Here is a 44,012-nt window from a genome sequence, read left to right on the forward strand (position 1 = left end):
AGGGAGAAGGGTGGTTGCCTCCGGCAGGCCGTACGGGGAACGAACCGACGCCCTTCCACCCCCCGGGGGCCTGCCGCGCGGCGAGCGCCGCTTTTGATCTTTCGCGCTCAAGAGCGCGTCAGCGCGCAGCTCTCAACCCCGAGTCCACCGCTGATTCCCCTGACCATTGCAGGCCCACAGCACCAGCCGCGCCCCGTTGGCCGTAGCCGCCCCCTCCACATCCAGGCACAACCCGGCCCGAACATTCCGCACAGACCCGTCCGACCCGAACGTCCAACGCTGGTTGTCCTGCCCGTTGCACGGCCACGTGATCACCCGCGTGCCATTGGCAGTGCCACCGTTGTACGCGTCCAGGCACTTGTCGCCGAAGACCCGCACCTCGCCGCCCGCCCACGTCGTCCACAGCTGGTTGGCGGCGGTGTGGCAGTCCCAGATCAGGACCGTCGCGCCGGCGGCGGTCGAGGCGTTGTCCACGTCCAGGCAGCGGCCGGACCCGACACCACGCACACGGGCGGTCGTGTTCGCCAGCGGAGTCCCGCCGGACACCCGGAACGCCGCCACGCCATGAGCCGGGACGTTCGCCGAGATCGTGCCCGTGCTCGTCGACACAGCCCCGGTCCACTGGTCGGTCAACGTGAAGCCGTTGCCGGACAGGCCGACCTGAGCGGCCGTCGTCGTGATGGTGGTCGCCGCGCCACCGCGGTTGAACAGGCCCACGGCCACCGAACCGTCCGACAGGGGCTTGGCGAAGACCTCGGTGGCACCGTCGTCGCGCACCCGTCGCCCGCCCGCGCCCAACGCGTCCTGGTTCACCGCCAGCAGGCGCGGGTTGCGCAGGATGGCGCTGACGTCCGCCGACATCGTGCGGATGTCGTTGCCCGCCATGAGGGGCGCGGCCATCAGGGCCCACAGCGCGAAGTGGGACCGTGACTCGGTCAGGGTCAGGCCCGGTCGGCCCACGACCAGCATGTCCGGGTCGTTCCAGTGGCCGGGGCCGGCTTGGGCGGCCAGCGGGGCGTTGACGTCGAGCACGTTGCCGACGCCCATCGGGTAGCTGTTGGTGTTGCCGTTCTGCCAGATGTCCAGCAGGTCCTCGGTGGTGCGCCACAGGTCCGCGACCTGGCCCCAGTCGTACTTGTCGCCGGTGATGGCGTGGAAGCTGTTGGGGTTGATGCTGTAGACGATCGGGCGGCCGGTGGCGCGCAGGGCGTCGCGCATGAGGGTGAACCGGGCGACCTGCTCGTCCCGCGTACCGGCGGAGGAGCACCAGTCGTACTTGAGGTAGTCCACGCCCCAGGACGCGAACGTGCGGGCGTCCTGGACCTCGTGGCCCTTGCTGCCGGTGGACCCGGGGTGGTTGCCGACGGTCTGCGCGCAGGTCCGCTCGTTGGGCACCTGGTAGATGCCGAACTTCAGCCCGCGGGCGTGGATGTAGTCGCCCAGGGCCTTCATGCCGCTGGGGAACTTGGTCGGGTGGGCGCGGAGGTTGCCGGCGGCGTCGCGCTGGGGGTCGAACCAGCAGTCGTCCACGACGACGTACTGGTAGCCCGCGTCGCGCATGCCGGAGGACACCATGGCGTCGGCGGCCTGCCGCACCTGCGTCTCGGTGATGCCGCAACCGAAGCTGTTCCAACTGTTCCACCCCAACGGCGGCGTCAGCGCCGGACTCCCGGGAGCAGCAACTCCAGGCGCAGCAACTCCAGGCGCGGCAACTCCAGGCGCAGCAGCACCGGACGCAGCAGCGCCGGACGCAGCCGGGACAGGCTCAGCCGAAGCGGCCTGATGGGGAGCAGTCGCCGCCGTAGCGGCCAGGGCCAGTGTGACGGTGGCGCGGCGGATCGCCGCCCAGGGTCGGATGGGCATCGGGTCTCCCTGTGTCGTCGTCGACACCCGCAATGTAACCAGGCCGTCACAGCCGGTCAAAGCTAATCATGTGAGCGCTAACTTTAGCCAGCGACCAATCCAACCACCGTACGACCACCACACAACCGCCGAACCACCCCCGAACACACCAAATCAACCCAGCATCTTGTGAGCGTGAACAACCGCCGGCACACTGCCGTTCCGCAGCACCCGGCGTGGCCCGGGAGGTCTCAGCGGGACCGGTCGGCGGTGCGTGGCGGGGCTACCGAGCCGCCCTCGCGCACCGGCATCGGCACCCGGTGGACCACGGGCGTCCGGTCGCCGCGCCGGCGTCGCTCGAACAGCCCGAGCAGCACCTCGACCGCCCGCACGCCCAGCTCGTGGTGGGGCAGGGCGACCGTGGTCAACCGCGGACGCAGCCAGGAGGCGATGGGATGGTCGTCGAACCCGACCACCGACACGTCGTCCGGCACGGACAGGCCGGCCTCGCCCAGCGCCTGGTACGCGCCGAACGCCAAGCGGTCGTTGAAGCACACCAGCACCCGCGGCCGGTGGTGCCGCAGGACCTCCCGCGTCGCGGCGTAGCCGTCCTCGGGCATCCACTTCGGACACCGCCGGGCGCTGACCACCTCCACCCCGGCGGCCTCGAACACCTCGCGCAACCCGACCAGGCGTTCCACGGCGGCGGTGCTGTTGGGCGGGATGTCGTCCACCCCCGGCCCCGCGCCGATCAGGTGGACCCCGGACCGGTGCCCGACCTCGACGACCACCCGTGCCGCCGAACGGCCCGCCTGCACCTCGTCGGGCACCACCGAGTGGATGGTCGAGCGCGACACCGACGTGGCGTTGAGCAGCACCGCCGGACCGTCGTGCAGGCCCTCGGGCACCGCGACCTCCCGGGTGTACATGGCGGCGAAGACGATTCCGTCCACGCGCCGGTCGTGCATCGCCTCCACCAGCGCCCGCTCCACCACCGGGTCGCCGCCGGACTCGCCGACGAAGACCATGAACCCGCGCCGGTGCGCGGCCTCCACCGCACCCCGGATCATGTCGCCCGCGAGACCCGAGGACGCGACCGTGTCCGAGATGAACCCGATCGTCTGCGAGCGCCCGGTGCGCAGCCCGACCGACAGGGTGTTGCGGCGGTAGCCCAGCTCGTGCGCGGTGGCTCGCACCCGCCGCTCGACCGCTTCGGAGATGCGCAGCTCCCGCGCGCGCCCGGACAGCACCAGCGACGCGGTCGTGGCGGACACCCCGCTCGCCTCGGCCACGTCGGCCAGCGTCACCCGCCTGCGTCCCACGAGTCGGCACGCTAACACGATTTAGCAACGCAGGAGGAGACACCGATGCCCCACCGCGCCGGCGCGGTCCTGGCCGCGCTGACCCTGCTCGCGGTCGGCTGCGCCGCGCCCGGCACCCTGCCCCAATCCACTGTGGACAGCCGAACGACCCCCGGCTGCGGCACCGCCGACATCACCCTCCAAGCCCGGTTCGAAACCGGTTTCCCGCTCGCGAAAGCGCTCGCCGAGGAGTTCACCCGGCAGCACCCGCACGTCACCTGGAACATCCGCGAGGAGCAGTTCGACGTCCTCACCCGCAACGCGCCACGCGTGCTCGCCGACGACCCGCCCGACCTCATGCGGCTGCCGCAGGTGTCGGAGGCGGTGCGCGCCGGTCTCCTGCGCGACCTCGACGGCTACGCCCGCGCGCTGGGCTGGGACCGCCGCCCGCCGGCGCAGACCCGTCCCCTGCGCGTCGCGCCGGGCGGCCGGCCACGCGGCGAGGGACCGCTCTACGCCACCGGACTGTCCACGAGCGTCACAGGTGTCTTCTACAACAAGGAAATCGCCGCAAGACTCGGCTTGAGCGAACCACGCACCCTCGCCGAGTTCGACGCCGCCCTGGCCCGCGCCAAGGCGGCCGGCACCACCCCGATCGCCGGCTTCAACGGCGGCGCGACCGGCGGCCTGACCTTCCCCCTGCAAAGCCTCATGGGCGTTTACGGCTCGCCCGGAGCCATAGACGACTGGACGTTCCAACGCCCCGGCGCGACCATCGACACCCCCGCCACCGCCGAGGCCGCGCGGCACCTCGCGCGCTGGCTCGCGGCCGGCTACTTCGACCCCGACCTCAACGCCACCGACTACGCCCGCATGCTGGACCGGTTCACCTCCGGCCGGGCGCTGTTCATGGTCAACGGCGACTGGGAGTCCGCCGCGCTGGACCGCCGGATGCCCGGCCGTGTCGGGTTCTTCCTCATGCCGCCGCTGCGCGCGGGCGGTCCGCGGGCGGCGATGGCCGGTCCCCCGACCTTCGCGATACCGGCCCGCGCGGCGCACCCGGACTGCGCGGCGGCGTTCCTGGACTGGGCGGCCACCGATCCGGCCGCCCGCGACCTCGTCGTGCGCGTCGGCGGCGCCCGGCCACTCGGACCGGCGACGGCCTGGCCGGTGGACCCGGGCTCGGTCACCGCCGCGACGTTCGCCGCGACCGACGAGGTCCTGGCCGGGGACACCGCCATGGACTTCATCGCCAACGCGACCGGCTCGATCTACGCCAAGAGCTGGACGCCCCAGCTCCAGCGGCTCGTGGAGGGCGACCAGACCCCCGAAGGGCTGCTGCGGCGGGTCCAGGCCGACTACCTCGCCCAGACCGGGGGCTGACCCGGTGCGGACCCGGTGGGCCGGTTGGCTGTTCGTGCTGCCCGCGCTGGCCGTGCACGGGGTGTTCGTGCTCCGGCCGTTGGCGCTGGTCGCGCAGTACTCGCTGTACCGGTGGGACGGCGTGGGCCCGGCGGTGTGGGTGGGGTGGGCCAACTACGCCGCCGTGCTCACCGACCCCGACCTGCGCCGACCGCTGCTCAACGCCCTGCTGCTCGTGGTGTGCTTCGTGGCCGGCCCGGTCACGATCGGCCTGGCCCTCGCCGCCGCGCTGCGGCCCGCCCCAGCCCTACAACCCGCCTCAGCGCGACCGCTCTCGACGCTCCTGCTCGTGCTGCCGCAGGCCGTGCCGCCGATCGCCGCCGGGCTGGCGTGGAGCGTGCTGCTGTCCTCGACCGGCGCGGTGAACCGGGCGCTGGACGCGATCGGCCTGGAGTCGCTCACCCGAGCGTGGCTGGGCGACTCCACCACCGCGCTCACCGCCGTCGGCCTGATCGGGGCGTGGTCGCTGCTCGGGCTGTGCGCCCTCCTCCTGTCCGCGGGCGTCCGACGCCTCGACCCCGCGCTCTACGAAGCCGCCCGCCTCGACGGCGCGGGCCGGTGGCGCGAGTTCCGTGCCGTGACGCTGCCGGGCGTGCGCCGGGAGGTCGGCGCGTGCGTCGTGATCACCTCCCTGGCGGCGCTGTCGAGCTTCGACGTCGTCTACGTGACCGCGAAGGGCGGCCCCGGCGGCTCGACGGCGGTTCCCGCGCTGGAGGTCTTCCACCTGGCGTTCACCGAGCGCGCGGTGGGGACGGCGTCGGCGCTGGCCGTGGTGCTGGTGGTGCTCGTGCTCGCCGCGATCACCCCCGTCCTGCGGTGGTCACGATGAAAGCCCGGACGCTCCTGTCCACCGGGACGCTCCTGTCCACCGGAACGCTTCTGCGCGCCGGGCTGGCCGTGGTCACGCTCCTCCCCCTGGCCGAACTCGTGGTCACCGCCCTGCACCCGCCGGGCACCTACCCGCCCGGCCTGACCTGGCCCGAGGACCCCCACTGGTCGAACTTCGCCACCGCGTTCCGCACGGGACACGCCGACCGGGCGCTGCGGTCCGGCGCACTGGTCGTCCTCGCCGTGGTGCCGGCGGTCCTGGCGCTCTCGACGGCGGCGGGGTACGCGCTGGCCCGGCTGCCGTTCCCCGGCCGGCGGGTGGTGTCGGGGCTGTTCCTGCTCGGGCTCGTGCTGCCCCGCGAAGCCATCGTCCTCCCCCTCTACCAGCAAGTCCGCGACCTGGACCTCCTCGACACCACCGCGGGTCTCGCGTTGGCCCTCATCGCGGTCCACCTGCCGTTCGGGGTGCTGTGGATGCGGACCCACTTCGCCTCGACGCCCGCCGAGCCGGCCGAGTGCGCCCGCGTGGACGGCGCCGGCCCGTGGGCCGTGCTGCGGTACGTGCACCTGCCGCTCGCGGGTGACGCGCTGCGGTCGCTGGCGCTGCTGCTGTGCGTGTGGACGTGGAACCACCTGCTGTTCGCCCTGGTCCTCGTGGACGACCCGCTGCGCCGGACGGCGGCGGGCGCGTTGGACGCGTTCCAGGGCCGTTGGGGCACCGACGTGCCGCTGCTGTGCGCGGGCGCGCTGCTGGTCACCGCACCGGTGGTCGTGGCGCTGGCCCTGACGCACCACCGTTTCGCCGACGCCCTGGTGCGGGGCGTCGCGTTCCGATGATCACCGACGATCGAAGGAGCACCCCATGGCCGAACCAGGCCACTCCCCCACCCGACGACGGGCCACCGTTGTCGCTACCCTCCTCACCCTCTTGAGCAGTCTGATGGTCGCCGTGAGCACGACCCCGAGTTCCGCGGCCACCGTGGACACCACCGCGTGGTACGTGCTGGTGAACCGCAACAGCGGCAAAGCCCTGGACCTCTACAACTTCGCCACCAACGACGGCGCGCGCATCACCCAGTGGACGCGCGGTGACGGGGCGAACCAGCAATGGCAGTTCGTGGACTCCGGCGGCGGCTACTACCGCCTGAAGTCCAAGCACTCCAACAAGGTGCTCGACGTGACGGGCGCGTCCACCGCCGACGGCGCCCCCATCGTCCAGTGGGCCGACCACAACGGCGGCAACCAGCAGTTCCGCCTGGCCGACTCCCCGGACGGGTACGTCCGGCTGGTCAACCGCACCAGCGGCAAGGCCGTCGAGGTGCAGAACGCCTCCACCGCCGACGGCGCGAACGTCGTGCAGTACAGCGACTGGGGCGGCGCCAACCAGCAGTGGCAACTGGTGAAGGTCGGCGGCACCACCGGCCAGTTCACCAACCCGGTGGTGTGGCAGGACTTCGCGGACGTGGACATCATCCGCGTCGGCGACACCTACTACGCCACCGCGTCCACCATGCACTACTCGCCCGGCGCGCCGATCCTGCGCTCGTACGACCTGGTGAACTGGGAGTACGCGGGTCACGCGGTGCCGTCGCTGGAGTTCGGGTCGAAGTACAACCTGAGCGGCGGCCAGGCCTACGTGGACGGGATCTGGGCCTCGACCTTCAACTACCGGCGCAGCAACGCCACGTTCTACTGGGCCGGCTGCATCGACTTCAACGACACCTACATCTACACCGCGTCGGCGGTCGACGGGACGTGGACCCGGCACGCGCAGATCGACAACTGCTACTACGACGCGGGCCTGTTGATCGACGACAACGACACGATGTACGTGGCGTACGGCAACACCACGATCAGCGTGGCCCAGTTGTCGCCGGACGGCCGCAGCCAGGCCCGGGCGCAGCAGGTGTTCCAGACGCCGTCCAACGTCGGCACGCTGGAAGGCGCCCGGTTCTACAAGCGGGGCGGCAGCTACTACATCTGGCTGACCCGGCCCGCCAACGGCCAGTACGTGCTGAAGTCCGACAACGGCCCGTTCGGCCCGTACACGATGCGGCAGGTGCTGCTCGACCTGCCGGGTCCGATCCCCGGCGGCGGCGTGCCGCACCAGGGCGGGCTGGTGCAGACGCAGAACGGCGACTGGTACTACATGTCCTTCGTCGACGCGTACCCCGGCGGCCGGATGCCGGCGCTCGCCCCGATCACGTGGACCTCCGACGGCTGGCCGGTGCTCCAGACCGTCAACGGCACGTGGGGCGCCACGTACCCGAAGCCCAACCTGCCCGCGCCGCCCCGACAGGTCAAGCCGATGGTCGGCACGGACACGTTCACCGGACCCGCGCTGGGCCCGCAGTGGGAGTGGAACCACAACCCCGACACCAGCCGGTACGCCGTCGGCAACGGCCTGCGCCTGTCCACGGCCACCGTCACCAACGACCTGTACGCGGCCCGCAACACGCTGACCCACCGCATCCAGGGCCCGACCTCGACGGCGACCATCGAGCTGGACTACAGCACGATGCGCGACGGCGACCGGTCGGGTCTGGCGATGCTGCGGCAGTCGTCGGCGTGGATCGGCGTCAAACGGGACAACGGGACCACCCGGGTGGTGATGACGACCGGCCTGGCCATGGACGGCAACTGGAACACCACCAGCACCGGCGCCGAAGTGGCCGGGGCCCCGGTGAGCGGCGGGCGGATCTGGTTGCGGGCCAACGCCGACATCCGGCCGGGCAGCGGGCGGCAGGCGCGGTTCTCCTACAGCACCGACGGGGTGAACTTCACGCCGTTGGGATCGGCGTTGACGTTGAACAACGCGTGGCAGTTCTTCATGGGCTACCGGTTCGCCATCTTCAACCACGCGACGCAGGCCCTGGGCGGCGCGGTCACGGTGCGGAGGTTCGACCTGACCACACCGTAGCGCTCTGACCGCACCGTAGAGGTTCGAACACGCCGCAAACGGCGGTTCCCCACTCGGCGGAGGCGTTGCCGAGTGGGGAACCGTCTCAGGGTCGGGATTCCATGCCGTTCCCACCCTGTGCGGCGGACACGCCCGGTGTCGGGGTCGTGGGGACCCATCCGTCTCGCGACGGTCCCCGGTTCCCACCACGACCCCGCGGGTGTGCCCGCCCGACCGCGGGCCCGGCTTCCCCCGTCAGAAGGCCGGGTAGGCGTTCTGGACCAGGGAGGCGAAGCCGGCCGGGAACCAGGCGCCGGCGTGCGGGGCGCCCGGCAGCGCGCCGGTCAGGTTGCCGCCGTTGGCCTGGTTGTCGCCGCGGTAGTTCGGGTCGCACATCGGGTCGTGCTGCTTGCCCTCCTCGTTCGGGCCGTCGGTCTTGGTCGCGATGCCGTCGGACTCACCCGGCGGCTTGACCCAGATGTAGGCGTCGAACCCGGGCCGCGGCGCGGCCGTGGGTCGGGCGCCGATGCCCGCGCCGGCCTGGTTGCACCAGTTGCCGCGGTGCAGCTTGCGGTCGATGCGGCCGGAGTTGACGTAGGCGTCGGCCGTCGTGCCGCTCGCGCCGGTGGGCCGGTTCGGGCCGCCCCAGCCGTTGCGGGAGGTGTCGATCACCATGCCGATGCCGCTGGGGAACCCGGCGGCGATGAACCGGTTGCGCATCTCCGTGCCGAAGTCGGCCTCGTCGAAGAACGGGTTCCACTGGTAGTAGTTCGCCGCCTGCAGCTGCGTGCCGCCGATGTTCAGCGTCGGGTCGGGCAGGTGGATCTCGTCGGTCGGCGAGGTGTTGGCCATGTTCGACACGAAGCCGTCGACGCTGTTGACGCCCTTGGTGGTGCCCTTGATCGTGTTGGCGATCAGCGTCACCGCGGGACCCATGTTGGAGTTCCAGCCCAGCCACCCGGAGTGGGCGATGTCCACGTAGTTGTAGACGTTCGGGATCGCGCTGAGCTTGTTCAACGCGTACTGGATGCCCTGCACGTACGCGCCGCTGGAGTTGGCCTCCGCGCACTTGGGCTTGGCCAGGTTGGTGACCAGGTTGGGCAGCGAGTCCGGCTCGACGATGTTGACGATCCGCAGGCTGCTGTACTTCGGGTCGGCCAGGATCGCCGCGATCGGGTCGATGTACTCGGCCTTGTAGCGGGCCAGGCCGTTCTCGCTGACCTTCAGCTCGCCGTTGGACGCCAGCGCCGCGCAGTCGCGATTGGGCAGGTCGTAGATGACGACCTGGATGACCACGGGGGTGGTGCCGCCCGCCGCCTGCCGCAGCGCCTCGTCGAGGTGGCCCCGGAGGCCACGCCCGGCGGTGATGGCGCCGATGCGGTCCATCCACACGGCGGTGGAGTGCTCGGCGACCTTGCGCATGGCGGTGCCCAGGGTGCCGCCGGTCGCGTCGGCCGTGGCGTTGACGTTGGCGACGAAGTCCGGGTTGAGGTAGCCCTTGGCCCCCACGAACGGGTTGGCCACGTGCTCACCGGGCTCGCCCGGGTCGGTCGGCGTCGTGGTCGTCGTGGTGGTGGTCGTGGTCGTGGTGGTGGTCGTCGTGGTGGTGGTAGTGGTGGTGGGCCCACCGCCGCACGTGACGCCGTTGAGCTTGAACGACGTCGGAGCGGGGTTCGAGCCCGAGAAGGAGCCGTTGAACCCGATGCTCGCGCTCCCGCCGGCGGGCAGCGACCGCGCCCACTCGGGGTTCTTCGCCGTGACGTGCTGCCCGGACTGGGTGAAGGTCGCGCTCCAGCCGTTGGTGACCCGCTGGTTGCCGGGGAAGTCCCATTCGAGGGTCCACCCGTCGGTGATCGCGTCGCCGACGTTCTTCAGCGTGATGCTCGCGGTGAAACCGGTGTCCCATTGGTTCACCTTGTAGTCGACCGCGCACCCGGGAGCCGCGCCGGCCGACGTGCCGCCCAGGACCAGCAGCCCCGAGCACAGGGTCAGGGCGGCGGCAGCGGCGCCGCCGCGGGCCAGGATCGTTGGTTTCATTCAGGGTCCTCGTAGCGTCGTTGCCGTGGTGAAGGACTTGTACCTGTCTCTGGGAGCGCTCCCAGAGGGCCAAGGTAGCGACGGCGTTACGAGCGAGTCAATCAGGGTTGGATGCTAAATTTTTCGCCCAATCCTTTAGCAGGAACGGGAAAGCCTATTCCGCAATTGTTTCGGTGAAGCGGAACGACGACAGGCGGAAGTCGCCGCGCAACGTGACCCACACGTCGTGCACACCGACCACCCCCGCCACTCCCGCCGCACCGGCCGACCCCGCCATACCAGCCGACCCCGCCACACCGGCCGACCCCGCCACACCGGCGGCTTCCGCCACGCCGGCGGCTCCTGCCAGGTCGGCGGTGACGGTCGTCCACTCGTAACGGCCGCCCGTCACCGGCACCTCGACCACCGCGAGCAGCCGGTCCGCCAGGTGGAACTCCAGTCGCGCCGGACCGGGACCCTCCTTCGCCACCCGCGCCGCCACACCGACGGCGCCGGTGAGGTCCGCCGCGCGGTACAGGAGGGTCGCGGGACGGGTCGGGTCGGTCGGGGTGACCGCGTCGCCCGTCGTGCGCGTGGCGTCGGTCAGGGTGGTGTTGGCGTAGTCGTCGAAGTCGACGGCCCGGGTCTCGCGGCCGACCAGGGCGCGCGGCGCCGGGGCCGGGCCGGTCACGGTCAGCGGGGCGGTCAGTACGGCCTCCCGCGCCGAGCGCGCCACCACGACCTCGTACTCCCCCGGGTCCACGGTGAAGCCGCCCGTGGCGACGTCCCAGTGGGCCAGGCGTTCGGCGGGCAGCCGGAAGACCAGCGTCCGCCGCTCGCCGGCGGCCAGACCCACCTTGCGGAAGTCGGCCAGCCGCAGGATCGGGGCCTCGTAACGGGTGTCGAGAGCGCGGACGTAGAGCTGGACGACCTCGGCGCCCGAGCGCGGGCCGGAGTTGGTCAGCGTCACCGCGACCTCGACCGCGCCGTTCCGGTCCAGTTCCGAAGTGGACAGTCGCAGGTCCGAGTAGGCGAAGTCCGTGTAGGACAGGCCGTGCCCGAACGCGTAGAGCGGCGCGGCGCGGTGGTACTGGTAGGTCCAGCCGGCCTTGACGACGTCGTAGTCCAGCGGGTCGGGCAACTCGTCGTCCCCCCGGTACCACGTCTGGGGCAGCCGCCCGGACGGGTCGGCGTCGCCGAGCAGGACCGCGGCCAGGGCGCGGCCGGTCTCCTGGCCGCCGTGGGAGGTCCACAGCACGGCGGGCAGGTGCTCGTCGGCCCAGTCGACGGCGTAGGGGTAGGCGCTCATCACGACCAGCGCCGTCTCCGGGCGGACGGCGGCGACCGCGCGCAGCAGGACCTCCTGGGACTCCGGCAGCGCGGTGCCGGTGCGGTCCTGGGTCTCGCGGCCGTTGATCAGCGGGTGGTTGCCCAGGACGACGATCGCGACGTCGGCGGCGGCAGCGGCGGCGCGGGCCTCGCCGACGCCGTCGAGCAGCAGTTCGCGGTGCCAGCGCTCGGCGGTCTCGGGCGTCTCGGCGGTGAGGGTGACCCGGCCGTCCGGCTCCACCGCCGCGTAACGGCCGGAGTGGACGCCGCGCAGCAGCACCGTGTCGCCGTCGGCGGTGGGATCGGCCTCCAGCCGGAAGGTCTCGTGCACCTCCCACGTCTTGATCACGTCCTGGGCGACGGCCAGCGGGCCGTCCTTGGCGGTGAGGTGGCGACCGGTCTCGGCGCACCGCAGGGTCACCACGTCGTCGCCCCACTCGACCACGTCGAACGCCGTCCCGCCCAGCAGGTCGCCGCTGGTGCGGCAGCGCAGGGCGATCCGGTCGACGCCCTCGACGCACACCACGTCGCCCAGCCGCTCGCGCAGCCCCGCCGCGACGGTGACCCGGTAGGGCATGGTGCCGCTGTACCAGTCCTCGTGCAGCGCGTCGGCCAGCGGACCGAGCACGGCGACCCGCGGCGACCCGGACAGCGGCAGCACGCCGTCGTTCTTCAGCAGCACCACCGATTCCGTCGCGGCGCGCGCGGCGAGGGCCCGGTGCTCGGGGCAGTCGACCACCTCGGGGCCGATGCCCGCGTACGGGTCCAGCTCCGGGTCGAACTCGCCGAGCCGGAACCGCACCGCGAGCTGCCGCCGCACGGCCCGGTCCACGTCGGACCGGTCGATCAGACCGCGCTCCAGCGCCTCGCGCAGCCGGCCGACCGGGGTCGCGCTGTCCTCGCCGTGGTCGGTGAAGCTGTCGATGCCGGCCTTGAGCGCGGCGGCGTGCGACTCGGCGTGGTCGTCGAAGTAGTGCTCCGGATCGACCAGGTTGGACGGGGCCTCGGCGTCGCTGACCACGAACAGCTCGTGCCCGGTCGGCTCGGCCCACCGGCGCAGCTCGTCGGCGATGAGCGGGCTGACGTGGCACGGCCGGCCGTTGACCAGGTTGTAGGCGGCCATCGCGCCGGTCGCCGCGCCGGAGGCGACGACGGGCCGGAACGCGGCCAGGTCGTACTCGTGCAGCACCCGGGGCCGCACGCCGGAGGACGTGGTGCAGCGGTCGTCCTCGTTGTTGTAGGCCAGGAAGTGCTTGAGCACCGGGGCCGCGCGCAGGAAGCGGGGGTCGTCGCCGGCCAGTCCCCGGCAGAACGCCTCGCCCAGGCGCGCGGTGTGCAGCGGGTCCTCGGAGTAGCCCTCCTCGTTGCGGCCCCAGCGCGGGTCGCGCAGCGGGTTCACCACCGGAGCCCACGCCTGCAGGCTGGTGGCGCCGCTGCCGACGACCGGCGGGCGGTGGTAGTGGAAGGCGCGCAGTTCCACCGAGGTCGCCTCCGCCACGGCGCGCACGAGTTCCTCGTCCCAGGTCGCGCCGAGGCCGACCGCCTGCGGGAACACCGTCGCGACGCCGAGCCACGCGACGCCGTGCAGGGCCTCGGACCCGGTGCGGAACGCGGCCAGCCCCAGGCGCGGGACGGCGGGCGCGTACTGGTGCAGCATCGCCAGCCGCTCGTCGGGGGTGAGTCGCCCGAGGAGGTCGTCGACGCGCTTGTCCAGCGGCAGGTCGGGGTCGCGGAAGGGGAGCCGTTCGGGCGCGGACACGGGCGAGGCACTCACGTGGCGTGAACCCTTCGGATGAGCAGCGAGTGAAGCGCTTCGACAATGACACTGCCCCCGGAGGCTGTCAATTAGCCATGTACCGCAACGTTCTTGCGCAAACCGCCCCTTGCCGCCGCTCATGGCACGCCCTAGTCTCGCCACATCGTTCAAGCGCTTCGACAGTTCACCGCACACCCAGCGTCCACTTCACCGTAGAAGGGCCATTCGCATGGGCATCGAACTGAACCGCCGGGGGTTCCTGAACCTCACCGCCACGGTCGCGGGTGTCGCCGCCGCGCAGGGACTCCTCTCCGCGTGCGGTGCCGGCGGCGGTCCGCAGCAGCTCGGTGCCAACAGCGAGGGTCTGAAAGCGGCGCTGCCCGCCCACGTGCCCAATACGACGGTCACACCGGACATCCCCTCGGTGGCGGGCGGCCCGGACGTGCTCACCGACCCGGGTTTCCTGAGCTACCCGACCAACCGGCCGGTCACCGTCCCCGGCGTGCCGGGCCGCGGCGGCCGGTACAGCGCGGTGACCCCGCTGTGGGGCACGATCCCGCCCGCGGACAACGGGTTCTACCAGGCGATGAACAAGGCGCTGGGCGTCACGCTGGACATGAAGCCCGCCGACGGCAACAACTACAACACCATCGTCCCGACGATGACCGCGGCCAGGAAGCTGCCGGACTGGATCCAGCTCCCGGCGTGGTGGAACCCCAACTTCAACGTCGGCGGCCTGGCCGGGTCGCAACTGGCGGACCTCACCCCGTACCTGTCGGGCGACAACGTCAGGAAGTACCCCAACCTCGCCGCCCTGCCCACCGGCGCGTGGCGCGCGGGCGCGTGGGGCGACAAGCTCTACGGCATCCCGTGCTTCTCGTCGGGCTTCCAGATCGCCGGCACGATCTTCTACCGGCGCGACGTGTTCGAGGCCAGGGGGATCACCGCCGACCAGGTGAAGTCCGCCGACGACCTGATGGGCCTGGGCAAGGAGCTGACCGACGCCAAGGCCGGCGTGTGGGCCTTCGACGACATCTACACCTACTTCTTCACCGCGTTCGGCGCGCCCCTGAAGTGGCGGGTCGAGGACGGCAAGCTGGTGCACCTGTTCGAAACCGAGGAGTTCCTCCGGGCGGTGGACTGGCACCACCGCCTGGCCACCGCCGGTTACGTGCACCCGGACGCGCTGGCGGGCGACAACGCCAACGGCAACACCCGCTTCTACGCCGGCAAGACGCTGATCTCCGGCGGCGGCATGGGCGTGTGGAACCTGGCCGACCACCAGTCCGGCACGGCGGCGAACCCGTCCTACCGGCGCGGCGCGCTCGACGTGTTCGCCGCCGACGGCAAGAGCAAGCCCGTGGTCTACATGGGCGCGTCCACCAGCATGCTCAGCTACCTCAACGCCAACCTCAAGCCCGAGCAGGTCGAGGAACTGCTGGCGGTGGCCAACTACCTCGCCGCGCCCTACGGTTCCGCGGAGTTCACGCTGGTCAACTTCGGTGTCGAGGGCGTGCACCACACGATGGACAACGGCGTGCCCAAGGCCACCGAGCAGGGCAAGAAGGAGGTCCAGGCGCAGACCTACCCGTTCCTGGCCGCCCCGCCCCACGCGATCCAGAACCTGGGCGCGGACGCGGTCACCCGGGACTACACCGCCTGGCAGGCCGCCAACGCGCCGGCGCTGGCCAAGCCGGTGTTCTGGAACATGAACATCAGCATGCCGCAGGCGCAGACCACCGCCGAGGCCGCGCAACAGGTCACCGACACGGTCAAGGACTGCTACCACGGCAAGAAGAAGGTCGCCGACGTGCAGGCCGCCGTCGCGAGCTGGAAGTCCGGCGGCGGTGATCGCCTCAAGCAGTGGATGACCGAGAACGTGCTGAACAAGTACGGCACGGGGCAGTGACCGCGCCGCGCGCCCGGCGCCGGACCGGGCCGGGGTGGCGGGTCAGGCTGCGCCGGGACCGGTCGCTGCTGCTGATGACGGCCCCGGCCGTGCTGCTGCTCGTGGTGTTCAACTACGTGCCGCTGTTCGGGCTGGTGACCGCGTTCCAGGAGTACGACCCGCTGGTCGGGGTCCGGTACAGCCGGTGGGCCGGGCTGGAGCAGTTCGAGCGGCTGTTCGGCGACCCGCTGTTCTGGGGCGCGCTGACCAACACCCTCTACCTCAGCTTCGTCCAACTGGTGCTGTTCTTCCCCGTCCCCATCGCCTTGGCGCTGCTGCTCAACTCCTTGCTCAGCCAACGGGTGAAGAACTTCGTGCAGTCCGTGGTGTACCTGCCGCACTTCTTCTCGTGGGTGCTGGCGATCACCATCTTCCAACAGATGCTGGGCGGCGCGGGCGCGCTCAACCAGTTCCTGCGCGGCCACGACCTGGCCACCTGGGACGTGATGACCGACCCGGACACGTTCGCGCTGCTGGTCACCGCGCAGGTGGTGTGGAAGGAGGCCGGCTGGGGGATCATCGTGTTCCTCGCCGCGCTCTCCGCGATCAACACCGACCTGTACGAGGCGGCGGCGGCCGACGGCGCGGGGCGGTGGCGGCGGCTGTGGCACATCACGCTGCCGGGCCTGCGCGGGGTGATCGTGCTGCTGCTGGTGCTGCGCCTGGGCAACGCGCTGACGGTCGGCTTCGAGCAGCTGCTCATCCAACGCGACGCCGTCGGCCACGAGACGGCCGACGTGCTGGACACCTTCTCGTTCTACTACGGCATCGCCACCGGCGATTACAGCTACGGCGCGGCGGCGGGGCTGTTCAAGAGCGTCATCTCGCTGCTGATGATCTGGGGCGCCAACAAGCTGGCACACGCCTTCGGCGAAGACGGGCTGTACCGCAGATGACCCGAACACTCACACCCCGCACCACTCCAGACGTCAAGACCACGTCCGCGCCGCCGCGCCGCACGCGCCGGGACGGCCGCCCGCCGTGGGAGGAACCGCCCACCGTCGCGGGCCGGGCCGGCAAGGGCATCACCCTGGGCGGGGTCCTGGCGGTCGTGGTGGTGCCGCTGTGGATCGTCGTGGTGACCAGCCTGTCCACCCAGGCCTCGGTCAACCGGGCCGGCGGCCTGGTCGTCTGGCCCGACGAGGTCACCTTCGAGGCCTACCGGGTGATGCTCGCCGACTCCACCGTGCGCACCGCGCTGCTGGTCAGCCTGGGCATCACCGCCGCGGGCACGGTCGTGTCGATGGCCGTGTCGGTCCTGTGCGCCTACGGCCTGTCCCGCGCCCGTTCGCTGGGCCACCGCTTCCTGCTGGTGCTGCTGATCGTGACCATGTTCGTCAACGGCGGCCTGATCCCGACCTTCCTCGTGGTCACCGGCCTGGGTGGTTACGGGGAGTGGTGGGCGTTGATCCTGCCCGGCGCGGTGTCGGTGTTCAACATCCTCGTCCTGCGCTCGTTCTACTCCTCCACCTCAGCCGACCTGATCGAGGCCGCGCGCATCGACGGCGCGGGCGACTGGCGCATCCTGTGGTCGGTCGTGCTGCCCACCTCGCGCGCGGTGACCGCCGTGATGGCCCTGTTCTACGGGGTCGGCTACTGGAACTCGTTCTTCAACGTCATGCTCTACATGCCGACCGACAGCGAGAAGTGGCCGTTGCAGTACGTCCTGTTCACCTACGTCAACCGCGGCAACGCGCTGCCCGGCTCGGTCAACTCCGGGTTCGGCACCCAGTTCGCCCAGACCGCGCCCCTGTCGTTGCAGATGGCCGTCGTCGTGCTGACGCTGGTCCCGCTGCTGGTGGTCTACCCGTTCGTCCAGAAGCACTTCCGCACCGGCGTGCTCACCGGCGCGATCAAGGGGTGACCGGGCAGACTCGACGGACCCGGCCGGGCGCGGGTCCCGCGCAGACCGAAGCACAACCGAGCAGGAGCAGCGACGCATGGTGACACTCGCCGACGTGGCCAGGCACGCGGGCGTGTCCGCGAGCACGGTCAGCTACGTGCTCAGCGGCAAGCGCACGATCTCCGAGGAGACCCGGCGCCGCGTCGAGAGCGCCGTGGCGGAACTGGGCTACCACCCCAACGCCCGGGCGCGGGCGCTGGCCGCCCGCCGCTCGCACATCATCGCGCTGGTCGTGCCGCTGCGCTCGGACGTGTACGTGCCGATCATGATGCAGATCGCCATCTCGGTCACCGTCGCGGCCCGCAAGCACGGCTACGACGTGCTGCTGATCACCAACGACGAGGGCCCGGAGGGGGTCCGGCGGGTCGCGCTGAGCGGGCTGGCGGACGGCGTGATCCTGATGGACGTCGAACTGGACGACAAGCGCATCCCGGTGCTGCGCGAGCTGGGCACCCAGGCCGCGCTGATCGGGCTGCCCGACGACCGGGCCGGGCTGTCGTGCGTGGACCACGACTTCGCCGCCGCCGGCGCGCAGTGCGCGGACCACCTGGCCGACCTGGGCCACCGCGAGGTCGCGTTCATCGGCTACGGGTCGAGCACCTACCAGCGGCACGCCGGGTACGCCGAGCGGACCCTGGCCGGGTTCCGCGAGCGGGCGGGCGAACGCGGCCTGCGCTTCGTGCACCGGCCGTGCGAGGGCACCTACGAGAGCACCGCGGGGACGCTGGCCCGCATCCTGTCCGACCGGCCCGGCACGACCGGGTTCGTGGTGCAGAACGAGGGCGCCATCGGCCCGCTGCTCAGCCTGCTGCGCACCAGCGGGCGGACCGTGCCCGAGGACGCCTCGGTCATCGCGCTGTGCGCGGAACCGCTGGCCGAGCAGTACGCGCCCAGCCTCACCGCGGTCACCGGCCCGGCCCGGGAACTCGGCCGGGTCGCCGTCGAGCACGTCATGAAGCGCATCACCGCGGCCGGGCGCGGCCGACGGCCCGACGACGAACTGGTCCTGCTCAGCCCCGTCCTGACCGTCCGCGAGAGCACCGGCCCCGCCCCCAGACGCGACCCCGAACCCTGACCCGCGCTGCCCCACGGCCCCGGCTCCCCCACCGCCTGACCCCACCGACCACCTGACCGGCACGGCGAGGCCCTCCACCGGGGGGCCGGCCCCGCCGTGCCCCGATCCCGCCGGGAGCGCCCATGCACCCCAGCCTGACCGACCGCCTCGGCGGCCTCGCGTTCGGCGGCGACTACAACCCCGAGCAGTGGGGCCGGCGCGTCTGGGCCGAGGACGACGAGCTGATGCGCCGCGCGCGGGTGAACCTCGCGACGGTCGGCGTGTTCTCCTGGGCGCTGCTGGAGCCCGAGGAGGGCCGCTACGACTTCGCCTGGCTCGACGCCCACCTGGACCGGCTGCACGCCAACGGGGTCGCCGTCGACCTGGCCACCCCGACCGCGTCCCCGCCGCCGTGGTTCACCCTCGCCCACCCCGACGCCCTGCCGGTCACCCCCGAGGGCACCCGGCTGGTCCACGGCAGCCGCGACACCTACTGCCTGGCCGCGCCCGCCTACCGCGACGCCTCCCGCCGCGTCGCGTCCGCCCTGGCGCAGCGCTACGGCGACCACCCGGCGGTCGCTCTGTGGCACGTGCACAACGAGTACGCCACCTCGTGCTGGTGCGACCACGTCGCCGCCGCGTTCCGGGACTGGCTGCGCGACCGGCACGGCTCGCTGGACGCGCTGAACGACGCGTGGGGCACCGCGTTCTGGAGCCAGCGCTACGGCTCCTGGGAGCAGGTGCTGCCGCCGCGCGCCACCCAGTGGCACCACAACCCGGGGCAGGCGCTGGACTTCCGCCGCTTCGGCTCGGACCTCGCCCTGGCCGCCTACCGCGAGCAGCGCGACGCGATCCGCGCCCACAGCGACCGCCCGGTGACCACCAACCTCATGCTGCCCGGCTACCAGAACCTGGACCTGTGGGCGTTCGGCCGGGAGGTGGACGTCGTCGCCGTCGACCACTACCCGGACGGTCCCGGCCTCGACGCGGCGGCGGACACGGCGTTCGGCGCGGACCGGGCGCGCTCGTTCGGCGGCGGCCGGCCGTGGCTGCTGATGGAGCAGGGCGCCAACACCGTGCACGCGGGCGACCGGACGCTCGCCAAGGAACCCGGCGACATCCTGCGCCACAGCCTGGGCCACATCGCCCGCGGGTCCGAGGGCGCGCTGTTCTTCCAGTGGCGGCAGTCGCGGGCGGGCGCGGAGACGTGGCACTCGGCGATGGTGCCGCACGCCGGTCCGGACAGCCGCGTCTTCCGCGAGGTCGTCGCGCTGGGCGAGGTGGTGGCCCGGCTCGGCGAGGTGGCCGGGTCCACCGTGACCGCGCCGGTGGCCGTGCTGCACGACGCGGACGCGTGGTGGGCGTCCGAAGTGGACGGCCTGCCGTCCCGCGACCTGGACTACCACTCGGCGTTGCGGCGGGCGCACCGGGCGCTGTGGGACGCCGGGGTGGTCACCGACTTCGCCCACCCCGACCACGACCTGTCCCGCTACCGGCTCGTGCTGGCCCCCGCGCTGCCCCTGCTCTCCGACGCCGCCGCCGAGAACCTGCGGGACTACGTCGAGGGCGGCGGCACGCTGCTCGTCGGGCACTTCAGCGGGGTGGTGGACGAACGCCCGCACGCCCGGCTCGGCGGCTACCCCGCGCCGGCCCTGCGCGAAGCCCTCGGCGTCCGCGTCGAGGAGCACCGGCCGCTGCGGCGCGACGAGCGGATCACCCTGTCCGACGGCACCGGGGCCACGACGTGGAGCGAGCACCTGCGGCTGGAGGGCGCGGAGGCGGTCGCGACCTACACCCACGGGATGCTCGCCGGCCGTCCCGCGCTCACCCGACACGGCCGCGCCTGGTACCTCTCGACGCTCCCGGTCGACTACGGCGCGCTGGTCCGCCGCCTGCTGGACGAAACCGGCATCGAGCGCCCGTGGCCGCCCGGCGTGGAGGCGGTCACCCGCGGCCGGTGGCTGTTCCTGCTCAACCACGGCACGCACACCGTGCCACTCCCCCGCCCCACGCACGACCTGGTCACCGACCGGGTCGTGGCGCACGTCCCACCCGGCGGCTGCGCCGTGCTCCGCACCGACGAGCAGACGTGATGTCGTCCCGCTCATGCTTCTCGATCTCGAACCGGTGATCGTCTGAAGAGCCCCGCCCCGCGGGTCTCCTGCCCGCGGGGCGGCGAACTCCGTGCGTGGAGGTCAGATCCGCCATTGCTGGTTGGACTGGCCCGTGCAGGACCACAGCTGCAGCTTGGTGCCGTTGGCGGTGCCGTAGCCGGAGGCGTCGAGGCACAGGCCGGACTGCACGTTGGTGACGGTGCCGTTGGAGTTGACGTTCCACTGCTGGTTCGTGCCGCCGTGGCAGTCCCAGATCACGACCTGGGTGCCGTTGGCCGTGCCCGACCCGGAGGCGTCGAGGCACTTGGTGCCGTAGACGGTGAGCGCCTTGCCGCTGGTGTAGGTCCACTGCTGGTTGGTGCCGCCGTGGCAGTCCCAGAGCTGGAGCTGCGTGCCGTTGGTCGTGGTCGCACCCGGGACGTCCGCGCAGCGGCCGGAGGGGATGCCGACGATCTGCTTGCCCGGCGCGACCGGGTCGCCGATGCTGCCCGGCACCGAGCGCAGTGCGGAGTACCAGGTCGCGGCCATCTTGTCGTAGCCGGTGGCGGTGGGGTGGACGCCGTCGATCAGGTCGGCCGTGGTGAGGGCCGAGTGCATGTCGACGAGGCGCACGCGCTTGCCGGCGTTGACCTTGCTCTGCACCATGCCGGGGATGGTGGCGTTGTAGGCGCGGGCGGCGGAGTTCTGGCCGGCGTTGGAGATCGGGATGATCGTCGCGACGAACACGTCCGCGTTCGGGACGGTCGCGGTGATCTTGTCGACGAGGGCGCTCAGCCGGCCCGGCGCGCCGGAGAGGTTGTGGTTCTGGAGGACGTCGTTGGTGCCGATGTGCAGCAGGACCGTGCGGGGGTTGGTGTCGCGCAGCCAGGTGACGATGTTGGCGTCGATCTGGTCGATGCGCCAACCCGGGTGCCCCTGGTGGTCGTGGTCGCCGAGCGAGGCGGGGCCGTTGAACTGCGAACCCACGAAGTCGACCCGGTAGTTCCCGGCCCCGAACCGCTGCCACAGGCCGATGCGGTAGCCGCCGGGGATCTGGGTGCCTTCGGTGATCGAGTCGCCCAGGGGCATCACGCGGGTGCCGCCGTTGGACTCGGCGTGGGCGGGGGTGGGGGCGGTGGGCAGCAGTGCGGCGGCGACCAGGGTGGCAGCGAAGGCGGACAACCGCCTCAACCGTGCACGCATCGGGTTCTCCCTCATCGTCGAGGTGGAGATGTTAGCGCTAACAGTGGACTGGAGGCGGAGATCCGGTGTCAAGCGATCGACCACTTGAGACGGTCGTCCGCAAGCGCGAGTGGCGGCCGATGACTCGAACGTGGGCCACCGGGCGGTCTACGAGCGCATCGCGGCCAGGACCCGACAGGACGACTCCGGCGACCCCACCCGACTGGACCGCACCGCCACCCAACCCGCCGCGCCGCTTCTCCGGCGAAGACGGCCGCAAGTGCTTCGCGCGAAGGGTGGCGGACAGTGCCGCCGCCCTTCGCGCGAAGCGTCCGGTCAAGCCACGGTGCAGTTGGCGCCGTTGAGCGTGAACGACGTCGGCTCGGCGGTGTTGCCGGTGTGCGTCGCCTGGAAGCCGATGCTCACCGACCCGTTCGGCGCGATGTCGGCGTTGTACCCGACGTTGCGCGCCGTCACCTGGCCCGAGTTGGGCGAGTACGACGCGTTCCAGCCGCTGGTGATCGTTTGACCGCCCGGCAGGGTGAAGACCAGGGACCAGCCGCTGATCGGTGAGCTGCCGGTGTTGGTGATGACGATCTCCGACGTCAGGCCGGTGTTCCAGGCGTTGACGGCGTCGGTCACCCGGCAGCTCTCGCCGGGCGGGTTGTCGGTCGTCGTGGTGGTGGTCGTGGTCGTCGTGGTGGTGCTCGTCGGCGGGGTGTCGCCCTGGAACTGCGAGATGAACTTCCACGCCTCGGTCTTCGTCCACGTCCGGGCGCCGTCGTCGCAGCCGCAGCCCTCCACCGGGGCCGGGGCGTGACCGCCGTCGAAGGCCGCCCACTGGACCGGGTAGCCCGCTCGGCACGAGTACGTCGTGGTGATGTGCGTCCGGCTGCCCACCCCCGGTTCGCGTGGACTCTGCGCGGCGCAGCCGTTGTTGCGGACGAACGTGTCGCGCAGGCCCCGGCCCAGTCCGATGTTCAGGACGTTGTCCGAGATGCCGTGGATGCCGAAGTACGCGATCGGCTGGGTACCGCCGGCGCACCCGCTGAGCTGCGCGCCCGCGAACACCACGACCGCGCGGAACACCGTCGCCCGCGCGCACGCCAGCGCGTAGCTCATGCCGCCGCCGTAGCTGAAGCCCATGGCGAACCGCAGCCCCGTGTCCACGCACAGGTCGCTCTCGACGCGCCTGATGATGTCGTCGACGAACGTGACGTCCTCGCCGCCGGAGTTGGCCCAGCCGGCGTTGAAGCCCTGTGGCGACACGAGGATCGCGCTGTTGTTCGACTGCTCCTGCATCCCGTAGTACGCCCAGGCCGCGCCGCTGCTGCCACCCGTGGCGACGTCGTTCATGCTGCCGCCGCGCCAGTGGAAGCCGAAGATCAGCCGGTACTGCCGGGTGTTGTCGTAACCGTCGGGGACGCGCAGCACGAACTGGCGGCTCTTGCCACTGGTGGTGATGGTGTGCGTCCCGCTGCGCAGGGTCGGCGCCTTGCCGCAGCCGGCGCTGGCCGCCAGCGTGCCGACCGACGTGGACGACGTGGTGGACGTGGCCTGGCTGACGCCGGCGACGACCGCCGTGGCGACCAGCGCCACGGCCAGGAACACGGCGGCCGATGCCGGCCCGAAGAGTCTGTGCCTCGACATTGAGCAGCTCTTTTCTGCCGTCTACTGGGGGGTTGCGTGCGGCGGCGGATGGGGGCGCGGGTCCCGCGTGCCCTCAGCAGGTGGAGTTGGTCTGGGTCAGCAGGCCCAGGCGCCAGGGCAGCCGGTTGTACTCACCGCCCGCGTTGGGGTCCAGACCCTGGTACAGGTAGCTCAGCTTGCACGGGCTGATCTCCATCGTCTGGTCGACGTTGGTGCGCACCACCTCGCCGTGGCTGATGTCCCGGGTCCACTGTCCACTCGGGAACGTCACGTTGTTGGCGCGGGCGAACGGGTTGGCCTCGGTGTCGGCCAGCGCCGTCCACGGGCCGGTGATCTGCGGCGCGGTCCAGGAGCGGAAGTAGCGGCGGCCGTCGGTGCCGATCGCCTCGTGCACCAGGAGGTATTGCTGCTTGCCCGCGATCTTGTAGACGTTGGACGCCTCGAACAGCCGGTTCTTGTCCGCGTCCTGCATCGCGATCACGGTGTTGGTGAAGCCGTTGGGGAACTGCGACAGGTTCGTCTCCGACCGGTAGAGGTGGCCGTTGTCGTCGGAGGAGAACAGGTAGCACTTGGCGCTGTCGCAGACGGTCCAGAAGTCCACCCAGTAGCCGTTGCCGATGTTGTCGCGGATGATCTGCGGCATCCCGTTGGCGTAGAAGCCGCGCGGTGCGGACCACGTCGCCGGGTTGGCGATGTCGGTGTTGGTGGAGTACGAGGCGTTGTCACCGGTCTGGTAGACCAGGTACCACAGCCGTTGCGGCGCGAAGTAGAACACCTGCGGCGCGGCCTTGTAGCCGGTGCCGACGGCCGTGCGGTCCAGGTAGTGGTGCGGGGCGGAGGACGCCTGGGACCAGTCGGTGAAACTGGTGTACATCAGGTTGTAGCCGTCGGTGTAGGTCGAGGCGAACACGTGGTACTTGCCGTTGTGGTAGACCACGCTCGGGTCCTTGACCGCCACGTTGGGGTGGGTGGCGTCGGGCTTCGGGCTGATCAGGATGCCGCTGGAGGACCACCGGAAGCTCGACGGCAGGCTGCCGACCGGCGGGGTGCCCGTGGTGGTGGTCGTCGTCGTGGTGGACGTGGGGACCACCCCTCCGGTGCACGGCGTTCCGTTGAGGCTGAAGGCTTCCGGCGCGGGGTTGCCGCCGGTCCACGAGCCGTTGAAGCCGAACTCGACCTTGCCGCCGGTGGGGATGGACCCGTTGTAGGAGACGTTCTTCGCCGTCACCTGCGCGCCGCTCTGCGTCACGTCGGCGTTCCACGCCTGCGTCACCCGCTGGCCGGCGGGGAACGACCACGTGAGGGTCCACCCGTCGACCGCGTCGCCGACGTTGGTGATCGCCACGTTCGCGGTGAACCCGCCCTGCCACTGGGACGGGGAGGTGTAGGCGACCGAGCAGCCCGGCGCGGCCGAGGCCGGCGCGGAGACCGCCGTCAGCGCGGACAGGGCGGCGACCGGCGCGAGCGCCGCGACGGCGACCTTGGCCCGTCGCGACGAGAAGCGTCGTATCGAGAGCATGACCAGACCTTCCTGGGATCGGTCGGGCAGCCGAGCGTTTCGAAATTTTCGGCAGGGAAGCTGTTAACTTTCGGGCCAATGTAACGAGCGGGACACCCAGCGTCAACGCCGTCTTGTTAGCGCTCACGCGCCTTGATCTGCGCCTCCAAGGGCGAGATCGGCGGCTGCTTGTTAACGCGAACAAGTTATGGCTCAAGGCGCAGCAGCACGGCGGAAGGGGCGGTTGGCAGGGTGAGCGCGAGCCCGTTCGGGTGCGGTTCGCAGACCGCCTGGCTGTTGCTCGGGTAGAGCACGTCCACGTTGGCCGGCTCGGTGACGTTCAGCGTGGTGGTGGATTCGCCGCCGCGCCGCCACACGGCCAGGTAGGTGGTGGTGGGCGTGTCCAGTGCCAGGGCGATCCACGGGTCGTCCCAGGACGGCAGGCCCAGCGGCCACGACGGCAGCGCGTGCGGCAGGTCGGCGCGGATCTCCTTGTAGACGGCCACGGCCTCGTGCACGAGCGCGCGGGCTTCGGGGGTGAGTTCGGGAATGCGTCCCGACAGGTGCACCCGGCCCAGCAAGGCGGAGGCCATGGTGAACGCGACCTCGTCGAGGGAGTCCTCCGGCTGCGGGTACGCCCACACCGCGGCCTGCTCCGGGGTGACCGCGGTGGGCACGGCGGCGGCGATCGGCGCGTACCGGGCCAGGTCTTGCTGGTCGCTGGTGGATTGCACCTGCATCTGGGACAGCATCGCGTGGTCCATGCGCATCCCGCCCGAGGCGCAGTTCTCCAGCACCAGGTGCGGATGGCGGTCCAGGACGCCGTCCAGCCAGTCCAGGTGGGCACGGTGGTGGCCGAGCATGCCATCGGCGGGGCTCTCACCGGGGTGGCCGCTGGTGCCGGCCCGTGGTCGACGTTGTGGTCCAGCTTGAGGTAGCCGACGCCCCACTCGCCGACCAGCCGGTCCACGACCCGGTCGAGGTGGGCGCGGGCCGCGGGGTGGCGCAGGTCGAGCTGGTACCGGCCGCTTTCCACGACCCGCAGGCCCTCGCGGCGGAAGAACGCCTCCTCGGGCAGGGCGTCGGCGACCGGGCTGCGCGTCCCGACCACCTCGGGCTCCAGCCACAGGCCGGGCACCATGCCCTTGTGCCGGATGTGGTCCAGGACCTCGTGGATCCCTCCGGGGAACCGGGTCTGCGACGGTTCCCACGCGCCCACCGTGTCCCACCAGTTCTCCGCCTCGTCGGCGTACCAGCCAGCGTCGATGACGAAGTACTCCGCGCCCGCCTCCGCCGCCGCGTCGACCAACGGCAGCAGTTTCGCGGTGGTGGGGTCTCCCATCAGGCAGTTCATGTAATCGTTGAAGATGACGGGCAGCTGCTCGTGGTCGGGGTGCGGCCGGCGGGTCGCGCGACGGTGTTCGGTCATCGCGGCGAAGGCCTGGTCCGGGCCTTGATCACCGTAGGCCAGGGCCACCGGGACGGTCCGGAACTCCGCGCCGGGTTCGAGGGTGTGCCGCCAGCCGTGCGGGCTCTCGCACGGGCCGAACGCCGCCAGGTACGCGGAACCCTCGCGCTCGCCGCACTCCCAACGCCAGCCGCCCCCGTTGTGCTCGACCTGCCACACGTAGGTCCGCCCGGTCCGACGGTCGGTCAGGCCGCCCATCGGCAGCGTGCCGCAACTGGACCACGCACCCTGGCCGGCCAGCACGAACGCGCCCCGGCCGTAGCCCATCCGCACCCGTCCGCTGATCATCGGCGAACTCAGCCGCAGCGGCTCGCGCCGCCACCGGCACTCGGCGAACCAGTCGTTGTCCGCCCACATCACCTCGGCGTCGTCCAGGGCCTCGGTGAGGCACCCGACGGCGAGCGAGCTGACGGTTTCCAGGTGCAGGGCGGTCGGGCCGTCGTTGCGCAGCAGGACTTCCGCGCGCAGCACGGGGATGCCGTCGGCCAGGCGGTAGACCACCTCGGCGGTCAGGGCGGTCTCCGGGTCGTGGAGTTCGATCGTCAGCGTCCGCAGGCCGTCTTCGTGGGTCGAGCGGTGTTCCTTGTGGCGCAGCCGTTCGCCGATCGTGGTGTGGATGAACCGGTTGCCCGACCAAGTCCGGCCGTGGCCGGTCGCGGACACGGCCACCAGTGGCACGGGCGCGTCGGGGTGGTGCGCGCTGGGCGCGCTGAGCCGTTCCAGCCGGAGGACGTCGTCCTCGGTGAGGGCGAACTCGGCGGCCAGGTCGTCGTTGCCCCACTGGAAGCGCGTCACCACACCAGCCCGAGCCGGGCGATGTGGTCGGCCAGCGAGCCGGACAGCAGCCGGTGGTCGCGCGCCGAGTAGTGCCAGTCGCAGCCGAGCAGGTCCAGCGCGGCGCTGCCGTCGTAGCCCCAGAAGCGGACCCGGCCGTCGCCCTGGTCGTTGCGGTCCCGCACGACCTGGCGGGCGGCGTCGGGCAGGGTCCCGGAGCCGTGGGCGCTGACCAGGATCGTCGTGCCGGCGCCGTAGCGGGTGCGCAGCTTGTCCAGGAAGCCCTGGTAGGCGGACTTGTAGGCGGCGAGGAGGCTCTCCGGGGTCCACGGCTCGCCCGGGTTGATCGCGGTGGAGAAGTCGTTGGTGCCCAGGCCTACGACGACGAGCTGCGGCTTCCACGTGCCGGGGTTCTGCCACACGTCACCCTCGACGTGCAGCAGCGCGCGGTCGTAGAAGGTGCGGTAGGTGACGTTGGGGGAACCGCCGTTGTAGTTGCGCACCATGCCCATGCCGGAGAACGCGTTGACCTGGTAGTCGGCGTTGAGCGAGCGCGCCGTCAGCGCCCCGTAGCTCAGGTCGGTGTTGGTGTTGCGGTGGACCCCGCCGTTGGACGAGCAGTCCCGCTGGGAGGACATGTTGCCGTAGCCGACGGTCAGGGAGTCACCGATGAACTCGATCTGCCGGGTGCGCGCGGCGGGCTTCTCCAGCACCTGCCCGCCTCGCGCGGCCACGAAGCCGCCGAACCGCCCGGCCGCCCACGTGCTCTCGGTCCGCTTGACCAGCCGGACGCGGTGCTCGGTGTCGCTCAGGCCGTTCACCCAGTGGGTGGTCTTGCCGGGGGTGACCAGGGTGGCGACGGTCGTGCCGTCGACCTGCACGTCGTAGTCGTTGTTCGCGTCGTCGAGGACGATCCCGACGCCGGTGCCCCGGACGCGGCCCTCGAAGTAGACGCCGGGCCAGGAGTAGCGGGCGTCCGGGGTGACCCGGCCCGCGGTGTGGGCTCGGGCGAGCGGGTCGGCGGGCGCGGGCGCGCCGGTGCACGCGGTGCCGTTGAGCGCGAAGTCGGTGGGCGCGGGGTTGGACCCGCCCGCGTTGGCGTTGAAGCCGAACGACGCGGACGCGCCGGCGCCCAGGGCCGGGTTCCAACTCGCGTTGACCGCGGTGACCTGCGCGCCGGACTGGGTGGCCGTCGCGCCCCACGAGGCGGTGACCCGCTGGCCCGCGCCGAACGACCACGTCAGCCGCCAGCCGTTGACCGCGTCGCCGAGGTTGGTGACCCGCACGTCGGCGGTGAACCCGCCCGGCCACTGGTTGGTCACGTTGTAGTCGACCCGGCAACCCTCGGCGGCCTGGGCCGGGGCGCTGGCGATGGTGCCGGCCGCGGTCAACGCGGCGGTGAGGACGGCGGTGGCCGCCACCCGGGACCGGTGCACTGGGTGTCCTCCATGGATGGTCGACGCAGCGCGGAAGGCGCGCCGGGGAACGGGATCGACAGGAAGGCCGTGCGGTCATCTGTCCACTGTGGCCCGAACCGGCCGTCCGCACAGCTCCTGGGAACGCTCCCAAGAAGGTAGCGGAGATGTCCCGAACCGTGAAGACCTCAGTTCCGCCCGAACCCGGCCCCGGGACGGGCAGCGTGAACTCAGGTGACTCGGAACCCCGCCACCAACTCCGCCACCGTGTGCGCCCGAACCCCGGGACCGGCCACCTCCCGCACGTGGTCCTCCGCTGCTCCCGCCAACCCGTCGTAGAGCGCCGCGAACAGCTCCCGCGCGGGCTCACGCGGCCAGTCCGCCGGCAGCAACACCCGGGGCAACCCGGGATCCAGCACAGGCAACCGCCGATAGGTGTCCATCACCTCGGTACGGGTCCGGACCGCCTCCGCCCCGGTGATGCCACCAACCCGCCCCCGCACCGGCTCCCAGCGCCGGATGAACGCGTCGTACCGCCCGGCGATGGCGGCCGTGTCCCAAGCCTGCACCGGGTCACGCCCCACCGACTCCCCCAGGTCGACGTGCCGCGCCCGGAACACCGTCAACGCCCCGGAGGCCGGTCCCACCAGCTGTGACCGGACCTCACCGGTCAGGTCGTGCGGCGAGATCCACAACCCGTCGTAGAGCGGCGCGCACCCCAGCCACCGCAACTTCCCCCGCAACTCCCGCCGCCCCGCGACATCCCCCTGGGGCAACGTGAAGGCGATCAACGTCCAGCACCGGTCCCACTCGTGGTCCGGCGCCGGGGCGAAGATCACCCGACCACCGGCCGCCAACACGGCCGCCGCGCCCACCGTCAACCGGTAGGAACTGGTCCGCCCCCGCCGGCTGCCCTCCAGCACACCCCTGCGGGCCAACCGACTGATCGTGGCCCGCGCACCGGCGTGGCTCACCCCGGCCTCGCCGAGCAACGCCACGAGCGCCCCCGTCGGCAACCAAGCCCGATCACGCAGGGTGTAGTCGGCCAACAGGGTGACGGCCAACCCCTGGGGCGATCCCCCGCTCTGCCTGCGCGGCAACCGGACCCCGTCGTCCGGGAAGATCTCCTCGATGTCGTACGGGCTGGTCACGAGCCGACTCTAACCGGGCGATCGAGACGCGACGTTTGACAGTTCCCGGGCCCGCCGCCAGGCTGAGTGTCACACCGCCACCTTCCTCGACCGTGCGCGAAACGAAGGGGTCCAGCGCATGAAGGTCCTACCGAGCGTGGTGTTCGCCGCGGTGACCGCACTGACCGTCACAGCCCTGGTCACCGCAACTCCCGAACCGGCATCGGCCGCCACCCTGACCGAGGTCGCGAACTTCGGCGACAACCCCGGCGGGATGCGGATGCACGTCTACGTGCCCGACACCCGCCCCGCCGCTCCCGGCATCGTCGTGGCGATGCACGGCTGCGGCGGATCGGGGCCGGGCTTCCACCAGAGCAGCGAGTTCTCGTCGCTGGCCGACCGACACGGCTACGTCGTCATCTACCCGAGCGCCCAACAGCAGGCGGGCTTCGGCAACTGCTTCGACACCTGGTCCGACGCCGCCAAACGACGGGGCGGCGGCAGCGACCCCGGCTCGATCATCTCGATGATCAACTACGTCAAGCAGCGCTACGGCGCCGACCCCGGCAAGGTCTTCGCCACCGGTTCCTCCTCCGGCGGCATGATGACCAACCACATGCTCGCCCTGTACCCGGACGTCTTCAAGGCGGGCGCGGCGTTCATGGGCGTCCCGTTCACCTGCTTCGCGAACGCCGCCGACTACCCGCCGGGTTCCAGCAAGTGCACCGGGAGCGGAGGCGCCAACCGCACGCCCCAACAGTGGGGCGACGCGGTTCGCCAGGCGTACCCGGGTTACACCGGTCCACGCCCCAGGATCCAGCTGTGGCACGGCACCAACGACACCCTGGTCCCGTACTCCCTGCTCCAGGAGTCGATCGAGCAGTGGACCAACGTCTTCGGCCTGTCCCAAACCCCCACCAACACCGACACCCCCCAACCCGGCTGGAACCGTCGCCGCTACGCCGACAGCACCGGAACGGTCCAGGTCGAGGCCTACAGCATCCAGGGTGCCGGCCACACCCTCCCCAGCGCCGGCATGGCCGCTCAGGCCCTCGCCTTCTTCGGCCTGACCAGCCCGGGCACCACCACCACGACCACGACGACCACCACCACGACGACGACGCCCAACCCGGGCACCTGTCAGGTGACCGCCGCCATCAACGCCTGGAACACCGGCCTGACCGAGAACATCACCCTCACCAACACCGGTCCCACGACCATCAACGGCTGGACCTTGACCTTCACGTTGCCCGGCGGCCAGACCATCACCAGCGGCTGGAACGCCACCTACGCGCCGGCGTCGGGCCAGGTGACGGCGAAGAACGCCCCTTACAACGCCACGCTCCCGCCCAACACGCCCACGACCATCGGCTTCCAGGCCACCCACACCGGCAACACCTCGAAGCCGACCGGCTTCACCCTCAACGACACCCCTTGCACGATCACGTGAACCTCCGCGACCACTGCCGATGGGAAAGCCCGGCGCCCCGAGGAGGAGCGCCGGGCTCATCGCCGAGCAGAGCTAGAACTGGGACAAGAAGCGCCAAGCCTCACCCTTGGTCCAGGTCCGCACCCCGCTCTCACAAGCACACCCGTCCACCGGGCCCGGCATGTGCCCACCGTCGAACGCCGCCCACTGCACCGGATACCCCGCGCGACAACCGGAGTACGCCGTCGTGATGTGCGTCAGGCTGCCGCCCCCGGGCTCACGCGGACTCTGCGCCGTGCACCCGTTGGCCCGCACGAAGGTGTCCCGCAACCCCCGTCCCAGCCCGATGTTCAGGACGTTGTCCGAGATCCCGTGGATGCCGAAGTACGCGATCGGCTGGCTACCACCGGAACACCCGCTCAACTGCGCCCCCGCGTACACCACCACCGCGCGGAACACCGTCGCCCGAGCACAAGCCAGCGCGTAGCTCATCCCGCCGCCATAGCTGAACCCCATGGCGAACCGCTGCCCGGGATTCACGCACAGCGCACCCTCGATCCGCCGGATCATGTCGTCGACGAACGTGACGTCCTCGCCGCCCGAGTTCGCCCACCCGTTCCCCAAACCCTGCGGCGCGACGAGGATCGCGCCGTTGTTCGACTGCTCCTGCATCCCGTAGTACGACCACGCCGCACCACTCGTCCCGCCCGACGACACGTCGTTCATCGTGCCGCCGCGCCAGTGGAACGCGAAGATCAGCCGGTACGCCCGGTTCTGGTCGTACCCGGTCGGCACCCGGACGATGAAGCTGCGGGACTTCCCGCTGCTCGTGATCGTGTGCGACCCGCTGCTCAGCCCAGGCGCCTTGCCGCACCCGGAGCCACCCGGCGTGCCACCACCGTCGACCTTCGCCAGCTGCCACTGCTGGTTGGTCCCACCGTGATCGCTGTACTGCACGACATTCGCACCGTCCGCGGTGGACGCTCCCTGGACCTCGACCGCCTTGTTGCTGTTCCGGTTGATCAGCCGCACGTGGCCATCGGCCGAGTCGGCCAGCCGGAACTGCTGGTTGGCCCCACCGTGATCAGACCACTGCTGGACCGCCGCACCATCGGCGGTGGAAGCCCCCGACACGTCCAACACCTTGCTGGAGTGCCGCGCCTTCACCCGGTAATAACCACCGCCGGAGTCCACGAACTGGAACTGCTGGTTGGTCCCGTCGTTCCGCGTCCACTGCGAGACCCGAACACCGTCACCAGTGGCCGCGCCGTAAACGTCCAGTGCCTTGCCGCTGTTGCGGTTGACCAGGACGTACCAGGCATTGGTGTCCACGGTCGCCGCCGACGCCACCGGTGCGGAGAACCCGGAGAGCGTTCCGGCCAAGAGCAGCGTCACAGCGCCTGCGACAACGCCCCGGCCGCTCATGGCAACGTCCAGCGCTGGTTGGCGCCACCGTGGCAAGACCAGACGATCAACGCCGTACCGTCCGCCGACGACCCGGCGTTGGCGTCAAGGCACTTGCCCGAAGCGTTGACCAGCGACCCGTTGGGCCCGGCAGTCCAGTTCTGCGCGGAACCGCCGTTGCACGTCCACAACCGCACCGCACTGCCGTCCCCGGTGCCGGCGGCGTCCATGCACTTGCCCAACGCCCGCAGCGTCGATCCCTCGACGGTCCACTGCTGGTTCGCCCCGCTGTGACAGCTCCACAACTGGATCCGCGCACCATCAGCCGAGCTGTTGCCACTCACATCGACGCACTTCCCGCCGGCCGACCGGATCGGCCCGGTCCGCGGCGTGGTGCCGCCCAGCTCCTTGATGCGCACGTTGCGGAACGACACGTCGTCGCCGGTCCCGTGGTTCTGCAAGCCGATGTGCCCGGAGGCCAACGACCGGACCGGATCGGCGTTGGTGAAGTCGTTGATCTTCACCCCGTTCAGGAACACCTGGAGCCGCTCGCCTTCCACCAGCAGCTCGAACGTGTTCCACTCCCCCGGCGGGTTCAACGCCGCGTCCCGGGCCGCGGTGTCGGGCGCCTTGAACCCGTACACCGACCCGGTGGTCCGGTCCGGTGTGTCGGTGGCGTCGATCTGCACCTCGTACCCGTTGGCCATCGCCGAGTTCGGATCGGAACTGGCCGGGAACCCGACGAACACACCGGAGTTGTCGTCCCCGTCGACCCGCCAGTCCGCCTTCAGCGAGTACGACCGGAACTCGCGGGCGCTGTACCAGTACAGCCCCAGGCCGCCCGAGGACCGCAGGGTCGCGTCGGAGTTGGCGAAGCCGCCCGGCCCGGCCTGCGACCACCCGGTGGTGGAACCGTTGTAGAGCGCGGTGTACCCGGTCTCCGGCCGGCAGTCGGCCTTGGCCCGGCCGGACGCGTACCGCAGCCCGCCCAGCACCATCGACCGGAACCCGGCCTCCGAGTACGACGACTGCGTGTGACCGCTGCCGGTGTAGAACGACCGCCCGCTGCCGACCGACTTGCACCACGTGTGCGGGTGGTCGCCACCCATCGAGCCGCCCGAGTACGTCGACTCGTCCAACGTGGCCAGCACCCGGGCCGTGGACCGCGGGTTGGTCCGGTAGTTGTACCACTCGTCGGTGCGCACCCAACTGGAACCCAGGTGGGCGGTCGCCGGGTGCGCCCGGTTCTCCACCCGCACGGTCGCCTGCTGGATCGCCGGGTGCGACGAGAAGTACGCGCCCACCAACTCCCCGTAGAACGGCCAGTCGTACTCGGTGTCGGCGGCCGAGTGGACGCCGACGTACCCGCCCCCGCCCCGGATGTAGGACTCGAACGCGCTCTGCTGCGTCGCGTTCAACACGTCCCCGGTGGTGTTGAGGAACACCACCGCCTCGAACCGCGCCAGGTTGGTGGCGTTGAACTGGGTCGAGTCCTCGGTCGCGGTCACCGTGAAGTTGTTGGCCGCACCCAGGTCCCGGATCATCTGGGTGCCCACGGCGATGGAATCGTGCCGGAACCCGGCGGTCTTCGAGAAGACCAGCACGTCGTAGGGCGTGTCCACGGCCGCGGCCGGTGGCGCGCCGACCACCGCACCGGCGACCAACACCGCCGACGCGGCGCCGAACGCCCTTCTCACAAAGGATTTCATCTCGAACCTCCCACAGGCTTAGGGCAGCGTCCAGCGCTGGTTCGCACCGCCGTGGCAGGACCAGACGATCAGCGCCGTCCCGTCCGCCGTCGAAGCACCGTTCGCGTCGAGGCACTTGCCGGACGCGTTGACCAGCGACCCGTTCGCGCCGACCGACCAGTTCTGCGCCGTGCCGCCGTTGCAGGTCCACAACCGGACCGCGCTGCCGTCGGCGGTACCGGCCGCGTCCATGCACTTGCCCAGCGCCCGCAGCGTCGAACCCTGGACCGTCCACTGCTGGTTCGTGCCGCTGTTGCAGGTCCACAACTGGATGCGCGCCCCGTCAGCGGCACTGCCACCGCTGACGTCCACGCACTTGCCGCCCGCGCCGGTGATCGGACCGGTGCGCGTCCCGGTCGACGTCCCCAGGGTGAACGCGTCCACGTCGAACAGGAAACCGGTGCCACTGCCCGCGAAGGTCAGGTACAGCGGACCGGTCGTGGTCGGCACGTTGGTCAACGTCGCCGACACCTCGGTGAACGTGTCCCAGCCGCCGGTCACCGGCACGGTCGCGGTGCCCAGCACCGGACCACTCGCCGAGCCGGTGCGCACGGTGATCGTGCCGCCCGCCCCCGCCGACGACACCCGCGCGGTGAACCGGGTCGCGCCGGTCAGGTTGTAGGGCTGGAAAGCGATCCAGTCCCCGTTGTGCACATCGCCGACCGTGCGACCACCCTCGGCCGCGGTCTTGTCGTACAGCCCCACACCCGACTGGGACGTGTAGTGCTCAGCCTGCCGGTGGCGCAGTTGCAGGGTGTGCTGGGTGTGCGTGGTGGCAGGCGGGACACCGTTCGCGCCGTTGTCGGTGTACTCGGCGTCGAACACCGCGAACAGGTTCGCCGCCGTGTCGTGCTCGCCGTCCACGGGGATCTGGAGCGTGCCCGAACAGCCGGTCTTGGACGTGATCGGGTGGCCGTGGCTGTCGTGACCGAGGATGTAGGACACCTTCACCCGGGTGCAGTCGATCGTGCCGTCCTCGGCGTCGGTGACCGTGACCGTGTACGGGATGGTGTCGCCGAAGCTGAACAACGACCCGTTGGGCGGTGTGTTCAGCGTGACCACGGGCGCGGCGTTGCCGACCGTGATGGTCAGGTTGGTGCTGCCGGTGAGGCCACCGGGGTCGCGCACGGTGAGCGTCACCGTGTACTGGCCGTTGGCGGTGAAGGTCTTGCTCGGGTTGGCCGCGGTCGACGTGGTGCCGTCACCGAAGTTCCACGAGTACGTCAGCGCGCCGCCCTCGGGGTCCGAGGAGCCGTTCGACGAGAAGTTCACCGCCAGCGGCGCACCGCCGGACGTGCGGTCGGCGGACGCGTTGGCGATCGGCGCGCGGTTGTTGCCGCTGCCGATGTACTCGATGCGGTAGAGCGCGGAACTGGCGTCGCCGCTGCCCCAGCCGGTGCCGTAGTCCAGCACGTACAGCGCGCCGTCGGGGCCGAACGAGGCGTCCATGACCTGCGTGCCGCGCCACGGGAAGTCGCTGACCTGCCCGGCCGACCCGTCGGCGTTGACGTCCACGACCTTGATCCAGCGGCGGCCGAACTCGGTGGTGAACACGTGCCCGTCCAGTGACTGCGGGAACTTCACCGGGGACGGGTTGGCGGCGTCGTACCGGTAGACCGGGGCGCTCATCGGCGACTCCGACCCGCAGCCGAACGCGGCGAAGGAGCAGTTGTCGTACTTGATCCACGCGGCCCGCGCGGCGGGCAGGGTGCCCAGGCCGGTGTTGTGGGGCGAGTTGTTGACCGGCGCGGCGCAGTTGAACCGGCTGCCCGACGGCCCGGACGGGAACGTGAAGTCCACGTAGGCCTCGGCGGAGGTGTTGCCGCCCACGCAGTACGGCCAGCCGTAGTTGCCCGCCGAGGTGATCCGGTTGAACTCCACCATGCCCGCCGGGCCGCGGGTGCTGCTCGCCGCGCCCGCGTCGGGGCCGTAGTCGCCCAGGTAGATCGTGCCGGTCGCCTTGTCCACGTTGAACCGGAACGGGTTGCGCAGGCCCATCGCGTAGATCTCGGGCCGGGTGCGGGCGGTGCCCGGGGCGAACAGGTTGCCCGCCGGGATCGTGTAGGTCCCGTCCGGGTTGACCTTGATCCGCAGCACCTTGCCGCGCAGGTCGTTGGTGTTGCCCGCGCTGCGCTGGGCGTCGTAGGCGGGGTTGCGGCCCGAGCGCTCGTCGATCGGGGTGTAGCCGCCGGAGTCGAACGGGTTGGTGTCGTCGCCGGTGGACAGGTACAGGTTGCCGGCCGCGTCGAAGTCGATGTCGCCGCCGACGTGGCAGCACATGCCCCGGCTGGTGGGCACGTCCAGCACCGTGACCTGGCTGGACGTGTTGAGGGTGAAGTCGGTGTTGAGGGTGAAGCGGGACAGCCGGTTGACGCCGTTCCACGCCGAGAAGTCGGTTCCGGCCGACGGCGCGTCACCGCCCGGCGTGTTCAGCGGCGGGGCGTAGTAGACGAAGACGTGCCGGTTGGTGGCGAAGTTCGGGTCCGCCGCGATGCCCTGCAGGCCCTCCTCGTCGTGGGTGTAGACGGGGATGGTGCCGATCACGCTGGTGGTGCCGGCCGCGGTGGTGCGGCGGATGGCGCCGTTGCGGGAGGTGTGCAGGACCGAGCGGTCGGGCAGGACGGTCATCGACATGGGCTCGCCCATCTCGGCGACGCCCTTGGCCAGCTCGACCTGTTGGAAGTCGGCGGGGTTGACGCCGTGCGCGGCGGCGGGCGGCGCGGTCGCGGTGGTGACGGCCACCGCACCGGCCACCGCGAGCAGGGCGGCCGAGAGCGCCGCGGTCAGTCTGTTCTTCATGGGGGGTGACACCTTCGGTCTCGGGTCAGGCGCGGGTGAGGGTGAAGCGCTGGTTGGCGGCGCCGGTGTAGGTCCACTGGGAGATCCGCGCGCCGTCGGCGGTCGAGACGCCCCAGACGTCCAGCGCGAGGCCGGTGGCCCGGTTGACCAGGCTGACCACGCCGCCGCCGTGCTCGACCACCCGCCACTGCTGGGCCGCCGCGTTCGTGTCCGGCTGCTGGGTGACGTCCGCGCCGGACGCCGTGCCGGACGGTTGCAGCACCAACCCGCTGTGCCGCGCGCGGACCCGGTAGTGGCCCTCGCCCGAGGACAGGAAGTCGAACTGCTGGTTGAGGCCGCTGCCGGCGGTCCACTGGATCAGCTGGGCGCCCGCGGCCGTGGACGCGCCGGAGATGTCGGCCGCCTTGCCGCTGTGCGTGGCGACCAGCCGGTAGTTCACGCCGACCTGCACCCCGCCGCCGCCGGTGCCGCCGTTCAGCACCGACAGGACGGCGTCGTAGGCGGGCTTCTTGTTGCCGGATCGGTCGAACAGCAACGGGTTCTCGCCCGACCGCCACGAGTCGCTGTCCCGGATGCCCCACACCGTGATGCCGGTGCAGCGCGGGACGTTCAGGCAGGCGCGGACGGTGTTGGCGTAGCCGGTGGTGGGCGCGCCGGCGATGTCCAGCTCGGTGATCTGCACGTCCACGCCGAGCGCGGCGAAGTTGGTCAGCGTCGTCTGGAAGGTGGCGGGCGGTCCGCCGGAGCCGAAGTGCGCCTGGAAGCCGACGCAGTCGATCGGCACGCCGCGGGCCTTGAAGTCGCGGACCAGGGCGTACATGCCTTGCGTCTTGGCCGCGTTCCAGTCCTCGACGCTGTAGTCGTTGTAGCAGAGCTTGGCGGCGGGGTCGGCGGCGCGGGCGGTGCGGAAGGCCTCCTCGATGAACCCGCTGCCCAGCACGTCGCGGAACACCGAGGGGCGCAGCTGGGTGGTGCCGTCGGCGAACGCCTCGTTGACCACGTCCCAGGAGTCGATCTGGCCGCGGTAGCGCGTCGCGACGGTGGTGATGTGGTTGTTCATCACGCTGCGCAGGGTGGCGGCGTCGCGGATGTCCCGGACCCAGGTGGGCAACTGGGAGTGCCAGACCAGGGTGTGGCCGCGCAGGCGTTTGCCGTTGGCGCGGGCGTGGTTGGCGATCCGGTCGGCGCCGCCGAAGGTGAACGTGCCGCGGGAGGGCTCGGTGGCGTCCCACTTCATCTCGTTCTCGGCGGTGATGGAGTTGAACTCGCGGTTGAGGATCGTCGTGTACTGGCTGTCGCCCAGGCGGCCCGCGGCCACGGCCGCGCCGAAGTAGCGACCGCTCTGGGCCGCCGCCGCGCCGAGGGTGGTTTCGGCCGCTGTCGCCGGGGTCGGCACGAGCGTCACCGCGGCGGCCAGGGCGAGTGAAGCGGTGGCGGAGCGCAGGAGCGTCCGCCGCCATCGGGTCGGGCGGGTGTGCGGGGTCATGGTTCTCCTTCGCCGTTGGAGGATGGCCAGGTTTCCGGGAGCGCTCCCAGAAGTACGCGGTCGACGCGGCTGCCGTGCCGACCGCGTGAGTCAGCGAGCGGGTAGCAGCGTGATGGTGAAAGCGTCTTCGGCGGTGTGGTGCGGCAGGCGCACCGTCGTGCCGTTGTCGGTGAGGGTCACGACCGCGTCCCGCACGGTCACCGGCCCGTCCACGGCCGCGCCGCCGTTGTGCGGGATGCGTTCGACGAGCACGCGCACCCGGTCGTCCACCACGATGCCGCTCGTGGTGTCCAGGCGGCGCAAGCCGACCACGACGTCCCCGGTCGCCCGACCACCGACGAGGACCTTCGCGCCGCCGATGGTCTTCGTGGCGAAGGCGTCGTGGTCAACCCCCGGGGTCACCGACGCGGTCACGCCGGTCTGCGTGCCGTAGAACCGGTAGACCCACCACTCGCCCCTGGGCCGGTGCCGTCCGGACGCGTCCCGGACCAGCAGGCCGGCCAGGTCGTCGTGCAGGTCGCCGCCGGCGGCCCAGTTGGCGCGCAGGCCGTCCACACCGGCCCGTTCCAGCCGCGCGACGTACCACGCGCCGCCGGCGGGGTGCTGCTCGGCCGCGGCCCCGTACTCGTTGATCTGGTACGGGCGTCGGATGCCGCGGGCGGTCAGGCTCGCGTCGGCCGCCGCCGCGGTCGCCACCGGATCCCCGGGCAGCGTGTGCCAGCTGACGACGTCCGGCACGACGTCGTGCGCGCACGCGAAGTCCAGGAACCGCGTCCACCAGCCGGACTCGGTCGTCGGCGCGCCGGCCGTGCTGGGACCGACGACCGCGTGCGTCGGGAACTCGGCGCGCACGCGGCGGTGCGTGCGTCGCCACAGCTCCAGGTACTGCGCCTGCGGGCGGTTCCAGAACGCCGCGAGGTCGGGCTCGTTCCACAGGTCCCACCGCACGGGCGCGCGGGTCGCCCGGACGTCGGCGACCACGCGGGAGAGGAAGTCGTCGTAGTCGGTCCAGTCGCCGTCGTCGCCGGGGAACCGGGCGATCGGGTGGCCGTCCGCGCCCCAGAGGTCGTGCGGCAGCAGGACGAACTCGCCGCCCAGCGCGCGGGCGCGCAGCAGTTGGGCGCGGGTGGCCCGCCACCGCCGGTCGTAGCGGCCCGACACCCAGCCGCCCGGGCTGTCCAGCTGCGCGCCGCCCGCGCGCAGGGCGCGGAACCGGACGTCGTGGAAGAAGCCGTCCGGCGGGGCGGAGGCGTCCTCGGTCATGCCGTAGATGCAGCCGGAGGCCCGGTGCGTCGGCGCGCCGCCGGTCACGGAGAAGTCGACGCCCACGGACTCGTCGGGTGACGGTCGCGCGGTGATGACGGCGGCGGCGCTTAACCCGTGGCGGGTGGTGTCCACATCGAACTCCCGGAGCCGAACGAGGATCGAACCGGTTCGAGCGCTCGGATCACCGTACGCCGGGCTTCGGCGGACACACAATGGCCGCCACAACGCGAAACGTTTCGCGCAACTGTTTCAGCGGCGCCTGGCCCCGGTGCTCGACCGCAGCGTCACCGGCGGCACCAGCAGGGCGCGGCGGGGCTGCGCGGCGGGGTCGGCGATGCGCTCCACCAGCAGCTCCAGGGCGATCCGGGCCATCTCGACGGCCGGCACGTCGGCCGCGGTCAGCGGCGGGTGGAAGTCCTCCGCGAGGTGGTCGGCGACCACGCCGGTGATGGAGAAGTCGCGCGGCACCTCCAGGGAGGCGCGCTGCAACGCGCGTTGCAGGCCGGGCAGGGCCGCCTCGTTGATCGTCACCAGCCCGGTCACCCCGGGCAGGCGGGTGCGGATGTCCTCGAAGCAGGCGAACCCGGCCCCCGGCTCGTCGGGGCAGGTCACCACGTGCGCCCGGACACCGCGCTCCCCCGCCGCCTCCAGGAAGCCCGCGGTCGAGCGCGCGGCCGGCCCGTACCCGGAGGCGACCAGTTCCGCGGACCGGTTCACCAGCACCACCTCCTCGTGGCCCAGGTCGGCCAGGTGGTGCACGCACCGCCGGATCAGCGCGGCGTAGTCCACGTCCACCCACCACGACGCGCCGGGGTCCTGGACGTGGCCGATGGTGACGAACGGCAGGCCGCTGTCCTCCAGCCGGGCCACCCGCGGGTCGTCGAGCAGGATCTCCATCAGCACCACGCCGTCCACGCGCCGCCCGGCGACGATCCGCTCGAAGGACCGGTCGTGCCGGCCGCCGCTGGGCGAGACCAGCACGTCCAGGTCGTGCGCCGCCGCCGCCTCGACCACGCCCGCGACGAAGCCGAGTTGCACGCCGGTCAGCCGCGCGCCGGCGGGCGGGATCACCAGGCCCAGCGTGCGGGTGCGGCCCTCGGCCAGGGCGCGGGCGCTGGCGTTGGGGCGGTAGCCCAGCTCGCTGATCACGTCGTTGATCCGCTTGGCGGTGGCCTCGGCGACCGGCCGCTTGCCGCTCAGCGCGTAGGACACCGTGCTGCGCGCCACGCCCGCGCGCCTGGCGATCTCGCCGATGTTCATGCGCTCACCGTCCAACCGATTCGACGCGCCGTTCGACGCGTTCGACCACAGGCGATCATACGAGTCTTGCGCAGCGTTGCGCCCGTCATTACGTTGGCGTGACGCCGCTCCGCTCGAACCGGTTCGACCCGTGGAGCACACCCATGACGGAACTTTCCCGACGGCAGGCGATCGTGCTGGGCGCGGCCCTGACGTCCGTGGGCCTGCCTTCGACCGCGCACGCCGCGTCCCCGGCCGGCGACCTGTCCCTCTGGTACGACGAGCCCGCCGGGACGGACTGGCTGCGGGCGCTGCCGGTCGGCAACGGCCGGCTGGGCGCGATGGTGTTCGGCGGCACGGACACCGAACGCTTGCAGCTCAACGAGGACACCCTCTGGGCCGGCGGGCCGCACGACTACACCAACCCCCGGGGCGCGGGGTCGCTGGCGGAGATCCGGCGGCTGGTGTTCGCCGACCAGTGGACCCAGGCGCAGGACCTGGCCAACCGCACCATGCTGGGCGAACCCGCCGCGCAGCTGGCCTACCAGCCCGTGGGCGACCTGCGGCTGGCGTTCCCCGCGCCGGGCGCGGTGAGCGGCTACCAACGGTGGCTGGACCTGACCACCGCGACCACCGTCGTCACCTACGTGGCCAACGGGACCGGGTTCCGGCGCGAGGTCCTCGCCTCGGCCCCCGACCAGGTGATCGCCGTCCGCCTGACCGCCGACCGACCGGGTTCGATCTCGTTCACCGCGTCGTTCGGCACGCCGCAGCGCGCGACCGCGTCCAGCCCCGACGGCACGACCATCGCGCTGACCGGCGTCTCCGGCGACCACCGCGGCATCCCCGGCGCGGTCCGCTTCACCGCCCTGGCCCGCGCCGTTCCCAGCGGCGGCAGCACCACCAGCTCCGGCGGCACGCTGCGCGTGAACAACGCCGACAGCGTCACCCTGCTGGTCTCCATCGGCACCAGCTACGTCGACTACCGCAATGTCAACGGCGACCACGCCGGCATCGCGCACCGACACCTCAACGCCGCACCGGCCCACGACACGCTGCGCGCCCGGCACGTCACCGACTACCAGCGCCTGTTCACCCGCGTCACCCTCGACCTGGGCCGCACCCCGGCCGCCGACCAGACCACCGACACCCGCATCACCAACCACGCCACCACCAACGACCCGCAACTGTCGGCGCTGCTGTTCCAGTACGGCCGCTACCTGCTGATCTCATCGTCGAGACCAGGCACCCAGCCCGCGAACCTCCAAGGCGTCTGGAACGACCAGATGGCCCCGTCGTGGGACAGCAAGTACACCTTGAACGCCAACCTGCCGATGAACTACTGGCCCGCCGACACCACCAACCTGGCCGAGTGCCACGAGCCGGTGTTCGACATGATCGACGACCTGACCGTGACCGGCGCGCGGGTGGCGTCGGCGCAGTACGGCGCGGGCGGCTGGGTGACCCACCACAACACCGACGGCTGGCGCGGCGCGTCGGTCGTGGACGGCGCGCTGTGGGGCATGTGGCCCACGGGCGGGGCGTGGCTGGCCACCATGATCTGGGACCACTACCTGTTCACCGGGGACGTCGACTTCCTGCGCTCCCGCTACCCGGCCCTCAAGGGCGCCGCCCGGTTCTTCCTGGACACCCTGGTCGAGGAGCCGAGGCTGCGGGTCCTGGTGACCAACCCGTCGAACTCGCCGGAACTCCCCCACCACGCCGGCGCGTCCATCTGCGCCGGCCCCACCATGGACATGCAGATCCTGCGCGACCTGTTCGACGGCTGCGCCAAGGCCAGCGAGATCCTCGGAGTGGACGCGGACTTCCGCAGCCAAATAACGTCCGCACGGTCGAGGCTCGCGCCGATGAAGGTCGGTTCCCGCGGCAACATCCAGGAGTGGCTGCACGACTGGGTGGAACCCGAGACGAACCACCGCCACGTCTCCCACCTGTACGGCCTGCACCCGAGCAACCAGATCACCAAGCGAGGCACCCCGGCCCTGTTCGACGCGGCCCGACGCACCCTCCAACTGCGCGGCGACGCCGGCACGGGCTGGTCGCTGGCATGGAAGATCAACTTCTGGGCACGCCTGGAGGAGGGAACCCGAGCACACGACCTCATCCGAGCGTTGATCAGGCCGGACCGCCTGGCCCCGAACATGTTCGACCTGCACCCGCCGTTCCAGATCGACGGCAACTTCGGGGCCACCTCGGGCATCGCGGAAATGCTCCTGCACAGCCACAACGGCGAACTGCACACCCTGCCGGCCCTACCACCGGCTTGGCCGACCGGCAGCGTCACAGGCTTGCGCGGCCGCGGCGGCTACACCGTAGGGGCAACATGGGCCAACGGCCGTGCGACAACCATCACCGTCACCACAGACCGCACCGGCCCCGTGAAGCTGCGCAACAGAACTCTCACCGGAACCGTCGAACTCCACGACACCACAACCGGAACACCGGTCACGTTCACGCGCCCAGAGCCGGACGTGATCACGTTCGCAACCCAGGCCGGCCACACCTACCGCGTCACCGTGACGGCGTCAGGAGTGGTCGAGCCCGGCGTGCACTACCGACTGGTCGCGGTGCACAGCGGAAAGGCAGCGGACATCAACGGCGCTTCACAAACGCCAGACGCGCTGTTGATCCAGTGGACAACAGGAAGCGGCCTGAACCAACAGTTCGACTTCATACCATCGACCGACGGCCACTACCGCGTACGCGCCCGCCACAGCGGCCTGGTCCTCCAAGCGACCAGCACAACAAGCGGCGCGGACATCGTCCAACAACCAGACACCAACTCAACCGCCCAACAGTGGCGCCTGGTAGACCACGGCAGCGGCACGATCTCGCTGATCAACCGCCTGAGCGGCCTGGCCCTGGACGTCTGGCAAGCCGCAACCACAGACGGCACAAAAATCTCCCAATGGTCCGTCACAGGCGCAACAAACCAACGCTTCCACCTGAACCCCGCCTAGCGCCGCAGGCGCGCTCTTCACCGGGCTGCCAAGCCACAGGAAGGGCCTCGGTTCGTTCCCCGTACGGCCTGGGCGCAGCCCAACCACAGATCGCCGGGGTCGGCCTGAAAAAGTTTCGCGAGGAACGAGCGAAAGTTTTTTGGCCGACCCCG

General features: G+C 71.3%; 27 protein-coding genes and 1 pseudogene. 11 read left to right on the plus strand and 17 right to left on the minus strand.

The features are described 5' to 3' along the window. Positions 1-132: 132 nt before the first annotated feature. Together AB0A74_RS30560 and AB0A74_RS30565 are read right to left on the minus strand one after the other, a co-directional pair. On the minus strand, positions 133-1,647 hold the full coding sequence (locus tag AB0A74_RS30560; RefSeq protein WP_358254842.1) for a ricin-type beta-trefoil lectin domain protein: 1,515 nt from the start codon (positions 1,645-1,647) through the stop codon (positions 133-135). A gap of 446 nt (positions 1,648-2,093) precedes the next feature. Next, positions 2,094-3,164 carry a LacI family DNA-binding transcriptional regulator gene (locus tag AB0A74_RS30565; RefSeq protein WP_358254843.1) on the minus strand — a complete coding sequence of 357 codons (1,071 nt, stop codon included), beginning with the start codon at positions 3,162-3,164 and terminating at the stop codon, positions 2,094-2,096. 45 nt (positions 3,165-3,209) lie between these two features. Between AB0A74_RS30565 and AB0A74_RS30570 the strand changes: the two genes are divergently transcribed. The 4 genes from AB0A74_RS30570 to AB0A74_RS30585 all read left to right on the plus strand — a co-directional run bounded on the left by AB0A74_RS30570 (position 3,210) and on the right by AB0A74_RS30585 (position 8,313). Then, a complete protein-coding gene (locus AB0A74_RS30570) occupies positions 3,210-4,526 on the plus strand; it encodes an extracellular solute-binding protein (protein WP_358254845.1) in 1,317 nt (438 codons plus the stop codon). 4 nt (positions 4,527-4,530) lie between these two features. Beyond that, positions 4,531-5,394 (plus strand): sugar ABC transporter permease, encoded by an 864-nt coding sequence (locus AB0A74_RS30575; protein WP_358254847.1) that lies wholly within the window; start codon positions 4,531-4,533, stop codon positions 5,392-5,394. After that, on the plus strand, positions 5,391-6,230 hold the full coding sequence (locus AB0A74_RS30580; protein WP_358254849.1) for a carbohydrate ABC transporter permease: 840 nt from the start codon (positions 5,391-5,393) through the stop codon (positions 6,228-6,230). Before AB0A74_RS30575 ends, AB0A74_RS30580 begins: the two co-directional genes overlap by 4 nt. A gap of 91 nt (positions 6,231-6,321) precedes the next feature. Beyond that, complete coding sequence (locus AB0A74_RS30585) at positions 6,322-8,313, plus strand: RICIN domain-containing protein (RefSeq protein WP_358254850.1); 1,992 nt, start codon at positions 6,322-6,324, stop codon at positions 8,311-8,313. A gap of 234 nt (positions 8,314-8,547) precedes the next feature. Here the strand turns inward: AB0A74_RS30585 and AB0A74_RS30590 are convergent, their stop codons facing one another. Continuing rightward, positions 8,548-10,329, minus strand: coding sequence for a glycoside hydrolase family 6 protein (locus tag AB0A74_RS30590; protein WP_358254852.1), 1,782 nt, complete (start codon positions 10,327-10,329; stop codon positions 8,548-8,550). A 154-nt stretch (positions 10,330-10,483) separates the two neighbouring features. After that, on the minus strand, positions 10,484-13,411 hold the full coding sequence (locus AB0A74_RS30595) for a glycoside hydrolase family 3 C-terminal domain-containing protein (RefSeq protein WP_358254854.1): 2,928 nt from the start codon (positions 13,409-13,411) through the stop codon (positions 10,484-10,486). 211 nt (positions 13,412-13,622) lie between these two features. Here AB0A74_RS30595 and AB0A74_RS30600 point away from each other — a divergent pair, with 211 nt between their 5' ends. The 5 genes from AB0A74_RS30600 to AB0A74_RS30620 all read left to right on the plus strand — a co-directional run bounded on the left by AB0A74_RS30600 (position 13,623) and on the right by AB0A74_RS30620 (position 20,391). Beyond that, entirely contained in the window at positions 13,623-15,302 is a 1,680-nt protein-coding gene (locus AB0A74_RS30600; RefSeq protein WP_358254856.1) for a hypothetical protein, read from the plus strand. Then, positions 15,299-16,237, plus strand: a complete 939-nt coding sequence (locus AB0A74_RS30605) for an ABC transporter permease subunit (RefSeq protein WP_358254858.1) — start codon at positions 15,299-15,301, stop codon at positions 16,235-16,237. Before AB0A74_RS30600 ends, AB0A74_RS30605 begins: the two co-directional genes overlap by 4 nt. Beyond that, positions 16,234-17,205, plus strand: coding sequence for a carbohydrate ABC transporter permease (locus AB0A74_RS30610; RefSeq protein WP_358254860.1), 972 nt, complete (start codon positions 16,234-16,236; stop codon positions 17,203-17,205). Before AB0A74_RS30605 ends, AB0A74_RS30610 begins: the two co-directional genes overlap by 4 nt. 76 nt (positions 17,206-17,281) lie before the next feature. After that, positions 17,282-18,319: a LacI family DNA-binding transcriptional regulator gene (locus AB0A74_RS30615; RefSeq protein ID WP_358254862.1), complete on the plus strand. Its 1,038-nt coding sequence runs from the start codon at positions 17,282-17,284 to the stop codon at positions 18,317-18,319. A gap of 122 nt (positions 18,320-18,441) precedes the next feature. Then, positions 18,442-20,391 (plus strand): beta-galactosidase, encoded by a 1,950-nt coding sequence (locus AB0A74_RS30620; RefSeq protein ID WP_358254864.1) that lies wholly within the window; start codon positions 18,442-18,444, stop codon positions 20,389-20,391. Positions 20,392-20,493: 102 nt separating this feature from the next. On the opposite strand, the gene AB0A74_RS30625 is transcribed toward AB0A74_RS30620, so the two are convergent. From AB0A74_RS30625 to AB0A74_RS30655, 7 genes and pseudogenes are all read right to left on the minus strand, one after another. Next, positions 20,494-21,594: a ricin-type beta-trefoil lectin domain protein gene (locus tag AB0A74_RS30625; RefSeq protein ID WP_358254866.1), complete on the minus strand. Its 1,101-nt coding sequence runs from the start codon at positions 21,592-21,594 to the stop codon at positions 20,494-20,496. 315 nt (positions 21,595-21,909) lie between these two features. Next, positions 21,910-23,223, minus strand: a complete 1,314-nt coding sequence (locus AB0A74_RS30630; RefSeq protein WP_358254868.1) for a cellulose binding domain-containing protein — start codon at positions 23,221-23,223, stop codon at positions 21,910-21,912. Between the two features lie 73 nt (positions 23,224-23,296). Then, on the minus strand, positions 23,297-24,742 hold the full coding sequence (locus AB0A74_RS30635; protein WP_358254870.1) for a non-reducing end alpha-L-arabinofuranosidase family hydrolase: 1,446 nt from the start codon (positions 24,740-24,742) through the stop codon (positions 23,297-23,299). 185 nt (positions 24,743-24,927) lie between these two features. Next, complete coding sequence (locus tag AB0A74_RS30640) at positions 24,928-25,584, minus strand: alpha-galactosidase (protein WP_358254892.1); 657 nt, start codon at positions 25,582-25,584, stop codon at positions 24,928-24,930. A gap of 62 nt (positions 25,585-25,646) precedes the next feature. Then, a pseudogene (locus AB0A74_RS30645) lies at positions 25,647-26,987 on the minus strand (alpha-galactosidase); the annotation flags it as partial. Then, positions 26,981-28,399, minus strand: coding sequence for a cellulose binding domain-containing protein (locus AB0A74_RS30650; protein ID WP_358254872.1), 1,419 nt, complete (start codon positions 28,397-28,399; stop codon positions 26,981-26,983). The gene AB0A74_RS30650 and the pseudogene AB0A74_RS30645, both read right to left, overlap by 7 nt. A gap of 209 nt (positions 28,400-28,608) precedes the next feature. Beyond that, positions 28,609-29,529: a PaaX family transcriptional regulator C-terminal domain-containing protein gene (locus AB0A74_RS30655; RefSeq protein WP_358254874.1), complete on the minus strand. Its 921-nt coding sequence runs from the start codon at positions 29,527-29,529 to the stop codon at positions 28,609-28,611. Between the two features lie 118 nt (positions 29,530-29,647). Between AB0A74_RS30655 and AB0A74_RS30660 the strand changes: the two genes are divergently transcribed. Beyond that, positions 29,648-30,958, plus strand: a complete 1,311-nt coding sequence (locus AB0A74_RS30660; protein ID WP_358254876.1) for a PHB depolymerase family esterase — start codon at positions 29,648-29,650, stop codon at positions 30,956-30,958. Between the two features lie 72 nt (positions 30,959-31,030). Here the strand turns inward: AB0A74_RS30660 and AB0A74_RS30665 are convergent, their stop codons facing one another. The 6 genes from AB0A74_RS30665 to AB0A74_RS30690 all read right to left on the minus strand — a co-directional run bounded on the left by AB0A74_RS30665 (position 31,031) and on the right by AB0A74_RS30690 (position 40,900). Then, on the minus strand, positions 31,031-32,362 hold the full coding sequence (locus AB0A74_RS30665) for an RICIN domain-containing protein (protein WP_358254878.1): 1,332 nt from the start codon (positions 32,360-32,362) through the stop codon (positions 31,031-31,033). Beyond that, positions 32,359-34,050 carry a ThuA domain-containing protein gene (locus tag AB0A74_RS30670; RefSeq protein WP_358254880.1) on the minus strand — a complete coding sequence of 564 codons (1,692 nt, stop codon included), beginning with the start codon at positions 34,048-34,050 and terminating at the stop codon, positions 32,359-32,361. The genes AB0A74_RS30665 and AB0A74_RS30670 overlap by 4 nt, the downstream gene beginning before the upstream one ends. A gap of 18 nt (positions 34,051-34,068) precedes the next feature. Beyond that, positions 34,069-36,888 (minus strand): PQQ-dependent sugar dehydrogenase, encoded by a 2,820-nt coding sequence (locus AB0A74_RS30675; protein WP_358254882.1) that lies wholly within the window; start codon positions 36,886-36,888, stop codon positions 34,069-34,071. Positions 36,889-36,913: 25 nt separating this feature from the next. Beyond that, complete coding sequence (locus AB0A74_RS30680) at positions 36,914-38,374, minus strand: endo-1,4-beta-xylanase (RefSeq protein WP_358254884.1); 1,461 nt, start codon at positions 38,372-38,374, stop codon at positions 36,914-36,916. Between the two features lie 90 nt (positions 38,375-38,464). Next, a complete protein-coding gene (locus tag AB0A74_RS30685) occupies positions 38,465-39,772 on the minus strand; it encodes a beta-xylosidase (protein ID WP_358254886.1) in 1,308 nt (435 codons plus the stop codon). Positions 39,773-39,889: 117 nt separating this feature from the next. Beyond that, entirely contained in the window at positions 39,890-40,900 is a 1,011-nt protein-coding gene (locus AB0A74_RS30690) for a LacI family DNA-binding transcriptional regulator (protein WP_358254888.1), read from the minus strand. Positions 40,901-41,043: 143 nt separating this feature from the next. Between AB0A74_RS30690 and AB0A74_RS30695 the strand changes: the two genes are divergently transcribed. Next, positions 41,044-43,860, plus strand: coding sequence for a glycoside hydrolase N-terminal domain-containing protein (locus AB0A74_RS30695; RefSeq protein WP_358254890.1), 2,817 nt, complete (start codon positions 41,044-41,046; stop codon positions 43,858-43,860). The last annotated feature ends 152 nt before the right edge of the window (positions 43,861-44,012 follow it).

This window comes from Saccharothrix sp. NPDC042600, assembly GCF_040647305.1.
GTDB classification, from domain to species: Bacteria; Actinomycetota; Actinomycetes; order Mycobacteriales; family Pseudonocardiaceae; genus Actinosynnema; species Actinosynnema mutabilis.

Coding starts and splice junctions, on each gene's coding strand:
- AB0A74_RS30570 (WP_358254845.1), top strand. CDS start 3,210: ATGCCCCACCGCGCCGGCGCGGTCCTGGCCGCGCTGACCCTGCTCGCG.
- AB0A74_RS30580 (WP_358254849.1), top strand. CDS start 5,391: ATGAAAGCCCGGACGCTCCTGTCCACCGGGACGCTCCTGTCCACCGGA.
- AB0A74_RS30590 (WP_358254852.1), bottom strand. CDS start 10,329: ATGAAACCAACGATCCTGGCCCGCGGCGGCGCCGCTGCCGCCGCCCTG.
- AB0A74_RS30600 (WP_358254856.1), top strand. CDS start 13,623: ATGGGCATCGAACTGAACCGCCGGGGGTTCCTGAACCTCACCGCCACG.
- AB0A74_RS30610 (WP_358254860.1), top strand. CDS start 16,234: ATGACCCGAACACTCACACCCCGCACCACTCCAGACGTCAAGACCACG.
- AB0A74_RS30615 (WP_358254862.1), top strand. CDS start 17,282: ATGGTGACACTCGCCGACGTGGCCAGGCACGCGGGCGTGTCCGCGAGC.
- AB0A74_RS30620 (WP_358254864.1), top strand. CDS start 18,442: ATGCACCCCAGCCTGACCGACCGCCTCGGCGGCCTCGCGTTCGGCGGC.
- AB0A74_RS30625 (WP_358254866.1), bottom strand. CDS start 21,594: ATGCGTGCACGGTTGAGGCGGTTGTCCGCCTTCGCTGCCACCCTGGTC.
- AB0A74_RS30630 (WP_358254868.1), bottom strand. CDS start 23,223: ATGTCGAGGCACAGACTCTTCGGGCCGGCATCGGCCGCCGTGTTCCTG.
- AB0A74_RS30635 (WP_358254870.1), bottom strand. CDS start 24,742: ATGCTCTCGATACGACGCTTCTCGTCGCGACGGGCCAAGGTCGCCGTC.
- AB0A74_RS30640 (WP_358254892.1), bottom strand. CDS start 25,584: ATGCTCGGCCACCACCGTGCCCACCTGGACTGGCTGGACGGCGTCCTG.
- AB0A74_RS30660 (WP_358254876.1), top strand. CDS start 29,648: ATGAAGGTCCTACCGAGCGTGGTGTTCGCCGCGGTGACCGCACTGACC.
- AB0A74_RS30665 (WP_358254878.1), bottom strand. CDS start 32,362: ATGAGCGGCCGGGGCGTTGTCGCAGGCGCTGTGACGCTGCTCTTGGCC.
- AB0A74_RS30670 (WP_358254880.1), bottom strand. CDS start 34,050: ATGAAATCCTTTGTGAGAAGGGCGTTCGGCGCCGCGTCGGCGGTGTTG.
- AB0A74_RS30675 (WP_358254882.1), bottom strand. CDS start 36,888: ATGAAGAACAGACTGACCGCGGCGCTCTCGGCCGCCCTGCTCGCGGTG.
- AB0A74_RS30680 (WP_358254884.1), bottom strand. CDS start 38,374: ATGACCCCGCACACCCGCCCGACCCGATGGCGGCGGACGCTCCTGCGC.
- AB0A74_RS30690 (WP_358254888.1), bottom strand. CDS start 40,900: ATGAACATCGGCGAGATCGCCAGGCGCGCGGGCGTGGCGCGCAGCACG.
- AB0A74_RS30695 (WP_358254890.1), top strand. CDS start 41,044: ATGACGGAACTTTCCCGACGGCAGGCGATCGTGCTGGGCGCGGCCCTG.